The sequence below is a fragment of the Ectothiorhodospira magna genome (assembly GCF_900110965.1).
Taxonomy (GTDB): domain Bacteria; phylum Pseudomonadota; class Gammaproteobacteria; order Ectothiorhodospirales; family Ectothiorhodospiraceae; genus Ectothiorhodospira; species Ectothiorhodospira magna.
The window spans coordinates 1-57,671 of sequence record NZ_FOFO01000004.1; the positions used below are offsets into that span (position 1 = coordinate 1).

The following is a 57,671-nucleotide window of genomic DNA, read 5'->3' on the forward strand; positions in this document are numbered from 1 at the left end:
CTGCTGGACACCCTCAAGGAACTGTTCGAGGCCAACGAACCTTTGTTCCGGGGCCTGTACATCCACGACCGCTGGGACTGGAAAACCCGTCATCCCGTCATCCGGATCAGTTTTGCCGATGGGGTCATGAGCAGTCGTCGGGCGCTGGATCAGCACATTGAAGAGCTGTTGCGTGAACACTCTCAAAGGCTGGATATTACCCTGAGCAATGAAAGTATTCAGGGGCGGTTCCGGGAATTAATCACTGGGACTCACCAGCAGCACGGCCAGCGGGTGGTGGTCCTGATCGACGAATACGACAAGCCCATCCTGGATAACATCACCGATGCCGACGTGGCTCGTGAACTGCGGGAGGGGCTGAAAAACCTCTATTCCGTCCTCAAGGACGCCGATCCCCATCTGAAGTTCTGCCTGCTCACCGGTGTGTCCAAGTTCAGCAAGGTCAGTCTGTTCTCGGGGCTGAACAACCTCAACGACATCACCCTGGACAAGCCCTTTGCCCCCATCTGCGGCTACACCGATGAGGATATCGATACCGTCTTTGCGCCGGAACTACCGGGCCTGGATCGGGAACAGATCCGGCAGTGGTACAACGGCTATCGCTGGGGGGATGAGACAACGCCGGCGGTCTATAACCCGTTTGACGTACTGCTGCTGTTCCAGAAACGGGAATTCCGGCCTTACTGGTTCGAAAGTGCCACGCCTACATTCCTGGTGAAACTGCTTTCCGAGAGAGGTGTCTTCACCCCCCGTCTGGACCGTCTGCAGACCAAGGCCAGCCTGTTGGGCCGCTTCGACGTGGACGAGATTGCCACCGAGGCCCTGTTGTTCCAGACCGGCTACCTCACCGTGCACAAGGTGGAAGAACCCATCACCGGTTACTGGCTCTATACCCTGGGTTACCCCAACCGGGAAGTGGAGGCCAGTCTCAACCAGGCTCTGCTCCCGGCCCTGGGCATGCCCAGGGCGGCCCAGCAGCGCATCAGTCTGTTTCGTGCCCTGCAGGCCCATGACCTGCCGGCCCTGGAAACCCACTTCAAGGCCCTGTTTGCCGGCCTGCCCCACGACTGGTACCGCAACAACCCCATTGCCCAGTATGAAGGCCATTATGCCAGCGTGTTTTACAGCCACCTGGCCGCCCTGGGACTGGCCATCACCGTGGAAGATGCCGGCAACACCGGCCGGGTGGACATGACGGTAGATTTCAATGGCCACATCTATCTGTTCGAGTTCAAGGTGGTGGAGCAGGTGCCGGAGGGCAAGGCGTTACGGCAGCTCCAGGACAAGGGCTACGCCGACAAGTACCGGGGGCAGGGCAAGCCCATTCACCTCATCGGCGTGGAGTTCTCCAGAGAACAGAGGCAGATCATCGCTTTTGACGTGCTGGGCTTGTGAATCTTTGGAGCGGGTCTGCCCGCGAAAATGCCGGGATAAACCCAGCACAAGCTTTTTTCGTCGCTCCCGCGCAGGCGGGAGTCCAGAACTGTCACCCTTGTCTGGATTCCCGCTGGATATGGAGGCCCTGCAAGGTGCGGTGAAGCGTCTGGCGCCTCTCAATCAACAGCGCACCGAATCTGGAAGGTTTTCGGACTCAATCCCCACCTTTGAAAAAAATTTGAAGCGCTTCATCTGGTACAAGGACGCTGACACCATACTCCATTTTGTAGCCCGGCTGCTGAGGCTTTTGTCGCGTAGGAGCCGGACAAATATTATAGATATTTACTTTTGAATCGGGACACTAGTTAGCAGTTATACCGCTACCTTCAAAAATATGCTCTCGATACCAAGCAAATGTTTTTTCGATACCATTATATAAAGATATCCGTGAGGTATATCCAGTTAAGCCAGTGGTCTTGCTCATATCTGGCACTCGTCGCTCCGGCGAACCCGGTGGAGGATATTCTTCTTGAATTAATATCTTACGACCAACCACCTCGTGACATATTTGCGCTACCTCACGAATCTTAACCTCTGGATCTTGAGTTCCAAGATTAAGGGTTTGTCCCTCACACTTAGACTCAAGCATCATTCGAATGAGCATTTCTAAAGCATCATCAATATAACAGAAGCAGCGAGTCTGATTTACTGAAGGTACCAGAACATTATCCCCATCACGGGCATACCAAGCCTTGCTTAATTGGCCAGGTACTACATGAGCTAATCCCATCCGAGGTCCATACACGTTATGCGGTCGAAAAATCGTATAAGGAATAGCCGATGCATGACACAATACCTCCCCAGCAATTTTTGATAACATATACGACGTGCGCGGCCGAGATAGCTCAGTAACTGCCAGCGGCGTTTCCTCAGGGGTAGGAATAGGCAAATTAAAATATTCTAACGTACCCGCGTAAACCTCACTTGTAGACGGAAAAAGAAAACGCTTGAGATTTTTTTGCCTACGGGCCAATTCAATTAAATTTCCCAACATTTGCATATTATCGAGCAGGACATGATAAGGTCTCTCCATTACATGCACTACGCCAATAATAGCAGCTAGATGAAAGATATAATCAAAATTTATGGGAAGGGTAGCCACAGCCTCACGATCCAGGCAATCTAGGCTACTAAAACTCACTTCTGGATGGGAAAGTAGTCGCTCCAAATCTGCATCTCTCACTGCCCTTGAAAAGTTATCCACCAAGTGAATACTAAATCCTTCTTCCAATAATTTGTTTGCCAAATGCAATCCAATAAAACCGGCACCACCGGTCAATAAAACCTTTTCATTCATTGCCCATCCCCTACTCCAATGCTCTCTATTTTGATACCGTGCTCGCGAAAGACACGTCGCTGAAATGCATTAAATACCATATGGGCATCCAGCACCAATATGCGATCTATGTCCACCAGCCATTCCACTAAATCCAATTTCTGATACTGACTATGAGGGACTGCGAACATTATAGCATCAAAACTTTTTGTACTAGGAAGTTCACTTGGGATCGCCATATCTAGTTCTTCCCAATGACGCACGAAAGGATCATGACATACTACTTCTGCTCCGCGCTTTATCAATTCCCTATACACCGTCTCTGAAGGCGAATAACGGGTATCTGCTACGTCTTGTCGATAGCTCACACCACACAATAAGATTCGGCGATCTTTTACCGATCCACCTAGCAATTTCTCTAACCTATTCACCCCATGATGGGGCATCTCTGTCGCGGTCTTTACAGCTAAACGGGAAAAGGGAAAATCAAGATCATAACCGAATAGCTGTTTGGACGCAGCAGGGGCAAAAGTGGGATCTTTAGTTAAACAATAACCTCCAATCCCCAATCCTGGATAACGAATGTTATGATGTGTAGGTCGCATCTGTATCGCCTTCACTACCTCGAATAGATCAATGCCTATCTTTTCTGCATAGCGTGTCCATTCACTAATAAAAGAAATATTAACCGCTCGATAAGTATTTTCCATCACCTTGGCTGTTTCCGAAGCCGTGGTGGAAGAAAGTCGGGTCAAGGGGTAATCCTGTATATTGATAATTGTAGACAAAAAAGCCTCACAGGCATCTGCTGCCTCTGGTGTATGCCCAGAATACACCCGCCAGAAATTGATTACCGAATCCAGGTAGTCCTTTCCTGGCATGACTCGCTCATAAGAATGAGCTAACCGTAACTCAGAAGCTTCTAAACCTCGATGCTGAAGTTCCTCGGTCAAACAGGGAACCACTACCTTTTCGCACGTACCTGGTGGTACCGTAGTCTCAATGATCACCAGAGCATCCGGTCGCATATGCATACCAATAGTACGAATAGCCTTCTCGAATCCATCGAACTGAAGCTGCGGCTCTTCGTCCAAAAACGGTATATCCAGATGTACGTCCACTACGATGATATCTGCTTCCGCGTATACCGAATCATCGGTTGTGGCTCGCAGGTTACCGTTGGCATGGGCTCTGGCCACCGCTAGATTGAGCTTAGGGTCGCTGGTCTCGAATGGAAAATACCCCTCATTAAGGGCTGCCACTCGTCTGAGTCCATTCTTTGTAGGTAAATCTACTCCCAGTACGTCATAATGCGGGCAACCCTGCTCATCAAGAGCCAAGGCAACGGCGGTTGCCATAGCCGATCCGACGAAACCTAGGCCTTGTATACAGACTTTCTGCATAAAGATATACTCCTTTTTGAATGAAGATTAAACAGAATATAATCCGAGATAATGACAATACATGGAAAATAAAAATGATAGCTTATAAAATTAGAAAAAACCAATAATAATCATTTTCAATACTGGGTAAATTTATTTAAAATAATTTGATTTTAAATATTTTAATTAAGCATAAAAAAGGAAACAATTTATGAGATTTTTATTAGTTGCCTATGATAATGGATCTTATATACATGAGTTTCCAATAGGGCTTGGATATATTGCATCAGTAATCAGGAAAATGGGTGTTGATGTTGAGGTTTATAGCCAAAATATGCATCATTTTCCGGATGAACATTTGACTGATTACTTAGATAAGAATAAATTTGATTTTGTTGGCGTTGGTATTATTGGTGGTTATTATCAATACAAAAAAATACTTTCTATATCAAAAGCTATAAATAAATCAAGAAATCGGCCATTTTATATCCTTGGAGGTCATGGTCCATCGCCAGAACCAGAATTTTTTTTAAGGAAAACAAAAGCTGACTGCGTTGTAATTGGCGAGGGTGAGATTATAATCAAAAACCTTATTAATGCAATTCAGAATTCATTATCTTTGGAATCGATCAGAGGGATTGCTTATTGGGAGAATGAAAATTCAATAAAAATAAATAATAGAGAGGAATTGATAGGTAACATAGACGGAATAGAGTGGCCTGCATATGATTTATTTCCAATTGATTATCATAGATTGATCAGAGGCGTTGGAATAGAGAAAACAGATTTTACAATGGTCATGCTCTCTGGAAGAGGGTGCAAATTTACATGTAATTTCTGCTATAGAATGGATGAGGGTTTTCGTCCCAGATCGACCGAATCAATCATTGAAGAGATTAAATTTCTTAAATCAGAATACAGAATAAATTACATCATATTTTTTGATGAACTATTAATGTCTTCAGTTTCAAGAGTGGAGGAGCTCTGTAATTCTTTTATAAGGGAGAGATTGAATATTAAGTGGTCCTGCAATGGAAGGCTGAATTATGCTAAAAAAGAATTACTTCTTTTAATGAAAAAGGCTGGGTGTGTTTTTATAAATTATGGAATTGAAGCAATGGATGATGTAATCCTGAAGACAATGAAGAAGGCCCTAACTACAAAAGTCATCATAAAAGGGATAGAGTCGACCCTGGAGGCAGGTATCAGCCCTGGCTATAACATAATTTTTGGAAATATAGGAGAGAATAGGGAAACTCTGGAAAAGGGTGTTCAATTTTTATTGAAGTATGATGATGGCGGTCAGTTCAGAACCATCAGGCCCGTCACACCCTATCCGGGAAGCCCTCTTTACTATTATGCGATCAATAAAGGGTTACTTGGTGGATGCGAAGATTTTTATGAAAACAAGCATCTCAACTCAGATCTTCTCTCGGTAAACTTTACAGACATGACTGACGATGAGTTTCATGAGGCTCTTTTGGAAGCTAACAAAAGGCTAATAAAGAACTACTTTGATAAAAAGACAATGGAAACAATTGATCAAGCAAGGAAGCTTTATCTTGAAAGTGACAGCAACTTCAGAGGATTTAGACAAACGTAGCATTTTTATAAAATTTTTATAATTTTAAAAACAGTCATGAAACTTTTTTTTGAGTAGATCAGGAAAAGAAGAATGCTGCTCAATAATCTGGACAATGGCGTTGCTTGCTCCTCCATATCCATAAGGATTTTCAATAAACTTTAGATTCGATTGAAATTCATCTGAGAATAGTTTATTTATCGCATTTTTTATACTAAATTTATCAGGTTCACAATCAATAACACTAGAAGCTTTTAATCGGCCTTTTTGTCGATCCCCGATATTTATTGTGCCTGTGTTTAAACTGGGCGCTTCTATTAGTCCACTAGATGAGTTTCCTATTACTCCATTTACATGATAAATACAAGAAAGGTAACGTAGTTGACCAAGAGATGTATAAGCCACAGCCCGTGGGTGATTTGAACAGAACAAACGAATTTTTTCTAAAATCACACGGCCATCCGTGTCTGAGTTAGGCATGGTAAATATTAGTCCTGTATCCTCTAGTTCTTTTAGCGCTGCAAGCAGTTCATCTACCTGATTTGAGCTAGTATTTTCCTCTAAAGTCACAGGATGAAAAGTGATTAGTAAATTTTTGGGTGCGAATTTGAATGCCAGTGAATCCTCAAGCTGTTCTCTGGAAAGTAGTTTAAGTCGCAGAATGTTATCGATACCAAGACCACCTACATTAAAGACATACCTTGGGTCTTCACCAAGCTGTATTACTCGCTTTTTATATTCCTCTGCGGCAACAAAATGAAGATGAGACATCTTTGTTAAACTATGTCTTATGGCTTCGTCAAAAGCGCCTTGTGTTGTCTCTCCTCCATGCAAGTGTGCAATGGGAATCCGTGCAATCATGGCCGAAGCCGCAGCGGCAAAAATTTCATAACGATCTCCCAGCAGCAACATCAAATCAGGTTTCAGATCATCCAGGGCGTCGGCAAAGCCGATCATGCCCAAACCCATGGACTTTGTGACACCCACTTTTGTGTCAGAACTTAGCAACATTTCCACTTTGCGATCTATTGTAAATCCATCCTCTTCAATGGCTTTGATCGTCATTCCGAATTCTGGTGATAAATGCATGCCAGTGGCGATGAGTTGCAATTCCAAAACTGGTGAGTGACGGATGCCTTCCATCACCCAACGCAACAGGCCATATTCGGCGCGGGTTCCAGTTACCACACAGATTTTTTTCATCATTTTGCGCGAGAAACCCCGTCCTTCAGGGCGGGGAGGGATAGCGCATCGTGCGCAGCACGATCACGCGGCCTTGGTCGCGTCCTCCTGTATCGGTTTGGGTTGCAAGGCATAGCCATAGCCATCAGCTCTTTGCAGCAGGCGGCAATGACGGTGTGAAATCCCCTGAACCACACCCTCCCGGGTTTGGATATTGAAACTGCCGCTGGCGCGAATGGCCACCCGGCCCTGATAGGTGCCGGCCTTTTTGCCGGTCGGTACGTTGGCCTGCACCAGATCTCCGGTCTGAAAGCCTTTTACCTGTTTTTGCCGCATCAGGTAGCCACGGGGAAAGCCAAAGCGGTTGAGCCGGGTGCGCTGATAACTGCCCCGGCCCGTGGCCCGTGCCGTCAAGGTGGGCACGTTCCAGTGGGTGATGGCAGTGACTGGCCCGACACAGGCCGCATCCAGGGCGTGGGTCTTGGGGATACCCAATCGCTGTCGATTGTATTTGGTGCGGCCACCGCTGCTGGTGATCACCGGCAGGCCCGTGGCCTGAAGCTGTCGGAATAGCGCCCAGCGGGTGCTGTTGACGGCAGCCGCATCCTTGAGGGGGGCCTTGGCCTGGGCCTTGATCCGTTGCAGGCGCCTGGGATCATCGGCCAGAAACACTGCCACGGGCTGATTCCCCTTGGTCTGATTGCAGTCGCGACAGGCCAGGGTCAGATTGCTGACCCGATCCGAGCCGCCCCGGCTTTTGGGGTGAATATGGTCGATCTCCAGGGGCACGTTCCTGGCGCCGCAATAGGCGCAGCACCGTTGCCATTTCTCCAGCAGGTATTCCCTGACCTCATAACCGTGCAATGTCCCCTGTTGGTATTCAATGCCGCTGATTTCTGGATTGTCCATCGCCTGCATATCAAACCGGACCCGCTCCATGGTGATCTCCGTCACCGGGGCCAGTCGGCACAATCGGTTTACCCAGGCCATCGTGGTGTCCACGCGATGTTGCAGGCTCGGGGCCAGCCGGCCTTGTGGCCGGGTCCGGTTGTGGAACCGGGGCGCCCGGTAACGTAACTGCCCCCGCCGCCGCCGGCGAAAGGCCCGGCGCTGGGTCAATGTATCCTTGATCTGTTGGCCCCGGTGTTCGATCTCCATCAGCATCAACACCTGTTGTTGCTCTGGATCCGCATCATCCTCCCGGATCACCGTGACTCCGGTGGTCTTGCTGCCGGGGTCAATCTTGATCTGGATCGGCTGCAGCACAGATTCCTCTACCGTGCGATCCTTGAGCCGGATGGTGAACGGACGCATCCGGTGGACCACGGCCCGGCCCCGCTCCAGCAGCAACCGTGCCCGCTTCTCCGAGCAGGGCATCAGGGGCTTTTTCCTCTTGTCCAGTACCAAAACCGCCATTTCAAACCTCCTAAAATAGAACCCTTACGAGTCCAGTGACGTGGGGCTTGCGCCCCATCTCCCCTCGGGAATGTCTGCAACCGGCTCCCGCTTTCGCGGCGGCTGGAACCTTCGGCGCTTTACCTTTCGCCAGCATGATCCCAGCCTTCCAGAGCGGCGGACTGAGGAAGCATCCGCCGGTGGGTCTTGACGACCTGTTGCAAACGTAGCGGACTTTCACCGCTTTCCCTGGTCAACCCGGCTTGCTCTCACAAGCCCCCGACTTCAGTCGGGGGTAGTTGACCACGTAATCAACTCGTCGACCATGTAATCCCGCACAGCAATTTTCCCCATCACCTCATCCCAGCGCATCGGCGAGATACCGGTTCCTGGCCGCTTGGCAGTCACATTCTCCGGGGTAAATGGCTCACCGGCACGAATGGGACGTGATGCGACCAGTGACTTGCGGGCGATGGCCCGGTTTTTGGTCTCACTGCTGCTCGGGCGTTTGATACCATCACCCAATGCCTGCTCAATATTGCGAATAGCCTTTACCATGGCGGTAAACTCGTCTGGTTCCAGGCTGGCCCTGTGGTCTGGACCGGGGAGACTGCGGTCCAGCGTCAGATGTTTCTCGATCACCGTGGCACCCAGTGCCACGGCGGCAATGGGTACCTCAATACCCTGTGTGTGGTCGGAATAGCCCACCGCTACCCCAAGGGCATCCCGAATACTGCACATGGCCCTTAGATTCACATCAATCATGGGAGTAGGGTACTCAGTATTGCAATGCAAAACGGTGATTTGTGTTCGCGGAGTACCAGCCGCCTCCAGGACTACCAGTGCAGACTCAATCTCCCCCAAGGTCGCCATGCCGGTGGATAAGATGACTGACTTTCTGAATGCACCTACATGCCTGAGATAGGGCAGGTTGGTGATCTCCCCTGAAGGGATTTTGAAGCGCTCAGCCCCCAAGGAGGCCAGGTAATCGAGACTGGCTACATCAAAGCCGGTGGAAAAAAAACCGATACCTCGTTGCCGGCAGTGTTCAATGAGGGCATCGTGCATTGAATGTGTCAGTTCCAACTGCCGCAGCATGGCAAACTGCGACTCGTGGTGATCGGTGGTTCGAGTCTGGTAATCGGCTTTTGGTGCTGTGCGGGTCACAAGACGTTCGGCGATGAAGGTCTGAAACTTGACCAAGTCAGCACCGGCTTTCGCAGCCACATCAACCAGCTGCCTGGCCAATTCTAAATCACCATTATGGTTGACACCGGCTTCAGCGATGATGAGGGTGGTTTCAGTCATAACGATGTCTCACAATTTGACCGGAAGGAACATCCCGCATAACGATTTGACCCGCTCCAATGATGGCGCCGCTGCCAATCTCGACACCTTCCCTGATAACAGCGCCGCTGCCAATAAAGCAGCCTTCACTGATACTGACCCCACCGTTGATGCGTGCACCGGTTGAAACATGGCAATGGGCAGCAACTCTGGCATCGTGTTCAATGAGCGCATGGCTGTTGATGATGCAATTTTCACCAATACATGCATTGGCATTGATCAGGCTACCATGCATCAGGATGGTGCCTTCCCCTAATGTGGCGTGGCGGGAGCAGTAGGCATCAGGGGATTTCACCACCGGAAGCTGGCCGCCGTTTTTCTTGATGATGGAGAAAAGACGCTTTCGTGTCTCGGGACTTTTGATCTGTCCCACGGTAATCAGGGCAAGAGGAATCTGGGTCAGCAGGGACGGTAAATCCTCATCCGAACCCAGTATTTGGTAACCCAATATCGACTCCATTCCATCTGCAGGCGGTTGTATGATTCCGGCAATCCGGTACATGGCCTCGGCTTCGATCACATCAATACAGGCGTGACAATGGCCGCCGCCCCCAAGAAGAAGCAGAGATTTCACACCAACCCCGCGCTACTGGGCAAATTGATGATCCGTCGAACCAGGGAATCCGCCACCGGTAATGGCGCATGAGGACAATGCCGATAGGGCGCCAGTTGGTGCATGGGGGTCCAAGCCGGACGTGTCATCAGTCCAGCTTCGTTGGTGGCATTCAGAATAGCATCACGTTGATCCGCGACGGTTTCATCCAGAATCAGTGCCTGAAGCCAATAATTACTCTCACAGCCTACTGGCTCCTGCACCAGATGCACGGCTGGCGTATTTGCAAATGCCCCTTGATAAGCCACGGCCAGATGCCGCTTGGACACCAAAAAACCGGGTAATTTTTCCAGCTGGGCGCAACCGAGGGCGGCATTGAGGTTGGGCATGCGAAAGTTGTAGCCAATTTCGTCGTGTACGTATTCCCATCGGTGGGGTTGCTTGGCTGTGGTTGTCAGATGCTTGGCGTGATCGGCCAGCTTTTCATCCTGGGTCAGGATGGCACCTCCACCGCCAGTGGTGATGATCTTGTTACCGTTGAAGCTCAAGGCGCCTAGTTTCCCAAAAGTACCGGTGTGGCGACCCTGGTAACGACTGCCAAGGGACTCGGCGGCATCCTCCACCAGGGCCAGGCCGTAATCATGGGCAACGGCCATCAGGCCCTCCATATCACAAGGATGACCAAAGGTGTGCATGGGGACCAGTGCGCGGATAGGGCGGCCGGTGTATCGATTTCGGGTGCCGCCGGCCACCTGTTCGCTACAATGTGTCAGCCATTCTCGCAAGGCAACGGGATCGAGTCCCAATGTTCCCATTTCACTGTCTGCAAAATGGGGGGTAGCCCCCAGGTAATGCACCGCATTGGCGGTGGCGACAAAAGTCAGTGTCGGCACAATGACCTCATCACCTGACCGGACCCCAGCCAGTTGCATTGCCACCTGCAACGCTGCCGTGCCGTTGACGACAGCCACAGCACGACGGGAACCCGTATAGTCTGCCAGTTCCCGTTCGAACCGGTCGACATAGGCGCCTACGGAGGAAACGAAGGTGGAATCGATACAATCCCTCACATAACGGTGCTCATTGCCCTGGAAACGGGGTTCGTGCAAGGTCTTTGGGGCAGTGCCCAGAATTTTTTTTAGGGTATCCACAATAACGATTGATAAGCATGGCGGCATTTTTTTAATTTCTTTTGTTATTTATAAAATATTCGGCTAATTGCCAATCCAGGGGAGTATCAAGATCAATGGATCTTTCCTGAGGCATCAGATATCCCAATGTTTCTTTACCCAAAAAACTTCTGTTTCTGATCAACCAATCTGTGCGCGCCAGGTAAAGCGCACCATTTAACGCATAGGCATCCGGTAATTCCTGCCTACGGGTAATCTCAGGACGATCAGGTATCAGTGGGTACAGTGTGCCCGAAGCATCCTTACTATACATCCAGTAGGGATGCTTATCTACATGACAAATTGAAACAGCGGAGGTTGATTCAGGTGAAGATAAACATAGTTTAACGATGCCTTCAATATCTTCTGCTGTTCGCAGCGGCGATGTGGGTTGTAGTAGCAATACCCAGTCATAATCGGGGAGATGTTCCAAGGCATGAAGGACCGGAAAAATTCCTGGCGTATCATCTTCGGCCAATGCTGCAGGCCGCATGAAGGGGACATCTACACCCATCTGGCGGGCCACCGAGGCAATTTCTTCATCTTCCGTGCTGACAATGAGCCGGTCAATGGAATTGGCTTGCATGGCCTGATCTATGGTCCAGCCGATAAGGGGTTTACCGGCCAGGGGTTTGATGTTCTTTCGGGAAATTCCCTTGGAGCCACCCCGCGCGGGTATGATGGCGAGTAATTTCATTGCCATTCCCCATGTGCACGTTCAAGAGTTTCTGGTAAACCAATATCCAGCCAATATTCATGAATTGGGAATGCGCTGATCCTGTGTTGGCTCTGAATGGCATTCTCCAGCAGCATGGGCATATCGAAGAATTGATCTTGTGGTACCAGATCAAGCAAACCGGGATCGAGCATATAAATGCCTGCGTTGACATAGTGGGTCAATACGGGCTTTTCTTCAAGTCCAATAACATCCAATTGATCCATGTTGACAACGCCATAAGGAATCTGCGTCGTATGTTCACGGACACACAGGGTTGCAGCGGATTTTTGCTCTTCATGAAAGCGTAAAAGATGCTTATAATCCACGCGAGTCAGTACATCTCCATTGAGCACCATCAATGGTTCGGTGGGGCGTTCTGGTAATAAACTCAAAGCCCCTGCGGTACCTAACGGTTTATTTTCCTGCAAGTATTTTATATTTACTCCCCATGATTGACCATCCTGGAAATGATCTATAATATGATTTTTAAGATAGTTCACCGAAAAGTAAAAATTGAAAAAACCGGCTTCGATACATTGCTCAAGAATAATTTCCAATAGTGGCTTACCACTGATCCTCAACATGGGTTTGGGGCAGGATTCCGTGAATGGTCGCAATCGCATGCCTTTTCCACCTGCCATAATGACCACAGAATTTGGTAATGAACGTACTTTAAGCAATTCTTCCATCAGGAAGATTTTTACAATACATCCTTTTTCATCAAGCACAGGAATCTGATAAAGTAATTTCCTGCGCATGAGTTCCAGCGCTTCTTTTTCAGTTGCTGATATTGGCAACCATATAAAATCATGCTGCATGATCTGATCTACATAAGATTCCAGACTTGTTCCACTTAGAATTCCACGCCGAATATCACCATCGGTTACAGTACCTAAAAGCCGTTTCTTTTCATCTACAACAAATGCGATTTTCATTGCCTCCCGATCAATCACGGCAATGGTTTCACGTATCGATGTAGTGGGTGATATTTTACAATCAGAAATATTTTTCACGGTGGCGCCTGATTTTGTCGCTTTAAATCTACGGCAAAATAGCAACAATGTACATGGATTGATGATTGGCTTGAGATAAAATTGCCGTCCCTGTTTTCTGGAGCATCTGGGTTCTGAGCAAGCGTACCATCTCGGAAGCGTAATCTGTATCGGTGATCCTGCTTTTCATTGCTCCCATGCCATCAATATCAGTGGAAAGAAAATTAATGGCAGATTCCATTCTGTTTTGCAATGCGCCCAATTCAGTGCGGACCTTCGTTACCTGATCGATGATATAATCAAGAAGTACCAGACTTTCTGCGGCTTCAAAACTACTGTTTACCCTGACAGTATTTAGATTTCTTTCTTCCAGATGCAGGTCATGGTTCTGAATTTGAATACCCAGACTGCCATCATTGTGAAAAAGATCTGTGCTGGTCATGGAAAAATCAATACTGTCACCGATATTGGCCTTGAGCATGATGTTACCATGAATCACTTCTGCCCTTACACCCGTAGCACTGTATTGATGGTTAATACCAGATGCAATTTCCTCAATAGAGGTGGTCCCTGAAATTTGAAAATCTTCACCATTGAGGGATGCCTGAAAATTAACGGTATTACCCTGGCTATAATGGGTGGAAAGGTTTCTGATATCTGCAGCATCAAGTATGTTATTGGCAGTATAGGTGTTTTTTTCAATACCATTATTGGAAATATTAAACTGTGAAATAGTCACCGACTGATTGGAAGAATTCACGAACTGAAGATTATTTCCCTGAATCTGGGCCTGCAATGTAGTGATGCCCATATCACTCATTGCCGCATTGATGGCAGTGTCAAGATTTTCTCCTTCTGCCACGGTGAAATTAATTGCCGTTGTATCCACCATGAATGAACCACTACCACCACCCGTAGTATTTAAATCAAGATCTGAAATATGTACGCCTGATAATGATTCAACAGTGGGACTTGATAGCTGTGCTGGATTGACAGTTAATGGATTACCCGATAAAACTACGCTATGACCCCAGCCTGAATGATTAGAAATTGAGTGAAAAAGAATATCTCTTGATTCAAGTCTTTCATTGACAAACGAGAAAGATAGCTTTCCAGAAAAAGAACTGAAATTAACCGATAAATCAAGGTTTCTATCTATAAAGATATTGTTGATAGTCTGTCGTAGATGATCCTGGGTATTTCCTCCTTGATAACCTTGAATAAAAACGGGTTGCCCATCAATATTAAACAGAAAATCTGTCACTGCCCCTGAATGAAGAGCCCATCCTAAATGAGCACTACCTGGGTCCGCATGATATGTCAGGTTACCAATACCCGGCGTAAAAGTTCCAGGAGCCATTTCAATGGTCGAACCTGTCTGGCTGACAAAGGTGTTGGCAGTGTCCTCAAGGTTGAAAGCGACGGTTATACTGGTATCTGAAAAGTTTTTAAATACCATATCCTCATCTTCAATGGATACCTGAATAAATTCAGGTAAGGCGGCTGCTACAGCATCCATCAAGTGAACAAGACTGCCTGCATTGTTCACTGCAATAGCAGTGCTGCCAACGATGACATTTCCAGAAACTCCTGCCCCTGTTGAAAAATCCAGTCCATCGAATCCTCCAATACGCTTTGAACTGGGCTGAGTGCCCAAGTCGATGACTAATAAGTCTTCGGTTCTTCCCATCATGAAACCCAGTTGGGTATTTCTGACATCTATACCTGTGGAAGTTAGTGTTTGCGCTTCTTGCGAACCCATTTGAATTAAAAAATCACCAATGCTGCCATTGAGTATCGCTTTATTGTTAAAACGGGTATCTGTAGCGATTCTGCCAATATCATGAATAATCTGATGAATTTCTTCGCCAATTTTTTGGCGATCCTGATGGGTATGGGTGCCATTGGCTGCCTGAACGATCAATTCCCTGGTTCTATGCAAACGCTGTACCATGGACTCCAGGCCAGCTTCCGCCGTTTGCACATAGCTGATGGCGTCATTGAGATTGCGAACGGCTTGAATTGATCCCCGGATTCGACTGTTGAGACGTTCGCTGATGGCCATACCAGAGGCATCGTCTGCAGCCTGGTTGATGCGTAGTCCGGTACCGAGTCTTTTAATTGTATGATGTAATTGATTTTGTGAGTTTTTTAAGTGGCTTTGCAGTGTCAGAATCGTGACGCTGGTGTTGATCGTTTGAGACATGTCCCGTGCTCCCCGGTATTCCCCGTGGCCATTAATATTTTTTTGGCGCGCCTTGGCATGGATATCGGCAAAAAAGAGGCAAGCTTTAGCCGTTGGCGGCAAAAAATTGCCGCTGATAGCGGAAAAATATTGCCTTTATTTTTTGGTTCGATTTTTGCAAGTAATCTTTTTGTCTTTTTTAAACTCAAGGAAATTGACTAATGAATGATCAAAATTTAATTATTTCCACCAGTGAGGAAGCAGAAAAGTATCTGGAACGGGCCAAGCCGGCCCTGGAAAATTTGATAAGGTCTATTCGGGAATTCAAAAATGAAAATGACATGCAAGTGCTTGGGCAAGCTGTGGAAGGTTTTGACTGGTTGAATCAGTATGCGCAATCCATGCAATCCTTGATAGCCGAATCTTATCCTGTTGTGGCAGGTGAGTTTGCCCAGTTTGAAAAAGATATTTCTTTCATCATGTCTCAAATGGTGGAAGGCAGCAGCAGTCAGGATCATATTTTAATTGCTGATCTCATGGAGTATGAAGTGATCCCTTTGTTTGATGGTATGAAAGATACCATCACTCGCATCATCAATGAAATTAAAAATCATTCATGATTTATAAATCAGGAGAAATCATGGTGAGTATGGAAAGTATTTTTGAAAAAAATATCGCTGCTATTAATAAAAGAAATCCTAATTTCTTAAAAAAAATTGATCTTGATGAAATTTCAGATGACCTTTTTTCTGTTGAAGGCAAAAGGGGAGCATTAACCTTAAAAGCCAGGGATTCCAGTGGTGAGTATTATCTGCATAGCCCTTATGATCCCGTGAGGGAAATGAATCAACTGATTGATCGGGAATTTTCTTCTGAAGAAAAAATCTTTAAGGAGGCCCGATTTTTTATCGTGATGGGAATCGGGCTGGGGTACTGTCTTGATGCTTTGCTGCCAAGACTTAAAAAAGGTCAGAAAGTCATCTTGGTGGAACCTAGAGATTCTGACTTTATTTTTGCCCTGAAAACCAGGGATTTTTCAGAATTTATTGAAAATGATGCCATTTCAATCGTTGTTCAAAAAGACCCTGGGGTAGCAGCAGCCCATGTATCCCATTTGATTTGCTCGACCATTCAGCGCTCCTGGAAGTTGTTGTTACATCCTGTGATGATGCGAAGAAATTTCGATTTTTCAAAGCAGTTTGTACTCAAGCTAAGGGGCAATCTGTTTGGCATCATGACCGGAATGAATACAGAAATTGGTCTTTCCCATCTTTTTGCCAGTAATGTGATCGAAAATATTCCAGATATCGTGAGATCACCGGGTGTAAATTCATTCATTAATGCCTGGAGGGATAAGCCAGTTATTGTGATTGCCGCCGGTCCTTCTCTGGATAAGCAAATTCCTCTGTTGAAAAAATATAATGACAAAATATTGATGATATCAGTAGGTGCCGCATGGAGAAATCTTTCATCAGAGGGGGTTCAGCCGCATATATTGGCTGCTGTTGATCCTCAGGATATTAGTCAGACGGCATTCAATGGTCTGGAATGCAAGGGTAATTGGCTGTTGGCTGATACAGCCACCAATCGAGGCGTGGTGGGAGGGTTTAAAGGTAAAAAAATATTTTCTAATTCCTATGAAAAACTTGAAGGTTTTTTAACTCATGTCTGTGAAAAAAAGGGGGTTCTTGGGTCAGGGGGTTCAGTGGCTCATATTACTTTTAATTTTGCCTTAAAAATGGGAGCTAATCCTATTATTATGGTGGGTCAGGATCTGGCATATACAGATAATCTGACTCACACCAAAGGGCATGTGCATAGAAAAGTGGTTACTGTGGATGATGAGGCTTTTGAAGTTCCGGGATATTATGGTGGTAAATTAAAAACCAGCATTCAGATGGATACCTTTAGAATTTATTTTGAAGATCTCATCAAAATTCATCCCGAATCAAGAGTGATCAACGCCACGGAAGGTGGGGCAAAAATAGAGGGAACAGAACAGATGCCGCTGGCGGAAGTGATGGAAAAATTCGCAGGCGATGATGTGATTGATATAGAAAATTTATGGCCGAGTAATCATCATTTTTCTCAGAACACAGAACAGGCTATTGATTACATTAATGAGATTATTGAAAAAATAAAATCGGCCAAGGTGCTAGCCAACGACATTCTGGATTCATCAGAGCGACTAAAGGTGGCGCTGGATGAAACAGATTCCGAAAAAAGTTCTGCTGCCATCGACATGGAAAAGTTTTTATTGAAAGATTTATATGCCCAGTTCAGGGAAGTGGATGAAAGTGCAATCTGGCTGATTGAATCTTTTACTGCTTCTGCCAGGTACGGGGTGTTGCGCTCCATGGATGAGCGGGATGATAAGTTGGATGTTGAGGAAGGTGATGAGGAAAAAGAGATGGATGATGCTAAATCGGAAGGTATTAAAAATATTGATTTAAATTCCGAGTTTTATAGGAATATTGCTACTGCTTGTGATGCTGTGGTGCCTGCGCTGGAGAAAACCATTGAAAAGATAAATAATTTTTAGGGGGATGTGCTGGTGTCTGAGGCGTAACTGATAACTGGATTCCCGCTCTCGCGGGAATGACGGCATCCTTGGCATTTCTTATAAACCGGCATTGAAATGCCGGTTTTTTTGTGCCTGATATCGGCAAATTTATGCCGCTAATCGGATTTAATTTATCAAATTATTGATTTTAAATAAAAAATAACCGGCAAACTTTTTCCGCTGGCGGCTAAAGTTTGCCGCTTGATGGCCGATAACCCAATCAGGCTCCTTGCGCCTCAAAATCCGAAAACCCATTGGGGGGAGCGCCGTCATGGCACTGGTCATCAATTCGAATATCGCGTCCCTGACTGCCCAGCGGCAGTTGAGCATGAATCAAATGAAAATGATGCAGACCTTCGAGCGCTTGTCCTCGGGTCTGCGGATTAACCGGGCCAAGGATGATGCGGCCGGTCTGGCGGTGAGCGAGCGGATGACAGCCCAGATTCGGGGGTTGAACCAGGCAGCTCGCAATGCCAATGACGGGATTGCCATGATCCAGACCACGGAAGGGGCACTCAAGGAAATCAGCGCCAATCTGCAGCGGATGCGGGAACTGGCGGTGCAGTCGGCCAACGGAACTTATGAGGCATCCGACCGAGCCGCCATGCAGGCTGAATTTTCAGCACTGCGCATGGAAATTGGTCGGGTGGGGACTCAAACCCAGTTTAATGGGCAGAATGTCCTGCAGGGCTTGGGGGCAGCTACCCGATTTCAGGTGGGGGCGAACGCCAATCAGACCATTGATTTCCATTTTGATCAGGTATTTGCACCGGGGGCTGTTGCCGGCGTGGCCATTGGTACACAGTCAGTGCTGACCGTTGGGGGGGCTGCAACGGCCATCACGACGCTGGATACCGTCATGAGCGCCGTCAATACCTACCGGGCCAGGATGGGGGCAGTGCAGAACCGGCTGGAATCGGCAGTGATGACCATCACCAATACGGCAGAAAATCTGTCGGCGTCTCGTTCCCGCATCATGGATGCGGATTTTGCCCAGGAAACGGCCAATTTGACCCGGTATCAGATCCTGCAGCAGGTGGGGATCTCGGTGTTGGCCCAGGCCAATCAGAACCCCAATCTCGTCTTGTCTCTGCTGCAGTGATGGCTCTTGTGGGCCTGGCCGGTGGCCATTGACTGCCATGGGCGGCAAAAAAATTCCGCTCTGGGTCTAAAGCTTGCCGCCTGGAGGCCGATAACGGGTTTGAGAGCGGCAAGCTGTCGCCGATCAGGGGCAAGGCAGTACCGCCCGATACGCAACAGGTTTTTGTACTTTTCGACAAGCTGCGTGGCACTTGTCCAAAATCAGGAGAGTCATCATGGCACAGGTCATCAATACCAATGTTCCTTCCCTTAACGCGCAGCGTAACCTGAACATCACCCAGGGGAAGATGACGCAGACGTTTGAGCGTCTGTCCTCGGGTCTGCGGATCAACCGGGCCAAGGATGATGCGGCCGGTCTGGCGGTGAGCGAGCGGATGACAGCCCAGATTCGGGGTTTGAATCAGGCGGCTCGTAATGCCAATGACGGGATTTCCATGATCCAGACCACGGAAGGAGCGCTTAAGGAAGTGACCGCCAACTTGCAGCGGATGCGAGAGCTGGCGGTGCAGTCCGCTAACGGCACTTATCAGAATGACGGGGACCGTGAGGCGATGCAGGCGGAGTTTCTTGCGCTTCGTGCAGAAATTGGTCGGGTGGGTGCCCAGACTGAGTTCAATGGACAGGCTGTGCTTTCTGGGCTTGCTTCCGCGACAAAATTTCAGGTGGGCGCAAATAGTGGGCAAATCATCACTTTTAACTTTAGCGGTAAATTTACTTCTGCAACGATACGTGGAGTCGCTATTGGCGATAAATCAATATCTACTGCTGCTAACGCAGCCCTTGCCATCACTCGACTGGACTCGGCATTAGATACAGTCAACGCCTACCGCGCCGATCTGGGCGCAGTACAAAACCGTCTGGAATCGGCAGTCATGACCATTACCAACACGGCGGAGAACCTGTCGGCGTCCCGTTCTCGGATTGTGGATGCGGACTTTGCCCAGGAGACGGCGAACCTGACCCGCTACCAGATCCTGCAGCAGGCAGGGACTTCGGTGCTGGCCCAGGCCAACCAGAACCCTAATAACATCATGTCCTTGCTTCAGTAGTGATAAATATGCTTTATAAGCATTAACCCTTTTATTTTTGTGTCAATGTAAAACCAGCGGGGGTCTACGCACAGTGGACTCCCGCTTTTTTTGGCCTGTCTCCTTTCTCAAACTGTGTCATTGACTGTGCCGGCGGCCATCGGCAACCGTTAGCGGCAAAAAAATTCCGCTTTGAGTCTAAAGCTTGCCGCTTTGGGGCCGATAACAGTTTTGAGAGCGGCAAGTTGCTGCCAACCCAGGGCAAGGTGATACCGCCCGGCACACAACAGGTTTTTATACTTTTTGACAAGCTGCGTGGCACTTGTCCAAAATCAGGAGAGTCATCATGGCACAGGTCATCAATACCAATGTTCCTTCCCTTAACGCGCAGCGTAACCTGAACATCACCCAGGGGAAGATGACGCAGACGTTTGAGCGTCTGTCCTCGGGTCTGCGGATCAACCGGGCCAAGGACGATGCGGCCGGTCTGGCGGTGAGCGAGCGGATGACAGCCCAGATTCGGGGTTTGAATCAGGCGGCTCGTAATGCCAATGACGGGATTTCCATGATTCAGACCACGGAAGGAGCGCTTAAGGAAGTGACCGCCAACTTGCAGCGGATGCGAGAGCTGGCGGTGCAGTCCGCTAACGGCACCTATCAAGACCCCCAGGATCGTACCGCCATGCAGGCAGAGTTCTCTGCACTTCGTGCAGAAATTGGTCGGGTGGGTGACCAGACCGAGTTTAATGGGCAAAAAGTGTTAAGCACTCTTGGTAGCGTTGATTTTCAGGTGGGTGCTAATGCAAATCAGGTAATAGATTTTAATTTTAATAAGGCATTTACAAGCGCAGCTGTTGCTGGAATTAATATTGGTACTGGGGAGGCAAGCGTTGCAACGGTCGGTGACGCAGCCTCTGCCATCACTCGGCTGGACTCGGCATTGGATGCCATCAACGCCTACCGCGCCGATCTGGGCGCAGTACAGAACCGCCTGGAATCGGCAGTGATGACCATCACCAACACGGCGGAGAACCTGTCGGCGTCCCGTTCGCGGATTGTGGATGCGGACTTTGCCCAGGAGACGGCGAACCTGACCCGCTACCAGATCCTGCAACAGGCGGGGACTTCGGTGCTGGCCCAGGCCAACCAGAATCCCAATAACATCATGTCTTTGCTGCAGTAATACCTGTCCATATTGATGCACCTGGAGGCCGAAAGGGAAACCTTTCGGCCTTTTTTGGTTGGGGTGACCACAATGGCGGCAAAAAATTGCCGTTTTTTTGCAAAATGGCTCAAGCTTCTCCTTCAGGGGCCGATAAGAAGCCTGAGGAGCGGCAAACTTTTGCCGCCGAACGGCAAAAAGCCGCCGCTTCTGACATGTTGGTCAATTGTTTTCAACCCTTGGCAGGCCCCTCGCAGTTGGGTGGGGCTGCCCCAGTAGATAAGGAGCGCCGTCATGGCACAGGTCATCAACACGAATGTTCCATCGCTGAACGCGCAACGGAATTTGAATATCACCCAGGGGAAGATGACGCAGACGTTTGAGCGTCTGTCCTCGGGTCTGCGGATCAACCGGGCCAAGGATGATGCAGCAGGTCTGGCGGTGAGCGAGCGGATGACGGCCCAGATTCGGGGCCTGAATCAGGCGGCGCGCAACGCCAATGACGGGATTTCCATGATTCAGACCACGGAAGGGGCGCTCAAGGAGATTACCGCCAATCTGCAACGGATGCGAGAGTTGGCGGTGCAGTCGGCCAACGGCACCTATCAGGATACTGGGGACCGTACCGCCATGCAGGCGGAGTTTGCTGCCCTTAGATCAGAAATTGGTCGAATTGGCGTTGATACTGAGTTTAATGGAAAAGGCGTGTTAAGTGGTGGTTTAACTAATGTCGCATTCCAGATTGGTGCTAATGAAGATCAAGTAGTATCATTTAATTTTAATCAAGCATTTACGTCAGCTGCCGTTGCTGGTGCAACTATTGCCGGAGGTGTTGATACTGCCGGTAATGCCGCTACAGCAATCACTAACCTTGATAACGCATTGAGCGCAGTGAATGGCTTTCGCGCCAATTTGGGTGCCCTTCAGAACCGCCTGGAATCGGCAGTGATGACCATCACCAACACGGCGGAAAACCTGTCGGCGTCCCGTTCTCGGATTGTGGATGCGGACTTTGCCCAGGAGACGGCGAACCTGACCCGCTACCAGATCCTGCAGCAGGCGGGGACTTCGGTGCTGGCCCAGGCCAACCAGAATCCCAATAACATCATGTCCTTGCTGCAGTAATACCTGTCCGTATTGATGCACCTGGAGGCCGAAAGGGAAACCTTTCGGCCTTTTTTGATTGGGGTGACCACAATGGCGGCAAAAAATTGCCGTTTTTTTTGCAAAATGGCTCAAGCTTCTCCTTCAGGGGCCGATAAGAAGCCTGAGGAGCGGAAAGTTTTTGCCGCCGAACGGCAAAAAGCCGCCGCTTCTGACATGTTGGTCAATTGTTTTCAACCCTTGGCAGGCCCCTCGCAGTTGGGTGGGACTGCCCCAGTAGATAAGGAGCGCCGTCATGGCACAGGTCATCAACACGAATGTTCCATCGCTGAACGCGCAACGGAATTTGAATATCACCCAGGGGAAGATGACGCAGACGTTTGAGCGTCTGTCCTCGGGCCTGCGGATCAACCGGGCCAAGGACGATGCAGCAGGTCTGGCGGTGAGCGAGCGGATGACGGCCCAGATTCGGGGTCTGAATCAGGCAGCTCGCAACGCCAACGATGCGGTGTCCATGATTCAGACCACGGAAGGTGGACTCAAGGAGATTACTGCTAATCTGCAGCGGATGCGGGAGTTGGCAGTGCAGTCGGCTAACGGCACTTATCAGGATACTGGGGACCGTACCGCCATGCAGGCAGAGTTTGACGCTCTGGCGGCAGAAATTGGGCGTATTGGGACAGCTACTGAGTTTAATGGGACTGCGGTGCTTAACTCTGGTGGCGAAAAGATTTTTCAAATTGGCGCGAATGAAAATCAAACCATTACTTTTGATTTTGATAAAACATTTACAGCAGCATCAGTGGCTGGTGTTGCTATTGGTACCGGCGTAGGAGACGTCGCTGATGCAACCGATGCTATTGGTGAATTAGATGATGCTCTGGATGCAGTCAACGCCTTCCGCGCTGATCTGGGCGCATTGCAAAATCGCCTGGAATCGGCAGTGATGACCATCACCAACACGGCGGAAAACCTGTCGGCGTCCCGTTCGCGGATTATGGATGCGGACTTTGCCCAGGAGACGGCGAACCTGACCCGCTACCAGATCCTGCAGCAGGCAGGGACTTCGGTGCTGGCCCAGGCCAACCAGAACCCCAACAACATCATGTCCTTGCTGCAGTAATCCGGCAGTTGTTTTAGTGGTGTGAACCCGACGGGAGTCTCATGGTTGTGGGACTCCCGTTGTTGCAAAAGCGCAGGCCGCGCCGATGTGACGGGGGTTCGATGGGCTTCCGTGGCCCATGAGCGGCAAAAAAATGCCCCTTGAGGGCTAAAGCTTACCGCTTCGGGGCCGATAAGGAGTCTGAGCGGTGGCAAAAAGCTGCCGGCACCGGAAAAGATTGTCCTCATCATGGCAGGTACGGGTCATCAGCTGGCCGGCTTGCCACGACCAAAAGGAGCGCCATCATGGCACAGGTTATCAATACGAATGTTCCTTCCCTGAATGCTCAGCGTAATCTGAACATCACCCAGGGGAAAATGACCCAGACCTTTGAGCGCCTGTCCTCGGGTCTGCGGATCAACCGGGCCAAGGACGATGCGGCAGGTCTGGCGGTGAGCGAGCGGATGACGGCCCAGATTCGGGGTTTGAATCAGGCGGCGCGCAACGCCAATGACGGGATTTCCATGATTCAGACGGCAGAAGGGGCACTCAAGGAAATCACCGCCAATCTGCAACGGATGCGGGAGCTGGCGGTGCAGTCATCTAACGGCACCTATCAGGATGCGGGGGATAGAGCTGCCATGCAGGCGGAATTTTCGGCCCTGAGGGCTGAAATTACCAGGGTGGCAGAACAGACCTTGTTCAATGGTACTAGTGTGTTGAATGATGGTGGCAGTATTAATTTCCAGGTTGGCGCCAATAATGGACAAGTGATTGGTTTTAATTTTGATACAGAATTTAGTGCTGGTGGGCTTGGTATTGACGCTGCAACTGTTGCCACTTCTGGCGGTGCTCCTGCAGCGATTACTACAATCAGTGCTGCCCTGAATACTGTGAATGCATTCCGCGCCGATCTGGGCGCAGTACAGAACCGCCTGGAATCGGCAGTGATGACCATCACCAACACGGCGGAGAACCTGTCGGCGTCCCGTTCGCGGATTGTGGATGCGGACTTTGCCCAGGAGACGGCGAACCTGACCCGCTACCAGATCCTGCAGCAGGCAGGGACTTCGGTGCTGGCCCAGGCCAACCAGAACCCCAACAACATCATGTCGCTGCTGCAATGATGTAAACTAAAGGGGCGGTACGCCTGTCCACCACAACGGCTCAGGGGGGAAAGCCCCCCTGGGCCTGCCTGAGTCCAACGGTCAAATGTGGTAGGCTCGCCCTGTTCCGGCGGCTGTCATACCACAGTCGTCATCCCTCCCCGCCCTGATGGACGGGGTACCTTGCGGAGGACTGGTGACAGATGGATATTCACGCCAACCCCATGTCGCCGACGATAGACCGATCGGCATCCCGATCCGGCACCTCACCGCCGGGGGGCAAGCCTGTCCCGGCCCAGTCCCCCAATATGCCCCCCCCCGTATCCGATCCCCTGGCTTTCAAGGGACGTGATCCGGCAGATGCCGATCCCAACAAGACCCACGCTCTGGATGCTGCCGTGGAACAGATCAACGATTTTGTCCAGGTCATCCAGCGCGACCTGGAATTTTCCATTGACGACGCCACAGGACATACCATCGTCAAGGTCTTTGATCGCCATACCCAGGAATTGATCCGACAGGTGCCACCGGAGGAGTTTTTGGCCATTGTGGCACACCTGGAAGAAGTGAAAGAGGGACTCCTGGTCAAGGAACAGGCTTGATGGCATCTTTATTGCTTATTTTTTGCCCGGGAGTGTTCCAGTAAAACCATGCATAAAGGTGGTCGTTTGCCCTTGAGTCGAGGTTTTGCGATTACCGGGAGGTCGTGATGTCAACAATCAGCGCAATGGGTGTGGGTTCCGGGATTGATATCCGGGGCCTGGTGGATCAGTTGGTGGCCGCCGAGCGTAAGCCCAGGGAAATGCAGATCGAACGCAGTGAAACCCGGATCAAGGATCAGATGTCCGGGCTGGGCCGGCTTAGAAGCGCCCTGGCCACCTTCGGCGATGCTGCCAATAAATTGAATCAGGCGTCAACATTTCGCCAGATTGAAACCAGAGTGACCTCCGAAGGGGTGCTGTCGGCCACCGGCACCAGCACGGCCCCCTTGGGTAATTACGATGTGAATGTGGTCCACCTGGCCCAGGCCCAGCGGATGGTCACCCGAGCGGATATGTTCTCTGGTGTGACGGATTTTTCCGCTTCGGGCACCGCCCTGGGGTCCGGGGAGATGACCTTCAGTTTTGAGGGCGGTGGCTCTGAAACCATCACCATTGCCGATGGTGCCTCATCGTCCCTGAATAGCTGGGCGGCAGCCATCAATAGCCAGTCCAGCCGGCTGACGGCATCGGTGGTGGATGATGGCAGTGGTCCCCGGATGATTTTGACTTCTGCCGAGACCGGCCAGGCCAATGCGGTGACGGGGATTGCCGTGAATGCCGATGATCCCAGCAGTCTGATCGGAAACTTTGCCGCGACCATGTCCGGTCTGGCCCAGAACGATACCGATGGTGGTTTCACCCTGCTGCGGCAGGCCCGGGATGCCGAGGTTCAGATCGACGGCATGACGGTGACCCGCAGTACCAACGAGATCAGCAATGCCATCGATGGCGTGACCCTGACCCTGTCCAGCACGGGGGATAGCCGGGTGATTGTGGGGGAAAAGCAGGGCGCTGCCCGCACAGCGGTGGAGGATTTCGTCAAGGCTTACAATACCCTGATTGGGGAATTTTCCCGGCTGGGGGCCTTTGACAAGGATTCCAATACCGCCGGTCTGCTTAACGGGGATGCCACCCTGCGGTCGGTCCAGACCCAGCTGTACCGGATCATCAGCGATCCGGTGGGGCCGACGGACAGCCCGGTGAGAATCCTGGCGGATATGGGCATCAGTACCGAAAAGGACGGCACCCTTAAAATTGATGATGCCCGGCTGACCCAGCGGCTGTCGGAGGATCGGGAAGCCCTGGTCAGTTTCTTCACCGATGGGGATCATGGTCTGGCCAAGCGCCTGGGGGGGTTCGTGGATAACTTCACGGGCCGGGACAGCCCCATCAATTCCCGTAACGACAGTCTGCAACGGCAATTGCGGGGCATCGAGGATCAGCGGGAACGGCTGGATTACAGCATGGAGCGCCTGGAGATGCGGCTGATTTCCCAGTTTTCCGCCATGGACGCCATGGTGGCGCAGATGAACCAGACCAGTGATTTTCTCAGTAATCAGATGGCTTTGATGCAGGCCAATACCCGGGCCGCCCGTCGCTAGTGTGGCTTCAGATTTTGCCCCATTGGCCGACATAGGGTCAGAAGCGTTAAGATGTTTTGAGCCTTTTGACCGGGAGGATGGCCATGCATAAAGCGATCAATCAATATCAGCAGGTGGGCGCCGCTGGCGCCACCTTTGCTGATCCCCATCGTCTGATCGAGATGCTGTTTGACGGCGGTATCGATCGATTGGCCCAGGCGCGGGGTGCCGTGATGCATGGCAACCGGGCCGCGAAGATCAAGCTGATTGGCAAAGCCTTTGACATCATCGGGGGACTCAGGGGCGGACTGGATCTGGAACGGGGTGAGATTGCCCAGAATCTGGATGCCCTGTATGACTACATGCAGCGGCGGTTGGTGGTCGCCAATGCCAGGGATGATGTGGAGATCATTGACGAGGTGTCGCAGTTGCTGGCGGAGATTCGGGATGCGTGGAAGTCCATTCCCATGGAGGCCCGCAAGAATCCCCAGGCCCATTTGAATACGCCAGTGGCTGAGCCGGTGGCCGAGGTGTCCCAGGTCTCCGGCGAGGAAAGCCGCTCATCTTAAAAAAGGGGAACCCCCTTCATGACCCGAGCATTCGTACCCAGTTACCTGGAGGACTTTCGCTGCGATGGCCCCAACTGTCCCGACAACTGTTGTCAGGGCAGTTGGAGAATCAGTGTGGACGAGTTGCATTTTAAACGTCTGCGAGCGGTTCATGACCGGGAACTGACCCCCTTGATCAAGAAGTACGTCAAGCGCAATCGCAGGGGGGACAATGATCAAAATTATGGCAAGCTGGTGCTGGACAAAAAAAAGCGCCAGTGTGTGTTTTTGACCCCCGAGAAGTTCTGCGGCATCCAGCAAAAGCTGGGAGAGCGTCATCTTTGTAATGTCTGCATGATTTATCCCCGCTCCACCGCCTTCATCAAGGGATTTCCCCTGGAGCGGTTTTTGAGTTTTTCCTGTCCTCTGGCGGCAAAAACCGCCTTGCTCCGACCCCAGGGGATTGATTTTTTGGAAACCGATATTGATATCACTGAACGTCACCTGTTCAGTTGTGTTCTAGATTTTGACCAGGAGCGCAAGACCCGCCCCTATGTGGATTATTTTTTCGAGTTGCGGGCGTTTACGGTGCAGGTGCTCAAAACCCGTGATTTTCAGCTTTGGGAACGGTTGATCGTGCTGGGGATGTTTTATGCCCGGCTGCAGGAGGTGGTGAATCAAGGGGATTATCACGCCATTCCTGCTGAAATCGACACCTGCACCCATCGGATCGTCTCCAATCTGTATCAGGAATTTCTGGCGGATGTGCCTGCCAATCCCACGGTGCAGATGGAGATGGCCCGTCAGATCATCGAGGCCAAGTCCCAGATGGATGCCAAATCCGGGCAGGTGGAATCCCTGGCCGGGGTGATGGAGGATTTTGCCACGGGGATCGGTTTTGACCCGGAGCAGACCCTGGATGACAACACCCGGCGTTACCAGCAGGTCTATGAGCAATGGTATCTGCCATTTATGGGGTCACGGGAGTACATTCTCGAAAATTATCTGGTGAATTATGTCTTCATCCGGCTTTTCCCCCTGACCCAGAAAACCCTGTTTGACAGTTACGGGATGATGGTGCTGAGTTTTGCCCTGATCAAATTGCTGTTGATCGGGCGGGCCGGGGTGAGAAAAGCGGAGTTTGACGAGACTGACGTGGTGATGGTGATCCAGAAGTTTGTCAAGTCGGTGGAGCATAACCAGGGGTTTGTGACCTGGGTGTATCAGGAAATGGAAAAGCAGAATCTGTTGACCATGGCTCACATGGCCATTTTGATCAAAAATTGATGGCAGGAATCGGCGTTATGGCATCGGGTAGTGATGAAATCGAAGCGATCATGGCCGCCGCTGAGGCACTGGAGGCCTTGTCCCGGCGTAGTCTTGAGCTGGCGCGGCAGGAAGACTGGGATAATGTCGCCCTCAATGAGGCGGAGCGCACCGCGCTGGCTCAGCGTATTCAGGTGGGGGAGCTGGCCTTGTCAGCAGAGGACGGGGTCGGAGAGAAGCTGTTTGAGCGGTTACAGGCCATTCAGGCTTTGGACCAGGAATTGCTGCCGCTGCTGGAGCAGGCCAGGGACGAGGCAGGCCGGGCGCTGCGCCAGGCAAAGCACAGCGCAGCCGGGGCCAGAATGTATGCCAGGGTGGAACAGGGAGAGTGACGGGTTTTTGATTATTCTTCTTGAGTTTCCCGCCGCTTGTCCGCCTGATTGGCATCCACCACTGCCAGGGCGGTGATGTTCACCAGGCGGCGCACCGAGGCGGTTTCGTTGAGGATATGTACCGGGCGGGCAGAACCCAGCAGGATCGGGCCAACGCTGATGCCTTCACCACTGGCGGCCTTGAGCAGATTGAAGGAAATGTTGGCGGCGTCGATGTTGGGCATCACCAGCAGATTGGCCTCGCCCTTGAGCCGACAGCCCTGAATCAGTTGTTCCCGAATGTCTTCCTTGAGCGCCGCATCGGCGTGCATTTCTCCATCCACTTCCAGATCCGGGTCCAGGGTTTCCAGCAGACTCCTGGCCTGACTCATTTTGCGGGCGGCTTCGGAAGGGACGCTGCCAAAATTGGAATGGGACACCAGGGCCACCTTGGGCGTGAGGCCAAAATTACGCACTTCTTCGGCGGCCATCAGGGTGATTTCGGCAACGGTGGCGGCGTCTGGGTTCTCGTTGACGTAGGTGTCACATAAAAACAGGGTGCGATGGGGCAGCATCAGCAGGTTCATGGTGGCAAAGGTCTGGACACCAGGGGCCAGACCGATGACATCCTTGATGAACTGAAGATGATAACCATGCTGGCCCACCATGCCGCAGACCATGGCGTCGGCGTCGCCGTTGCGTAACAGCATGGCGCTGATGAGGGTGTTGTTGCTGCGGATGCGATATTTGGCAATGTCCGGGGTGATGCCCTTGCGTCCCATGATGTCATGGTATTCAGCCCACAGGGTCCGAAACCGGCCATCGGAGGCCGGGTTGACCAGTTCAAAATCCTCACCAGGGCGCAGGTTCAGGCCAATGCGTTCAATGCGGGATTCGATCACTTCCGGGCGACCCACCACAATGGGATGGGCCAGACCTTCTTCCAGTACGGTTTGCACCGCCCGCAATACCCGCTCGTCTTCCCCTTCGGCATAGATCACCCGCCGGGGGGCGGCCTTGGCGGCGGCAAATACCGGTTTCATCACAAAACCGGACTGATAGACAAAATTGTTCAGGTGGTCCCGGTAGGTCCACAGGGCGTCCATGGGGGCCGTGGCCACCCCGGAGTCCATGGCCGCCTTGGCCACCATGGGGGCAATCTTGACAATCAGACGGGGGTCGAAGGGTTTGGGAATCAGGTAATTGGCACCAAATCGCAGCCCTTCATCCCCGTAGGCTTTGGCCACCACGTCGGAGGGTTCTGCCCTGGCCAGTTCCGCCAGGGATTTGACCGCCGCAATCTGCATTTCCTTGGTGATGGTGGTGGCGCCTACATCCAGGGCGCCCCGGAAAATGAACGGGAAACACAGGACATTATTCACCTGATTGGGGTAATCGGAACGTCCGGTGGCGATCATGGCATCATCCCGCACCGCCATGACTTCTTCGGGCAGGATTTCCGGGTCCGGGTTGGCCAGGGCCATGATCAGGGGATTGGGGGCCATGCGGGCCACCATGTCGGGTTTGAGTACCCCGCCAGCGGATAGCCCCAAAAAGACATCGGCGCCGTCGATGATCTGGCCCAGGGTGCGGGCGTCGGTGGATTTGGCGTAGCGGGCCTTGTAGCTGTCCATGTCTTCGGGGCGGCCCTGATAGACCACGCCATGAATGTCACTGATCCAGATGTTGTCTTCGGGCAGGCCCATGGTCACCAGCAGGTCCAGGCAGGCCAGGGCGGCAGCGCCGGCGCCGGAGGTGACCAGTTTGATGCTGGTGAGGTCTTTGCGGGTGAGCTGCATGGCATTGAGGACGGCGGCGGCCACCACGATGGCAGTGCCATGCTGGTCGTCATGAAAGACCGGAATACGCATCCGTTCCCGCAGTTTTTGCTCGATATAAAAACATTCCGGGGCCTTGATGTCTTCCAGGTTGATGCCGCCGAAGGTGGGTTCCATGGCGGCGATGATGTCCACCAGTTTGGACGGGTCCTGTTCGTCCAGTTCGATATCGAATACGTCGATATTGGCGAATTTTTTGAACAGGACGCCTTTGCCTTCCATAACCGGCTTGGCCGCCAGCGGGCCGACGGCACCCAGGCCCAGAACGGCGGTGCCGTTGGTGATCACCCCCACCAGATTGGCCCTGGCGGTGAGGCGGCTGACCTGGCTGGGGTCCTGGGCAATCAGGCGGGAGGCTGCCGCCACACCGGGGGAGTAGGCCAGGGCCAGATCCCGCTGATTGGTGAGTCCCTTGGTGGGCACCACCGAAATCTTGCCGGGGGTGGGATAGTAGTGGTAATCCAGTGCGGCCTGGTCCAGGGAGGTTTTGTCCATTGGGGCGGTGAATCTCTGCGGCTATCGAAATGGAGATAATGGGCGTATTATCAGGGTTCGGGAGATTTTTCGCATCCAGGAGCAGGCAGGCATCTTTGGATTCCTGGTCACCTGCGATTTAACATAATAGACATTATGCGTACCTTTTGCCGTCAGGACCCTCAATCCCGGCAGGCCAGGTCAATGCCTTCGGCCAGCACCTGGGCCAAAAACTGAATCTGTGCCTCGGTGATCACATAGGGGGGCATCAAATAACTCACATGACCCAGGGGGCGTAGCAAGGCGCCCCGACGCAATCCGTGCTGGTAAAGGGTGAGGCCCCGCCGTTCCTGCCAGGGGTAAGGTTCACCGGTGGCCTTGTTCTTGACCATTTCCACTGCCGCGATCATGCCGTGCTGACGGACTTCTGCCACATGGGGATGGTCCTTCAAAGGAGCCAGGGATTCGGCCATGACCTGGGCCAGCCGGTGGTTGCGCTGAATGACATCCTCTCGCTCGAACAGGTCCAGGGTGGCCAGTGCCGCAGTGCAGGCCAGTGGATTGGCGGTATAGGAATGAGAATGCAAAAAAGCTGTCAGGCGTGTGTAGTCGTCATAAAAAGCATCGTAGATCAGGTCATGGGTCAAGACGACAGACAAGGGGAGGTAGCCCCCTGTCAATCCTTTGGACAGGCACAAAAAATCCGGTGTCATGATGGCCTGTTCACAGGCAAACAGGGTTCCGGTTCGACCAAATCCCACCGCGATTTCATCGGCGATGAGGTGAACACCGTAGTGGTCGCAGGCATCGCGTAACAGTTGCAGATACCGGGGATGGTACATGCGCATTCCCCCGGCACATTGCACCAGGGGTTCAACAATCACGGCGCAGGTTTCCTGGGCGTGTTTTTCCAGGGTGCTTTCCATGACCTTAAACATGCGCTCGGCCACCTGTTCACAGCTTTCTCCAGGTTTTCGTCCAAAACAGTCCGGGCCAGGTACGGTGATCACCTCCATCAACAGCGGCCCGTAGGTGGATTTGTACAAAGGCACGTCCCCCACCGCCAGGGCGCCGAGGGTTTCTCCGTGGTAGCTGTTGGACAGGCAGATAAACCGGTTTTTTTTCTTGTGACCCCGGTTGTGCCAGTAGTGAAAACTCATTTTCAGGGCAACTTCCACTGCGGCAGAACCGTTATCGGCATAAAAACAGCGGCTCAGCCCCGGCGGGGTGATGGCCACCAATCGCTCGGATAATCTCACCACCGGTTCATGGGTGAATCCCGCCAAAATCACATGCTCCAGATCCGCCATCTGGCGACGGATGGCTGCATTGATATAGGGGTGGGCATGGCCGAATAGATTGACCCACCAGGAACTGATGGCATCCAGGTAACGGTTACCGTCAAAATCTTCCAGCCACACCCCCTCTCCACGTTGAATCGGGATCATGGGTAGGTGTTCGTGGTCTTTCATTTGGGTGCAGGGATGCCAGACAACAGCCAGATCCCGGCGGGTCAGGTCGTGATTGTTCATAACAATACTCAAAAAGCGGCAAAAAAAAGGCTGGATCGGAACAGCTCCGAACCAGCCATGCATATGATGGGTACCGACTTTGCTGGTGCCGGGTCCATGTCATGATTCGCTCTTTAGATCAACCCGGCCCGGTTTTGCCGGCATTCCCCTTGAGGCGGGGCGCGTTGATGGCGGCATACTCGTCCTCGAAGAAGAACTTTTCCTCCCCAAAAGCGGGTTTGAGATGATTGAGCCAGGTGGCTGTTTCATCATAGCGTGCAAAAAATGGACGTTGCACCCAATCGGGGTTACGCCCCTGGATGAAGCGCAGCACAAAAACCTTTTCTCCATGAATGTCCGTCACGCCCTGGATTTCTACCTTGCCAGGACCGGCACTCATGGAAGGGCCTCTGGCGGTGCGGGCAAGACCGGACACTTGAGACATGGCATCACGATAAATTTCCCACGCCCGCGCCAAGGGAACTTCAAAGTAGCGACGGGCGCCGGTGTCCCGTTCCCCAAACATATAATAAGGTATGATCCCCAAGCGAACCTGGGTTTGCCACATACGCGCCCAGGTGTCAGCATCATCATTGATGTGGGCCAGCAAGGGGCCCTGACTGCGGATCTCGGCCCCGGTGGCACGTATCCGACGGATGGCTTCCCTGGCTACCGGCGTTTCCATCTCCCGCCAATGGTTATAGTGGGCCATCAAGGCCACATGCTTGCCCGCTTTCACCAGACGTTCCAGCAACATCAGCAGATCATCGGCGTCGGCATCATTCACAAACCGATGGGGCCAGAAAGTGAGCGCCTTGGTGCCGATGCGAATGGTTTGAACATGATCCAGTTCCGGGGCCATCAATGGTTCAAGATACTGGGCCAGATGCCGGGTCTTCATGACCATGGGATCTCCCCCCGTCATCAGCAGATCCGTCACCTCTGAATGAGCGCGCAGGTAATGGAGTAATTCGTCCCCCTGGTTGGAGGCAATGCGCAGTGCTTTGTCCCCTACAAACTGGGCCCAGCGAAAACAGAAGGTGCAATAAGCATGACAGGTTTGTCCCTGGGTGGGGAAAAACAACACGGTTTCTCTGTATTTATGCTGCAACCCTTCAAGAGGCTGGCCATTGAGCACCGGCCGGTTGAGCTCCAGCTGACCTGCCGGATGGGGATTAAGGCCTTGGCGCAACGTCTGGGCCAGGGCAGCTATCTCTGCCCGTTCGGCACCACGGCGGTGCAACTGGGCCATGCGCTCATAGGCGTCAGGGTCAAGCATGTCCCGCTGGGGAAAGGTCAATTGATAGATCGGGTCATCAGGTACCCGTTCCCAGTCGATCAGTTCATCAATAATGTATCCATTGACCCGAAACGGCAGCACACTGGCCACCACCTTCATTTCAAAGCGCTGGGCTTCGGACAGACGGGCTAATGGGGGAATCTGCTCCAAATTCCGTTCGGTGTAGACCTTGAAGGGACGAGATTTGATCTCTTGCAGTGCTTCGTGTCGGTAAAAATTAAGGACAGAACTCATGACGCCTCCGATACGCTGTGATCAGATCAGACGAAAAATCAATCTTGATCCAGTGGGAAGAACGGGCGCCGCAGGCGTGCCAGCCCTGATCTCCGGAAAGGACCGCATGCTGATGGCGGTCACAAGATATGCTGTGGCCAGGATGGCCTGAGAGCAAAGAGACGCAACCCTAACAAATCAGGCACGGTCATTGCAAATTGAAGCCGCCGTTGTGCCTGGTCAGGGGGAAGGGTGATCTGGCCATGATGACGGCCTTTGCCCAGGCTGCCGACAGGGGGTTTTGCCGGAATTTATCGGGATTTATGCCCCAGAACCAAACAGTTTTCGATAATTGTCTGTAGTCAGTGCAGCCAGATGATCCAGGCTGTCGCCTCTGAGGGTGGCCAGACATTCCGCCACATGCCGGACTAAAGCGGGATGGTTGAGCTTGCCCCGAAACGGTACCGGGGCCAGGTAAGGGGCGTCGGTTTCCACCAGGAGCCGATCCGCTGGCACCTGGCGTGCCACATCCCGTAATGGTGCGGCATTGCGGAACGTGACAATGCCGGAAAAAGACAGATAAAACCCCAGGTCCAGCGCCTCACGGGCCATGTCCCAGTCCTCGGTGAAACAGTGCAGTACGCCGCCCACATCGCCGGCGTTTTCTTCCCTGAGAATAGCCAGGGTATCGGCCCGGGCATCCCGACTATGGACGATCAGCGGCTTGCCCGTTGCTCGGGCGGCCTGTACATGCACCCGAAACCGTTCCCGCTGCCATTGAAGATCACCGGTATTGTAGTGGTAATCCAGCCCGGTCTCGCCAATGGCCACCACATTCGGGTCGGCCGCCAGCGCGACCAGCCTGTCTACGGTCGGTTCATCCCCTTGTCGGGTACTGGGATGAACCCCTACCGAGCAGGAGACTTGTGGATAACGGGCCGCCAGGTCTTGAATTGTCGAAACATGCTGCATATCAATACAGACACACAGCATGTGTTCAACGCCGGCGGCGGCAGCGGCATCCATGAGACAGTCCATGTCTCCATCAAATCCGCTCAAGTCGATACGATCCAGGTGGCAGTGGGAGTCAATGAGCATGAGTCTATTGGCCTACATGGTGCTGGTCAGACGATCAGAGTTCAGGGTGCCGGCCAGCAAACCTTCGATCTTGTTGCGGGCGGCGCCCTTATCCTGGGCATTGAATTGGACGCCGATGCCCGGTGTACGATTACCCTGGGCCCGGGGAGGGGTGATCCAGATAATGCGCCCAGCCACGGGAATCCGCTCCCGCTCTTCCATCAGGGTCAGCAGCATGAAAATCTCGTCGCCAAGTTTGTAAGCCTTGCTACTGGGAATGAACAGGCCGCCATTTTTTATAAAAGGCATATAGGCGGCATAAAGCGCTGCTTTTTCCTTGATTGCCAAGGAAACAATGCTGTGCCCCGTTACCATGAAAACTCCTTTAATGCCGCGCTGGATCACGCAAGGTGACCAGTATATCTTCCAGCAGCACCTGCGGGTTGATGGGACTTTCCGCCAGCCGCCGCCATTGTAGCAGGCAAGATTGCAGATACAGACAGGTATCCAGATCCAGGCATGCCGCTAGATGTTGCAAGGTGGCCAGGTCACTCAGGCCGGACAGCCTGGCGGTATCCGCCCCGACCATGTGCCATCGTACCCCATCACTGATCAGAATGTGCAGGCGATCAATGAGTTGATCCACCGGTGCCTTGTGCCATTGTTCCGATAATTCCACCACGCCTTTTTTGCCCTGAATCAGCGCCAGTATGTCAGCCAGTTGGACGCGCCAACGGGATAATTCCCCTTGATCTTCCAGTTGCAGGGCCCGCAAGGGGGAGCCATGGGCCAAAGCCAGCAACACGTCCAGATCCGCTTCGGTAACGGTGGGTAAACGGGTTGCCAACCAGCCACGTGCTTGAACACGACCTGGCAAGGTCAGCTTGAGTTGTTGGCAACGGCTATAAATGGTAGCGGGTAGACGGGAAGGATGGGCACTGACCAGAATCAATAACGCTTCTCCTGGTGGTTCCTCCAAGGTCTTGAGCAGACTGTTGGCGGCATTGTCGGTCATGGCGTCGGCAGGCCAGAGTATGATCATGCGATGGGAGCCATGACTGCGGCTTAACGACATGAAATCCTTCAAATCCCGGATTTGCTCCACCAGAATGCGACTTTTATCCTCAGGTATGGTCAGTTCCATCAGATCCGGGTGGGTGCCAGCCTGCCACATTCGGCAGCCATGACAATGACCGCAGGCCACGCCCTGATTGTCCGGCGCTTCACATTGAACAGCCTGCAAAAAGTATCTGGCAAGGGTTAATTTTCCAGTGCCGGTGGGGCCGGTAAATAGCCATCCATGCGCCAGACGGCCCGCCTGTCGCCGCCGTTGCAGACCTTGCCAGGCATCTTCTAGCCAGGGCAAAAGGGGAGCGCTTACGGGGGACATGAGCCGGTATATTCCTGCAATACAGGATGAGCATCCAAAGTGGTGAGCAGGTCATGACGCACCTGATCCAATGTTCCTGAGGCATCTACCACCAGATACCGGGCCGGATCCTGGGCAACCCGTTGCTGATAGGCGGCGCTCACCCGCTGGAAAAATTCGAGGGTTTCCTGTTCAAACCGGTCTGAATCGCCCCGCTTACCCGCCCGGGACAGGCCGGTGGATACCTGGGTATCCAGCACAATAGTCAAATCAGGCCGTAACGTGCCTTGCACCCAGTTTTCCAGTTGGGTGATACGGGTTTGGGCAATGCCTCTGCCCCCACCCTGATAGGCATAGGTAGCATCTGTAAAGCGATCACTGACCACCCAGGTGCCTGCAGCCAGATGGGGCAGGATGACCCGTTGCAGATGTTCGGCCCGGGCGGCAAACATTAAAAGCAGTTCGGTATCGCCATGCATGGGGGGGAAATCTTGAGAGAGCAGCAGGGTCCGAATGGCTTCTCCCAAGACCGTGCCGCCGGGTTCCCGGGTACTGACCGCAGTGATGCCCCGTGCCTGAAGGTGGGCAATCACGGTGTTCAGATGGGTGGATTTACCCACACCTTCGATGCCTTCAAGACAGATGAACCGTCCTCGCGTGACGGCGTTGTGGGATGTGATGGTCAATATGGACTCCGCCGGTCAGCGCCCGTAACGGCTGGCATCGCCGCCGAGCTGATATTTGATCACGGCCCGCCGGTGCTCCCGGTAGGTTTCAGAGAAATGATGGCTGCCATCCCCCCGGGCAACGAAGAACAAAGGCCCTGCTGGTGCCGGATTGACGGCGGCGTCCAGGGCCGCTGCCCCTGGCAAGGCGATGGGGGTGGGAGGCAGGCCATGACGGGTATAGGTGTTGTAGGGTGTATCGGTTCGCAGATCCCGGCGGCGGATACGGCCATCAAAATGCTCGATGCCATAGATCACCGTAGGATCTGTCTGTAACCGCATACCCTGGCGTAACCGTTCATTGAACACGGCAGAAACCATGGCCCGCTCATCAGCACGCCCGGTTTCCTTTTCGACAATGGAGGCCATGATCAATGCTTCGTAGGCATTATTGAGGGGTAAATCATCGCTGCGGTTTTCCCAGGCCCGGGTCAGTTCCCGATCCATCCGCTGATGGGCAATCCGCAGGATTTCCAGGTCTGTGGTGTGACGGGGGAATAAATAGGTATCTGGAAAGAACCAGCCCTCAGGATGTTCCCCCGGTCGCCCCAGGTGCGCCATGATGTCCATGTAGGTTTCCGGCGCCAGGGTTTGACGGATCTGTTCATGGTTGGCTATGGCCTGCATCATCTGCATGAAGGTCCATCCTTCCGGGATGGTCAAGCTGTACTGAATGGTGCGGCCACGGATGAACAAAGTCAGCAGATCTTCTGGCGTCTGTCCAGGTTGAATCAGGTAATCGCCCGCCCGGATGCCCTGTTGCTGGTCTAAGAGACGACCTTGAATTTCCCAGTACAAAGGTCTGTTGATCAGCCCGGCGGCAGCCAGCTCCTGCCCCACCCGACGCAGGGACGCCCCGGAGGACACCTGAAATTCCGTGGCTTCCACCAGCTTGACCGGCGTTTGCAAAAACCGGTGATAATCCCATATCAGTCCGCCGGCTATCAGCGGAGGCAGCAAGAGCAGCAGCAGCAGAAAACGTCGCATCACAATGGGAGTGGGGTGTCCTGGGTTGAGGGGATCGTCCTGGAGTGATTTTCACCGGTACTGGCCAAGATTATCCATCGTGGCAGCGGGTCACAAGTCTGGTGGGATTATCCCTGATCATCCACCAGCTGTTGATGGAGTTGATGGACCTCATCCGGGACTGGTCGTTGTCGTCCTTCAAGCAGACGCACCGGCCAGATACCGATCAGCGTATTACACAGGAACAGACCATCGGCCCGATAGAGATCATCCAGGGTGATTCTGGATTGAATACAGGCCATCCCCCTGCGTTGGGCCAGTGCCATGATCCGGCGTCGGGTGATGCCGGCTATGCCGCAACGATCCAGAAGGGGGGTGAATAATCGGCCACCCTGAAGCAAAAACAGGTTGGTCATGGTGCCTTCCACCACATGATTGTCCCCATCCAGCATCAGGCCTTCTTGATCATCTTCGGCCCATTCTGATCGTGCCAGCACCTGCTCCAGGCGATTGAGGTGCTTGATCCCTGCCAGAACCGGATTGGTGGATAGACGCATCTGGCAAATCCTGACCTGAACGCCTGTCCTGCTCCAGCATAACCTGCTGGCCGGGGTCTGACGACCTATCAGGATACGGGTGGGGGATGGTGTGTCAGGAGGACGGTATCCCCTGGGGCCGGAGCCTCGGGTCACCACCAGTTTCAGGACCCCGTCTGGATAGTGGGCGGCAACCTGGCTGGCTTCTGCCTCCAGCAGTGCCCTTTGAGGCATCACAATGCCCAGGCGCTGACAGCCTTCCTGTAACCGTTCAAGGTGCAAGGGCCAATGACAGACCCTGCCACCCTGGATGCGCAGGGTCTCGAACAGGCCGTCTCCATATTGCAGTCCCCGGTCATCCACGGGGAGTACATCAACAGACTGGCCATTGACAAGTATCATCAAGCCATATTCCTGCAACGGCCTGACTGCACGAAGCCGCCGGGCATGTGACTGCCCGGCGGCTTGAACACAGCAGGTTCAGACCTTGCTGAATACCAAAGTGCCGTTGGTGCCACCAAAGCCAAAGGAGTTGGACAATGCCACACTGCCCTGGAAATCACGGGCCGTATTGGGCACATAGTCCAGATCACATTCAGGTTCCGGGTTGTCCAGGTTGATGGTGGGCGGCAGTACCCCTTCAGCCAGGGCCAACACGGAAAATACGGCTTCGATACCGCCGGCGGCGCCCAGCAGGTGACCGGTCATGGACTTGGTGGAGCTGACGGCCACCTTGTAGGCATGATCCCCCAGGGCGCGCTTGACGGCCATGGTTTCGGCCTTGTCACCGGCTGGAGTGGAAGTGCCATGGGCATTGATGTAATCCACCTGATCGGCATTGAGGCCAGCATCCTTGAGCGCCTGCAACATGCAGGCCGCGGCGCCTTCGCCCCCGGTGGAAGGCTGGGTCATATGGAAGGCATCGGAGTTCCAGCCGAACCCGGACAATTCGCAATAGATGCGAGCGCCGCGAGCCTTGGCATGTTCGTATTCTTCCAGCACCAGAACGCCGGCGCCATCACCCAGCACAAAGCCATCACGGTCCTTGTCCCAGGGCCGGCTGGCACGTTCCGGGTCATCGTTGCGGGTGGACAGGGCGCGAGCCGCTGCAAACCCACCAATACCCAGGGGGGTGGTGGCCATTTCCGCCCCGCCGGCGACCATGACATCCACCTCACCGTACTTGATCATGCGTGCTGCATCACCGATGTTATGGGTGCCGGTGGCGCAGGCGGATACGATGGAAATATTGGGCCCTTTGAGGCCATACATGATGGAGAGATTACCCGCCACCATGTTGATGATGGCACTGGGCACAAAAAAGGGAGAAATCTTGCGGGCGCCCCCCTTGAGAAAGGCTTCGTAGCTCTTTTCAATATAGGGCAGACCGCCGATACCGGAACCGATGGCCACACCAATACGCTCGGCATTGTTCTCGGTGACTTCCAGGCCGGCGTCCCGAATGGCCTGAATGCCAGCGGCCATGCCGTAATGGACGAAGGTGTCCATCTTCCGTTGTTCCTTGGGGGAGATGTAATCGTCCGCATTAAAATCACGGACAGCACCGGAAATGCGCACGGGCATCTGAGAAGCGTCAAAGACATCAATGGGAGTGATGCCGCTGCGACCCGCAGTGACATTGTCCCATGCGGTTTGGATGGTGGACCCGACCGGCGAGACGATGCCAAGACCGGTGATGACTACGCGCCGTTTAGACAATGCTAACGCCCCTTTTTCACGTTCAGGCGTGAAACCGTAAGTTCGACTCTATGGCTGTTTGAAACACCCGGGACCGGGATCAGGGGACTGGTCTCGGCCACGGGTGTTGAGCATGATCCTCCAGACTCTGGGGATCAGGCGCTCGGCAGGTGCTCGTTGATGTAGTCGATGGCCTGCTGCACGGTGGTGATTTTTTCAGCCTCCTCGTCGGGAATTTCGGTTTCGAATTCCTCTTCCAGGGCCATCACCAGCTCGACGGTGTCCAGAGAATCCGCGCCCAGATCGTCGACGAAGGAAGCTGCATTGGTCACCTCCTCTTCCTTTACGCCGAGTTGTTCGACGACGATTTTCTTGACGCGTTCTTCGATGTTGCTCATGGTTAGCCTATCCCCTTGATTTGAAAAGCAGCCGAAGCTGGGCCGCTATTGTAGTGAAATCCCTTCGGTCGATCTACTGTTCCCATCCACCTTCTTCTTGCCAAGCATCCACCCCACCCTGACCGCTGGAGGGGTGACGGTATTTTTTAACCCATGAACATACCGCCGTTCACGTGCAGGGTTTCCCCGGTGACATAGGCTGCAGCAGGCGATGCAAGAAACGCAACCACCTGAGCAATTTCTTCTGGTGCGCCCAGGCGCCCCAGAGGAATCTGGGTCAGCAGGGCTTCACGCTGGGCCTGGGGGAGATCCCGGGTCATGTCGGTGTCAATGAAGCCAGGTGCCACTGTGTTGACGGTAATCCCCCTGGATCCCACTTCACGGGCCAGGGAACGGGTGAATCCCAGCAAGCCGGCCTTGGCTGCTGAGTAGTTGGTCTGACCGGCATTGCCGGAAGACCCAACCACAGAACCGACGTTGATGATACGCCCCTTACGGGCTTTCATCATGCCCCGCAACACCCCTTTGCTCACCCGGTAAACCGCCGTCAGGTTGGTCTGGATGATGGCATCCCACTCCTCATCCTTCATCCGCATGAGCAGATTATCGCGGGTGATGCCAGCATTGTTCACCAAAATGCTGATGCCACCGAATTCGTCACCGATGGTCTTGATCGCCGTTTCCACCTGATCGGGCTGGGTCACGTCCAGCGCCATACCTCGTCCTTTGGCACCGGCCTGAGCCAGATAGGTGGAAATGGTCTGGGCACCACTTTCGCTGGTGCCGGTACCTATGACCACAGCCCCCTGGTGAGCCAGAGCCAGGGCAATGGCCTTGCCGATGCCGCGAGTGGCGCCGGTAACCAGTGCAATTTCACCTTCTAAATTCATAGACCCTCCGCAAGAAAACCTGAAATCTGTTAGGAACCACCCAATGCCAAGGCATGGGCCAGAGTGTCTGGATCATGTACGCAGGCTGTGGCCAGAGACTTTTCGATCCGCTTGTTCATACCCGTGAGTGCCTTGCCCGGTCCCATTTCCACCACGGTGGTCACACCGTCTTCGGCCATGGCGCGGATGGTTTCCACCCAGCGGACTGGTCGATGGATCTGGGCGGCCAGGGCGGCACGGATCACATCCGGTTCGACATGGGATGCCACATCCACATTGTGGATCACGCGGATCGCGGGTGTACCAACCCGCACAGATTCCAGACGTGCGTGCATGTTGGTGGCCGCTGCCTTGAGCAGGGAGCAATGGGAGGGCACGCTGACCGAAAGTTTTACACTACGCTTGGCACCGGCCTCTTTGGCCAGGGCAATGGCCTGTTCCACAGCTGCGGATTCACCAGCAATCACCACCTGTCCGGGGGCATTGAAGTTGACGGCTTCCACCACGCCCACATCAGCCGCTTTACCGCAGACGGCTCTGACTTGGTCATCATCCAGGCCAAGAATGGCCGCCATGGCACCTTCGCCCGCCGGGACTGCGCTTTGCATCAACCGTCCGCGTTCGGCCACCAGACGCACTGCAGTGTCAAAATCCAGACTTCCAGCGCAGACCAAGGCGGTATATTCACCCAGGCTATGACCGGCCATGACCATCGGCTCGACACCCCCCTGAGCGGTCCAGACCCGCCAAACCGCCACACCTGCTGCCAGCATGGCTGGCTGGGTGTTTTCGGTGCGGTTCAAGTCATCTTCCGGGCCATTTTGGGTCATCTCCCACAGGTCAAGGTCGAGCACCTCGGAGGCTTCGTCGAAGGTCTCACGGACCAGGGGAAAGGCTTCCGCCAGCGCACCGAGCATACCCAGAGACTGGGAGCCCTGGCCTGGAAACACACATGCCAGTTTCATCGATGAAAATTCCTTGAAAGCATCAGGGTCAGGGGGGCTAGTTTAGGCAAAGCCGATACCCTGGGGCAATTATCTGCGCATTTTCGGCGGCGAAAGGGGCTTATGGTGCTTGTTTTATGCGCCGGGTTGTTGATAATTACGCCTTCGCTGCTCAAACCTGATACAGGCGTATGCCGAAAGAAGATCATATCGAGATGGAAGGCACGGTGCTGGACAACCTGCCCAACACCATGTTTCGCGTCGAACTGGACAATGGCCATGTGGTCACGGCTCACATTTCCGGGCGCATGCGTAAGCATTATATCCGCATTCTGCGGGGCGACCGGGTTACCGTACAGATGACCCCCTACGACCTGACCAAGGGAAGAATCGTCTACCGTAACAAGTAGCACGATCCTTCCCAGGGGGGTCACCACTTCTCTCCCCAGTGGGGCGCAAGCCTCACTGGGGGCTGTCAGTGTACGGCTTCCTCGGCAAAATCCAGGTGCAGTTCATTGTCCCTGACACAGACATGGACTTCTCCTCCTCCGGTTAAACGACCAAAGAGGATTTCTTCTGCCAGCGGCTTTTTGATGCGATCCTGAATCAATCGCCCCATGGGGCGGGCGCCCATCTTGGGATCGTACCCGTGTTCAGCCAGCCAGGAACGGGCCTCATCGTCCATCACCAGGGTCACTTTTTTCTCGTCAAGCTGGGCCTGAAGCTGGGTCAGGAACTTGTCCACTACGTTGGCAATGGTCACCGGGTCCAGGGCACCAAACTGGATGATGGCATCAAGCCGGTTACGGAACTCCGGGGTGAACGTACGTTTAAGCACTTCCATGGCATCAGTGGAATGATCCTGCTGGGTAAAGCCCATGGAGGGTCGACTGGATACTTCCGCGCCCACGTTGCTGGTCATGACCAGGATCACATTGCGAAAATCCACCTTGCGACCATTGGTGTCAGTCAGGGTGCCGTGGTCCATGACCTGCAGCAGCAGATTGAACACGTCCGGGTGAGCCTTTTCCACCTCATCCAGCAGCAGGACACCATGGGGATGCTTGAGGATGGCCCCGGTCAGCAAACCGCCTTCATCGTAGCCCACATAGCCAGGGGGTGCCCCGATCAGACGGGATACCGTGTGTCGCTCCATGTACTCGGACATGTCAAAGCGGATCAATTCGATTCCCAGAATACGGGCCAGTTGACGGGTGACTTCTGTCTTTCCCACCCCGGTGGGTCCGGCAAACAAAAAAGAGCCGATGGGTTTGTCCCGGTCTCCCAACCCTGAGCGGGCCATCTTGATGGCAGAGGCCAGGGTGGCAATGGGCTTTTCCTGACCAAATACCACCATTTTCAGATTGCGTTCCAGATTCTTGAGGGTCTCCATGTCGGAGGCTGACACACTCTTGGGGGGGATACGTGCAATTTTGGCGACGATGTTCTCCACATCCTGCACCGAAATGGTTTTCCGCCGCTGGCTCGCCGGTAGCAGACGCCGGTTGGCCCCTGCCTCGTCAATGACATCGATGGCCTTGTCCGGCAAGTGCCGGTCAGTGATATAGCGGCTGGACAGCTCTGCTGCGGCACGTAGAGCCTTGGTGGTGTAACGTACCTCATGGTGAGACTCAAAACGGGACTTGAGTCCTTTGAGAATTTCGTAGGTTTCATCCACCGTAGGTTCGTTGACATCAATTTTCTGGAATCGGCGAGCCAAAGCCCGATCCTTTTCAAAAATACCCCGGTATTCCTGATAGGTGGTGGATCCGACGCATTTGAGTTCTCCAGAGGCCAGCATGGGCTTGATCAGATTCGAGGCATCCATGACGCCGCCGGAGGCGGCGCCGGCACCGATGATGGTGTGGATCTCATCAATGAACAGCACCGTACCCGGTTGCCGCCGGAGTTGGGACAGCACCCCCTTGAGACGTTTTTCAAAATCGCCACGGTATTTGGTGCCGGCCACCAACGCCCCCAGGTCAAGGGAGTAGATCACCGCATCCTGCAGCACTTCGGGTACTTCACCGTCGACAATCTTTTTGGCCAGACCCTCGGCAATGGCGGTCTTGCCCACCCCGGCTTCCCCGACATACAACGGGTTATTTTTGCGGCGGCGACAGAGAATCTGCACCGTGCGTTCCAGTTCGTGAGCCCGTCCTATCAAAGGGTCGATCTTGCCTTTGCGGGCCTGCTCATTGAGATTGGTGGCAAAGCTTTCCAGCGGCGTTTTACGGGCAGCGTCTTCGGTTTCCTGGGACTCGCTGCTGGTGCCGGCAGCCCCTCCCTCGTCTTCCTGTTGCTCGTCTGGAACCTTGGAAATACCGTGGGAGATGTAATTCACCACATCCAGCCGGGCCAGATCATGCTGGTTGAGCAGGTAAACCGCATGGGATTCCTGTTCACCAAAGATGGCCACCAGCACATTGGCCCCAGTGACTTCCTTGCGCCCCGAAGACTGCACATGGAACACCGCCCGTTGCAGCACCCGCTGGAAACCCAGGGTGGGCTGAGTGTCTCTGGGATCCTTCATGGGCAACCTGGGGGTATTGGCATCGACAAACTCTTCCAATGCCTTACGCAAGGCGTCGATGTTGACCCCACATGCCCTGAACACCGTGACTGCCGTTGGATTGTCCGTGAGGGCGAGCAGTAAATGCTCCACCGTCATGAACTCGTGACGTTTCTCGCGTGCGGCCTTGAAGGCCATGTTCAGTGAAAACTCGAGTTCTTTGTTCAGCATGGTCGCATACCCGCTAGGCCTCTTCCATTGCACAGAGCAATGGATGCTGGTGTTCCCGTGAATAATCGTTGACTTGAGCCACCTTGGTTTCGGCAATATCCCGAGTGTAAATGCCGCACACCCCCTTGCCACGGGTGTGCACATGAAGCATGACCCGGGTGGCCTTCTCCCGGTCCATCGCAAAGAAGACCTCCAGAACCTGAACCACGAACTCCATTGGAGTGTAGTCGTCATTGAGCAGCATGACTTTATATTGCGGCGGCTGCTGGAGCTGGGGCCTTGCTGGCTCGACCACCAGCCCAGGGTTGGATTGATGCTTGTGTTTATCTCCCATGGCGTCAGATCAATTCGTGGTGATTGGGTTCCTGATCAGGTGGTTACATGTGTGCCACGATGTTTTCGCCAAATTCCGAACAGGACAGTTCGGTGGCGCTATCGATGGCGCGGGCAAAATCGTAGGTGACACGGCCAGAGCTGATGGCACCAGAAAGACCCTTGACGATAAGATCAGCCGCTTCAACCCAGCCTAGATGACGCAGCATCATTTCTGCAGACAGGATCAGGGAACCGGGGTTCACCTTGTCCAGACCGGCATATTTGGGCGCAGTTCCATGGGTGGCCTCGAACATGGCTACGGTATCAGACAGATTGGCCCCAGGGGCAATACCGATACCACCCACCTGGGCGGCCAGGGCATCGGAGATGTAGTCGCCATTGAGATTCATGGTGGCAATGACGCTGTAATCTTCCGGCCGCAACAGGATTTGCTGCAAAAAGTTGTCGGCAATCACATCCTTGATGATGATTTCCTTACCATTTTTAGGATTTTGCAGACGACACCAGGGACCACCGTCGATTTCAGTGGCACCAAACTCCTGCATGGCCAGTTCATAGCCCCAGTTCTTGAAGGCCCCTTCCGTGAATTTCATGATGTTGCCCTTGTGTACCAGGGTCACGGAACTGCGATCGTTCTCGATGGCGTACTGGATGGCCTTGCGGACCAGACGCTTGGTGCCTTCCTCGGATACGGGCTTGACACCAATACCGCTGGTTGCCGGGAAGCGGATTTTGGAAACCCCCATGGTGTTGATCAGAAAGTCCACCATTTTTTTGGCTTCAGGACTCCCTGCAGCCCATTCAATCCCGGCGTAGATATCCTCGGAGTTCTCCCGGAAAATCACCATGTCGGTCTTTTCCGGTTGCTTGAGCGGGCTGGGAGTGCCGGTGTAGTAGCGTACCGGACGCTGACAGACGTACAGGTCCAGTTCCTGGCGCAGAGCCACGTTCAAGGAACGGATGCCACCACCTACAGGGGTGGTGAGGGGGCCTTTGATGGAGACCACAAAGTCCCTGACCGCTTCCATGGTTTCCCTGGGTAACCAATGGTCACCACCATAGACATGGGTCGCCTTCTCACCGGCAAAAACCTCCATCCAGGCAATCTTGCGCTCACCGCCGTAGGTTTTTTCCACGGCAGCATCCACCACCCGCTGCATGACCGGGGTGATGTCCACGCCAATGCCGTCGCCTTCAATGAAGGGAATGATCGGGTTGTTGGGGATATTCAGGGAGAAGTCTTCATTGGCGGTGATCTTGACGCCTTCCGCGGGGACTTTGATATGTTGGTATGCCATGGGCACTCCCTTGTAATATTGAAGTTGTTGTAAAGGGTTTTGGTGGGATTATACACGGCCTCGGGTTGGACCACAGGGCACGAATCGGGCCAGGATGGCCAACCACTGCCTCATTTGCCCGACATCATCATGTACACTGTGCCGTTGAATCATCCCTGAGGAATCCCTTGAACATGGTCTGGACCCCTCGTGTCACCGTGGCCGCCGTTGTCGAACAGGATGGCCGGTTCCTGCTGGTGGAAGAACTGGAGCAGGGACGCAGTGTCTATAATCAGCCTGCGGGCCACCTGGAAGATGACGAAGGCCTGATTGCTGCCACTGTTCGGGAAACCCTGGAGGAAACCGGTCGCCACTTTGTCCCGGAGGCCCTGGTGGGTATTTATCGCCTGAGGCACGAGGGCACAGGGTTGACTTTTATCCGTGTGGCCATCACCGGTCAGGTATCGGACCCGGTACCTGGTCATCACCGGGACCCGGACATCCTCGATACCCACTGGCTGCACCGGGATGCATTGATTGCCCGCCCGGAAACATTGCGCTCACCGCTGGTGCTGCGCTGTATTGATGATTACCTGTCCGGGCAGCGTTATCCCTTGGATTTATTGACAGATCTGCCGTCAATTCCCGCTGTTTAAAGATGTGGTCCTTGAGGAAACCGGGTTTCTTGCGGAGAAACTGATGACACCTTCTCGTGCCAAAAGGGTCATCGTCGGCATGTCCGGCGGCGTGGACTCTTCCGTATCTGCCTTGCTGCTGATGGAGCAGGGATATCGAGTGGAAGGGTTGTTCATGAAAAACTGGGAGGATGACGACGAACCCGGCTACTGCTCTGCGGCTGCCGATCTGGCAGATGCCAAGGCCGTATGTGCTGAACTGGAAATTCCCCTGCATAAGGTTAATTTTGCCAAGGCATACTGGGATCGGGTGTTTGCCCATTTTCTTCGAGAATACCGTCTGGGCCGCACCCCCAATCCAGACATTTTGTGTAATCGGGAAATCAAGTTTCGCGCCTTTCTCGATTATGCCCTGGACAAGGGGGCCGATCTCATTGCCACAGGGCATTACGCCCAAGTGGATGAACGAAACGGTCGTTTTCGATTGCTGCAGGGCCTGGATCCCAATAAGGATCAATCGTATTTTCTCCATGCCTTGGGTCAAAATGCCCTGTCCCGTACCCTGTTCCCCCTCGGAGCACTGGAAAAATCCAGGGTGAGAGCAATGGCAGCCCAGGCTGGATTTGAAAATCACGATAAAAAGGACAGCACGGGGATCTGCTTTATTGGCGAGCGCCGGTTTCGGGACTTTCTCATGCGCTATTTGCCCGCTCAGCCGGGGCTGATCACCAGTGTTGATGGCCAGGTTCTGGGAGAGCATCAGGGTTTGATGTACTACACCCCTGGCCAGCGTCAGGGGCTGGGCATTGGCGGTGTTCATGGCGCTGCGGAAAATCCCTGGTATGTGGTGGATAAGGATATGGCTGGCAATCGCCTGATCGTAGCTCAGGGACATGATCACCCGGCATTGCATGCCACAGCCCTGGTGGCTACGGATGTGAGCTGGATTTCGGGTGAAACGCCCACGATGCCCTTACACTGTCAAGCCAAGATTCGCTATCGGCAACCCCATCAGGACTGCATGGTGACGCCGGTGAAGGACGGATCGGAGGCACTCCAGGTCCGCTTTTATCATCCACAACGGGCTGTTGCTCCCGGACAGTCGGTGGTTTTTTATCAGGGGTCTGAATGTCTTGGGGGTGGCGTAATTGCCCGCAGGGATACAGCACCCCAATAACCAGATGATATGGGGTATCCAAACCCCGCAACATAGATGGAAAAAGAACCGTGGAAGCTTCACACCGTAATCGAGCCCTGGCTTTGGCCGCAATGTTTCAGTCTGCCGCACTGGTCAAGGATGTCGCCTGGCGTGGTCAATGCGATGCTGAACAACTGGACACCATGGTCCGCAGCCTGTTTGCCTTTGAGGCAGGCACCCTGGAAGATGTTTACGGCGGCATCATCCATCTGCGCCGGGGGTTAAAAATTCTGCTGGAGCAGATTCAGTCACCAAACGGACAGGTGGACGGGGAAATTTCCCGCTATGTCATCAGTATGCTTTATCTGGAACGCAAGTTGATGAAACAACCAGGAATGGTCCAGACTTTGCGGGACGGCATTGAGGTGGCTGCTCACCAAAGCGAATCCTTTGGCATCCTCCATGATCAGGTGGTATCCCGTTTGGGGCAGACCTACCAGAACACTATTAGCGAACTGGGGCCACGGATTATCGTCCAGGGTGAACAGAACCATCTGGGCAATCCCCATAATGCAGCCCGCATCCGTGCCCTGCTGCTGGCGGGGATTCGGGCAGCGGTCCTTTGGCGTCAGGCTGGGGGGTCAAGATGGAAGCTGGTTTTTGGCCGTAATGCCATGTTGGCTGAGGCGCGTTTCATGCTGGAGGAGACCTCAGAAGCATCCTGATGCTTGACCGCGAAAAATCCAGAGGCCGTTGACCTGACCTGATCCTGCTGGTGCCGGGGGCCGGATTATCAGGTGGTTGCTCCATCAGGATTGGGTCAGGCCTTCCAGGATGCGCCGACGACTGTTTTCTGGAAACGGGTATTCCATGTATCGGGCTGCAGCCCTGGCCACATCCTGACCGTGATAACGAAGAACCAGCTGCAGCGCCATGTCTATACCGGCGGAGATGCCCGCCGAGGTGATGACAGAACCGGCATCCACCACAAATTCATCTTCCACCACCATCACAGCTGGAAAAGAATCCCGCATCCAGTTCAGGGATCGCCAATGGGTGGTTGCCCGTAGACCATCGAGCAAACCTGCCTTGCCCAGCAACATAGCCCCCGTGCAGACTCCCGCCAGCAGGGAAAACCCGTCAGAACGATCTCTGATCCAGTTCATCAAAACCGGATTATTGATCTCTCGACGCGCTCCCTTGCCTCCTGGTACCACCAAAATGTCCAGTTCCGGACAGTCGGTGAAATCATGATGAGGCACAACCATCATCCCCCCCGTTGTGGTGATTGGACGTCGATGTTCGGCAATTAACCGAATATCGAAAGGTGATTCTGTTTCAGCACGCCTGGATTCATCCAGACGGGTTGTGGCAAAGACCTCAAACGGTCCCGCAAAATCAAGCACTTCCACTTGATCGAAAATCAGTATTCCCACCAGGGTACGTCGGATTGCAATGTGATTGCTCATGGGTTTTGCGCGAAGCCTGGTCGCGTCCTCCTGCATGTTGGGGTTAAGGGGCATGGCCACTTTGGATGAATCTTCAATGTGGTCAAAAAATAATCCGGTTTTTTCGATTATGCATCCTATTTTTACGGTTTTTTCTGGCAGCCAGGGGATTCTTTCTGGAAAACCGATGTTGCATTGCACAAAAAATTCCGTTATGCTGCATTGCAACAAGATTGGGAATCCCCCCATTCTTGGCAAACCCAACAGGAGATTTGCCATGTACAACGAATTTTTTAACGGCAGTCAGGAACAGTTCGAAAAATTTGTCGCGCCTGCGCGCAAGTTCAACAACGCCACCCTGGATCACGTAGCCAAGTTGGTGGAGTACCAGATCAGTCTGTTCCGCAGCTATTCGGAAATCAGCATCGAGCAGATGCGTGCCATGCAGACGGTCACCGATCCCAAGAGCTTCCAGGCTTACATGACCGCCCAGGCAGAAGCCACCAAGTCGCTGAGTGAAAAAGTGGCCAAGGATGCCAATGAGCTGGTGGAACTTCAGCGTGGCTACGCCGAAGAGGTGCAGAAGCTGAGCGAAGAAGGTCTGGCTACCGTGACCAGCATTGACCCTGCCAAGACCCGCAAAACTGCTTGATCCTTGTCATCCTCACCCCGGCCTTGATGCAGGGGTGAGGAATCGACATCAATGCCCACCATCTGGTGGGCATTTTTTTGTTCAGCGCATGGAAAAAGGAGAGCCGGTTTTGCGATGAGCCTCAAAAAACAGGCCATTCCAGGCGATGAGGAGTTCATTTTCCCCTTTAGGCAACAAGGTCATTGAATCTTCCATGGGATGGTCAAAGCAGGTGATTTCGATCTGTTTGGCAGTTTCTTCTGTCAGACCCAAGGATTCAAAATGGATACCGTGTTGATTCTTGAATTCATCCTCACTCAAGGTCTTGACGACGTAACTTGGCTTAAGGCATTGAATTTCTTTGAAATGAGCAATGTGTTTTGAATAGACACTGGTTTGTCCCAGAATTTTTTGGGCCTGCTCCTCCGCGACGCCCGCAGCTGGAGTACTGGTAAAGCCTTCGATTTTCCAGACCCCATAAAAACTCTGCTCTTCTGTTGTTGGGCTACACCCTGCAACCAGCCATGCGGCCATCAGTAATGCTGCTGTTTTTTTCATTGTTTTTGCCTCATCTTTTTGAATTTTATAGGTTATCAGATTATTTTTTTCTTTTCCGAAATTTAAAAGGACACCCACTTTATTGCATTTTCATGGAAAAACACCTATCCTCAAGGCATGACACAGCCCCGTGCATCACAAATCAGCCTTGAAGACACGCCCTGGTATCACGTGGTCACACGTTGCGTAAGGCGCGCATTTTTATGCGGCAATGATCCCGCCACCGGCACCAGCTACGCCCATCGCCGGGGCTGGATCGAGGATCGTATTTTGTCTCTGGCATCCATCTTTGCCATCGATATTGCTGCCTACGCAGTGATGTCGAACCATTACCACGTGGTGCTCAGGGTCGATGCCTCACGCCCCCAGACCTGGACCCTGGAGCAAACCCTCAAACGCTGGACACAATTATTTGCAGGCCCCATTACGGTCCAGCGGTATCTCTCTGATGAAAGGCCAAAAATGAGCGCGGCGGAACTTGCTGAGGTGGAAGAATTGGCGGAAACATACCGGGCACGTCTGCATGACGTGTCCTGGTTTATGCGGGTACTCAATGAATCCATTGCCCGCCAGGCCAATCGGGAAGACGGGGTCAAGGGCAGATTCTGGGAGGGGCGGTTCAAAAGCCAGGCACTACTGGACGATCAGGCCTTGCTGGCAGCCATGTCCTACGTGGATCTCAATCCTGTTCGAGCGGGTATCGCCGACACCCCTGCCCAGAGCAATCACACCTCGATTGCCCGGCGTATCAGAAATATTGCTCACACCAATACAGAAAAAGATCGGGAAACAGCCCCGCCAGATCCGGTCCATATCCAGGCATTACCCCCGGCACCAGCAATCCCTGTCCCAATGGGAATCGGTTCCAGGGAAGACCACGCTGGATACAACCAGCCCCTTCACCCGGAATCATCGCTGCGGACCATTCCCCAAGCCCCACTTTTGCCTTTTATAACTGAAAATTCAATGGAATACGGTATTCCATTTTCATTTGAGGACTACCTTGAACTCACCCAGACCCTGGGCCAATGCGTGCATCCCTTCAAGCCGGGATATATCCCCACACCACCAAAACTCTTGGTCAGGCTCTGCATGGACCCGGATCAATTCATGCAGCATGCAGGGCATCTGCTCAACACTTTTGGCCCTGTGATTGGTACACCGGAAACACTGGCCGCCTTGGCACGTCGACGCCGATGCCAACGCATGCGGGGCATTGCCATCTCAAGGCAGGTTTTCACCAAACAAGCGGCTTGACACGGGAAAACCTGCCAAAACCTTCCAGCAAGCAATCAGGTCCCCAGGCCCGCCACACAGCGAGCGGTATGCCAGGCAATCATCCGCTCCTCATCAGTCGGGATCACCCAGACACCCACGGGACTGTCGTCGGTACTGATGCGCACTTCGCCCCTTGCGTTGCGCACCTCATCGATGTGAACACCGAGCCATTCACACCCCTGGCACACCATGGACCTTACCGGCGCAGCATGTTCACCGATCCCTGCAGTGAACACCAGATGATCCAGACCCCCCAAGGCTGCTGCAAGACTGGCGATTTCCCGGAAGGTACGATAGCAAAACAGGGCTACCGCTTCCGCCGCTGCAGGGTCTGTGCTATCGAGCAAGTCGCGCATGTCCGCACTGATGCCCGAAACCCCCAGCAATCCCGATTGTTTATAGAGTAAATCACTGATCTGATCGCTGGTCATACCGTCCTGGGTCATCAGGTGCAACACCACCCCCGGATCAATGGTGCCACAACGGGTTCCCATAGGCAGACCATCCAGGGCGGTAAAACCCATGGTAGAAGCCACACTGACGCCATCCTGCATGGCACACAGACTGGCTCCATTACCCAGGTGGGCAGCAACCACCCGACCGGTAGCTTTGGTGCCCAGATGATCCGGCAGACATCGACTGATGTAATCGTAGGACAGCCCATGAAAACCGTAGCGAATCAATCCCGCTTCGGTCAGTTGACGGGGCAAGGCAAAGGTCTGGGCCACGGCTTTATGGGTTGCATGATAAGCCGTGTCAAAACAGGCAACCTGTGGAACATCAGGACGCAATTGAGCCAGAGTGCGCACCGGCGCCAATCCATGGGGTTGGTGTAATGGCGCCAGAGGAATCAAGGCCTCCAGCGCCTCCAGAATGGCTGGCTGCAAAAGAACCGGCGCGCGGTAATCCCGCCCGCCGTGTACAACACGATGACCGATGGCCCCAATACCGCCGGACTCAGGACGTGCCTCCATCCACTCCAGCAGTTCTTCAAGAGCCTCAGGATGTCCCCAGTGTTTGCCGTCACCTGCAAGCAATTCATCCCTCAGGGTTTGGCCCGCACCGTCACGGACCACCAGATGGGCCTGATGGCCTCCCAAACCAGAAAAATGCCCCTGGTAACGGACCTTGAAGTCCCCCAGGGACACAGCCGCCCCCCGTCCAAAAAGTGCAAACTTGAGACTGGAAGAACCGCTATTGATGACCAAAATATCGTCCATGACCTACCTTCCGGTTTTTTTCTGATAATCCGCCAGCAACAGGGCCAGGGCGCAGGATGCCATTCGGGTAATGGCATCATCGGCACGACTGGTGAGCACAATGGGCACTCTAGCCCCCACCACCAGACCGGCCCCGGTAGCATCGGCCAGATAGGTCAGCTGCTTCATGAGCATGTTGGCCGCTTCCAGATCCGGTGCCACCAGAATATCCGCCCGACCAGCCACCGGAGAAATGATGTTCTTGGTGGCTGCCGCTGCCTCGGAAACCGCATTATCAAAGGCCAGCGGCCCATCCAGTACACCGCCTGTAATCTGTCCGCGTTCCGCCATCTTGCACAGGGCTGCCGCTTCCAGCGTGGATTGAATCTTGGGATTGACCGTCTCCACCGCCGAGAGAATAGCCACCTTGGGCTGCTCATTACCCACAGCATGGGCCAGATCGATGGCATTTTGGACAATGTCCATCTTGTCCGCCAGATCCGGGTAGATATTGATGGCCGCGTCAGTAATGAACAAGGGCCGGGGATATGTCGGCACATCAAAGGCCATGACATGACTGATCCGTCGCTCGGTACGTAGACCGGCGTCCTTGCGCACCACTTCCCGCAACAGCTCATCCGTATGCAGAGACCCCTTCATGATGGCGCCCACACTGCCAGCACGGGTCATGGAAACCGCTTCCTCTGCTGCAGCATGGCTATGGGGCGCATGAATGATACGGAAATCACTGATATCAATTTCTGCCTCATCTGCTGCGGCGCGGATACGATCCTCAGGGCCAATGAGAATGGGATGAATCAGGCCAGCCCGGGCAGATTCATAAGCCCCCAGAATGGAAGGGGCATCCACTGGATGCACCACAGCCATGTCCACCGGTTCTGGATGGGTAGCGGCATGAAGCAACTCGTGCAAACGAGCCCGTTCAGACATGCGTACCCTGGGCATCACGGTACGGGGCCGACGGATTTTTTCGGAAGGCGCCAGCACTTCTGCCACACCTTCGATCACATCCCGACCTTCCTGATTGGTACACCGACAGTCGAACTTGATTAAATTGCGGTCGGCATTCTTCTCCAGCACCTTGACCTTCACCTGCAGGATGTCACCCAGGCCCACGGGGGCACGGAACCGCAGGGTCTGCCCCAGATAAATGGTGCCCGGACCCGGCAACTCCGTACCCAGTACCGTGGAGATCAATGCACCACCCCACATGCCGTGGGCAATAATCTCCTGAAAGCGGGAACTCTTGGCGAAGTCCTCGTCCACATGAGCCGGGTTCACATCCCCGGACATGATGGCAAACAACTTGATGTCATCCATGGTAAGACGACGCTCGATGACCGCCTCGTCACCTACCCGGATTTCGCTGAATGTACGGTTTTCGATATAACCCAAATCGGTTTTTTTGTTCATGATTCAAGCCTTTATGTTATGTCCGGCGTCAACGTACAGGGTGCTCCCCGTCAACGACTGGCCTGCTCCGGAAGCCAGGAAGACGGCACATTGACCCACATCTTCGGTAGCAACCAGGCGGCGCAAGGGGGAGCGGGTTTCCGCGTCACGGGCCAGATCCTCAAAATCCTGGATACCCGAAGCGGCCCGGGTACGAATGGGGCCGGGGGAGAGGGCATGCACCCGGATACCCTTAGGCCCCAGTTCTGCGGCCATGTAGCGAACGCTGGATTCCAGCGCTGCTTTGACCGGCCCCATGAGGTTGTAGTTGTCTACCACCTTCTCTGCGCCGTAGTAGGACATGGTGATCAGGGTGCCACCTGCCTGCATCAGAGGTTCAGCCTGACGGGCCAGACGGATGAATGAATGACAGGATATGTCCATGGCCAGGGCAAAACCTTCCCAGGAACAATCCACAACACGACCGTGCAGGTCATCTCTGGGGGCAAAGGCCATGGAATGGATTAAAAAATCCAGCTTGCCCCAGCGTTCGGCAGCACGACGGAACAGGGCATCGACCTGAGCCGCCTCACGAACATCACAGAGCATCAGCTCAGGATGACCCATCTCGCCAGCCAGGGGCTGAACGTGGGATTCGGCCTTGGGATGACCGTAGGTGACAATCATTTCCGCGCCCGCCTGGTGCATGGCCTTGGCGCAGCCCAAAGCGATGCTGTCCCCATTGGCCAGGCCGGTGATGATACCGGTCATGCCCTGCATCGAAAACGGTTGATTCGTCATAAGAAAATCTCCATTTAAGGGTTTGACCTATCTGCTGTGACAGGCAATCAGAAATTATGTTGCATTGCAGCGAAGATTAGCAGATACACATGATGCCTGCATGTCAATTTAAGATTTTTCCCCCTCAATGATCCGGTGCAGCGGCCACCAGACCCCATCCACGGGTCAGGTCTGTTAACCTTGATTCTGAAGCGGTTCAGCCCCTTCATTCCGGACGCTTTGCGGGTCAACTTCCTCCATCTGAAGGACGGGCTTTTCGCGCAATATGATGAATACGACATCGAGCAACAACAAGCAGATCCTGATCATCGACGATGATCCCACCATACGCCTGATGATCCGGGTCGGATTATCACGTCAGGGGTACACCATCATCGAGGCGGAGGATGGCCAACCTGGGGTTGAGGCGTTTGCCAGTCACCGGCCAGACCTGATCCTGCTGGATGTCACCATGCCCAAGATGAACGGTTTTGAAGTGGTACGGACCATTCGTGCCCAGAGCGAAGGTGCCTGGATTCCCATTTTGATGCTCACCAGTGCCGAGGACGTTCAATCCATCGACACGGCGTTTCAGGCGGGTGCCACCGATTTTATGACCAAGCCCATCAACCTGCCCCTGCTCTCCCGGCGCATCCGCTATGTGCTCAGCGGCGCTGAACGGGAAGCGGTCCTGAGACAGGCTCAGACTGAACAGGAAAGCGCCTGCAGATTGGCCAGACTGGGGTTCTGGCAACTGCAGCGGCAGTCGGGCCGCCTGCTCTGGTCGGAAGATGCCCATGTGGTATTGGGCTGGCGAGATCCGATGCCCGCTCACATCAGCGATTTTCTGCAACTGGTCCACACAGAACAACGCCGGGACACAGAAAAACGGATCGAACTGGCCATGTGCCATCAGGAGGGTCTGGACCTGGAAATTCGCCTGGGTCAGGGTGCCAACCAGCGCATTCTCCGCCTACAGGGCAGTCCAAGTCCCAACGAAAATACCGGCATGGCCATGATCGGTGCCTTTCAGGATGTCACCGGGCTGCGAACCCTGGAAAATCAGGTGCTCTATCTGGTGGAACACGACGAACTGACCCAACTGCCCAAGGAACGGTTGTTTCTGCGGCTCCTGCAGGAGCAATTGGATATCAGCTGCCAGCAGAAGGACCGATGGCAGATCATGGTGGTGGATATTGATCGCCTGCATCGGATCAATGATGCTTTCGGGCATGAGTCCGGTGACAACGTACTGCGGGTATTCGCCCAACGGCTGCGGCAGCAGGCAGATTCCAGTACCCTGCTTTGCCGTCTGGAAGACGACTCTTTCGGTCTTGCACTTCGGAGCGACCAGGAGAGCAGCAACATCCAGATCGACCTGTGTCATCTGGATCGCCCCCACTTTATCAATGGCAAATCGGTTTTTGTGGACTTCTCTGTGGGCGCCAGCCTGTGGCCCGACAATGGACACCAGGCAGAAGCATTGCTGCGACTGGCCCGAAAAGCCCAGCGCACCGCCCGCAGCCAAGGTGCCGGCAAGAAATTCACCTCATACCAGCAACACTGTCACGAAGACAGAGCCCTGGGCATCCTGCTGGAAACAGA

54 protein-coding genes (1 of these 54 running past the window's edge) are annotated in these 57,671 nt (G+C 53.4%); 23 read left to right on the plus strand and 31 right to left on the minus strand.

The annotated features are described in order from the left end of the window. The coding region (locus BMX62_RS02350) for an ATP-binding protein (protein ID WP_090203532.1) at window positions 1-1,395 on the plus strand (1,395 nt) is incomplete at its 5' end. Window positions 1,396-1,738: 343 nt separating this feature from the next. Here the strand turns inward: BMX62_RS02350 and BMX62_RS02360 are convergent. Both BMX62_RS02360 and BMX62_RS02365 read right to left on the minus strand, forming a co-directional pair. Then, complete coding sequence (locus BMX62_RS02360) at window positions 1,739-2,734, minus strand: NAD-dependent epimerase/dehydratase family protein (RefSeq protein ID WP_090203539.1); 996 nt, start codon at window positions 2,732-2,734, stop codon at window positions 1,739-1,741. Further along, window positions 2,731-4,116 carry a nucleotide sugar dehydrogenase gene (locus BMX62_RS02365; protein ID WP_090203547.1) on the minus strand — a complete coding sequence of 462 codons (1,386 nt, stop codon included), beginning with the start codon at window positions 4,114-4,116 and terminating at the stop codon, window positions 2,731-2,733. The genes BMX62_RS02360 and BMX62_RS02365 overlap by 4 nt, the downstream gene beginning before the upstream one ends. A gap of 190 nt (window positions 4,117-4,306) precedes the next feature. Here BMX62_RS02365 and BMX62_RS02370 point away from each other — a divergent pair, with 190 nt between their 5' ends. Further along, the gene (locus BMX62_RS02370) at window positions 4,307-5,698 is read left to right on the plus strand and encodes a B12-binding domain-containing radical SAM protein (RefSeq protein WP_090203552.1); all 1,392 of its coding nucleotides are present in this window, start codon (window positions 4,307-4,309) and stop codon (window positions 5,696-5,698) included. Window positions 5,699-5,722: 24 nt separating this feature from the next. Here the strand turns inward: BMX62_RS02370 and neuC are convergent, their stop codons facing one another. The 8 genes from neuC to BMX62_RS02410 form a co-directional block, all read right to left on the minus strand. After that, the gene (gene neuC / locus BMX62_RS02375) at window positions 5,723-6,883 is read right to left on the minus strand and encodes a UDP-N-acetylglucosamine 2-epimerase (RefSeq protein WP_090203555.1); all 1,161 of its coding nucleotides are present in this window, start codon (window positions 6,881-6,883) and stop codon (window positions 5,723-5,725) included. Window positions 6,884-6,943: 60 nt separating this feature from the next. Then, complete coding sequence (gene iscB, locus BMX62_RS02380; protein ID WP_090203559.1) at window positions 6,944-8,275, minus strand: RNA-guided endonuclease IscB; 1,332 nt, start codon at window positions 8,273-8,275, stop codon at window positions 6,944-6,946. A 264-nt stretch (window positions 8,276-8,539) separates the two neighbouring features. Beyond that, window positions 8,540-9,562, minus strand: a complete 1,023-nt coding sequence (neuB, locus tag BMX62_RS02385; protein WP_090203562.1) for an N-acetylneuraminate synthase — start codon at window positions 9,560-9,562, stop codon at window positions 8,540-8,542. Then, on the minus strand, window positions 9,555-10,175 hold the full coding sequence (locus tag BMX62_RS02390) for an acetyltransferase (RefSeq protein WP_090203565.1): 621 nt from the start codon (window positions 10,173-10,175) through the stop codon (window positions 9,555-9,557). Before BMX62_RS02390 ends, neuB begins: the two co-directional genes overlap by 8 nt. After that, window positions 10,172-11,305: a LegC family aminotransferase gene (locus tag BMX62_RS02395; protein WP_238375813.1), complete on the minus strand. Its 1,134-nt coding sequence runs from the start codon at window positions 11,303-11,305 to the stop codon at window positions 10,172-10,174. The genes BMX62_RS02390 and BMX62_RS02395 overlap by 4 nt, the downstream gene beginning before the upstream one ends. 31 nt (window positions 11,306-11,336) lie before the next feature. Continuing rightward, window positions 11,337-12,020: an acylneuraminate cytidylyltransferase family protein gene (locus BMX62_RS02400; RefSeq protein WP_238375814.1), complete on the minus strand. Its 684-nt coding sequence runs from the start codon at window positions 12,018-12,020 to the stop codon at window positions 11,337-11,339. After that, window positions 12,017-13,054: a nucleotidyltransferase family protein gene (locus BMX62_RS02405; protein ID WP_238375815.1), complete on the minus strand. Its 1,038-nt coding sequence runs from the start codon at window positions 13,052-13,054 to the stop codon at window positions 12,017-12,019. Before BMX62_RS02405 ends, BMX62_RS02400 begins: the two co-directional genes overlap by 4 nt. Window positions 13,055-13,082: 28 nt before the next feature. Further along, window positions 13,083-15,239: a flagellin N-terminal helical domain-containing protein gene (locus BMX62_RS02410; RefSeq protein WP_090203577.1), complete on the minus strand. Its 2,157-nt coding sequence runs from the start codon at window positions 15,237-15,239 to the stop codon at window positions 13,083-13,085. A 24-nt stretch (window positions 15,240-15,263) separates the two neighbouring features. On the opposite strand from BMX62_RS02410, the gene BMX62_RS12800 reads away from it, so the two are divergent. The 14 genes from BMX62_RS12800 (at window position 15,264) to BMX62_RS02475 (ending at window position 28,712) form a co-directional block, all read left to right on the plus strand. Continuing rightward, on the plus strand, window positions 15,264-15,440 hold the full coding sequence (locus BMX62_RS12800) for a hypothetical protein (RefSeq protein WP_156055366.1): 177 nt from the start codon (window positions 15,264-15,266) through the stop codon (window positions 15,438-15,440). After that, complete coding sequence (locus BMX62_RS02415; protein ID WP_090203581.1) at window positions 15,440-15,838, plus strand: DUF8042 domain-containing protein; 399 nt, start codon at window positions 15,440-15,442, stop codon at window positions 15,836-15,838. The genes BMX62_RS12800 and BMX62_RS02415 overlap by 1 nt, the downstream gene beginning before the upstream one ends. A 20-nt stretch (window positions 15,839-15,858) precedes the next feature. Beyond that, entirely contained in the window at window positions 15,859-17,760 is a 1,902-nt protein-coding gene (locus BMX62_RS02420; protein ID WP_162273486.1) for a motility associated factor glycosyltransferase family protein, read from the plus strand. Between the two features lie 292 nt (window positions 17,761-18,052). Further along, a complete protein-coding gene (locus BMX62_RS02425; RefSeq protein ID WP_090203588.1) occupies window positions 18,053-18,883 on the plus strand; it encodes a flagellin N-terminal helical domain-containing protein in 831 nt (276 codons plus the stop codon). A gap of 214 nt (window positions 18,884-19,097) precedes the next feature. Beyond that, complete coding sequence (locus BMX62_RS02430) at window positions 19,098-19,931, plus strand: flagellin N-terminal helical domain-containing protein (protein WP_090203591.1); 834 nt, start codon at window positions 19,098-19,100, stop codon at window positions 19,929-19,931. Window positions 19,932-20,256: 325 nt separating this feature from the next. Further along, window positions 20,257-21,093: a flagellin N-terminal helical domain-containing protein gene (locus BMX62_RS02435; protein ID WP_090203594.1), complete on the plus strand. Its 837-nt coding sequence runs from the start codon at window positions 20,257-20,259 to the stop codon at window positions 21,091-21,093. Between the two features lie 273 nt (window positions 21,094-21,366). Next, a complete protein-coding gene (locus tag BMX62_RS02440; protein WP_090203599.1) occupies window positions 21,367-22,197 on the plus strand; it encodes a flagellin N-terminal helical domain-containing protein in 831 nt (276 codons plus the stop codon). A gap of 274 nt (window positions 22,198-22,471) precedes the next feature. Continuing rightward, entirely contained in the window at window positions 22,472-23,299 is an 828-nt protein-coding gene (locus BMX62_RS02445) for a flagellin N-terminal helical domain-containing protein (protein ID WP_090203602.1), read from the plus strand. A 284-nt stretch (window positions 23,300-23,583) separates the two neighbouring features. Then, window positions 23,584-24,405, plus strand: a complete 822-nt coding sequence (locus BMX62_RS02450) for a flagellin N-terminal helical domain-containing protein (RefSeq protein ID WP_090203605.1) — start codon at window positions 23,584-23,586, stop codon at window positions 24,403-24,405. A gap of 182 nt (window positions 24,406-24,587) precedes the next feature. Then, a complete protein-coding gene (locus BMX62_RS02455) occupies window positions 24,588-24,986 on the plus strand; it encodes a flagellar protein FlaG (RefSeq protein ID WP_090203608.1) in 399 nt (132 codons plus the stop codon). A 107-nt stretch (window positions 24,987-25,093) separates the two neighbouring features. Continuing rightward, complete coding sequence (fliD, locus tag BMX62_RS02460; protein ID WP_090203611.1) at window positions 25,094-26,527, plus strand: flagellar filament capping protein FliD; 1,434 nt, start codon at window positions 25,094-25,096, stop codon at window positions 26,525-26,527. 83 nt (window positions 26,528-26,610) lie between these two features. Beyond that, the gene (gene fliS / locus BMX62_RS02465) at window positions 26,611-27,075 is read left to right on the plus strand and encodes a flagellar export chaperone FliS (RefSeq protein ID WP_090203614.1); all 465 of its coding nucleotides are present in this window, start codon (window positions 26,611-26,613) and stop codon (window positions 27,073-27,075) included. Window positions 27,076-27,093: 18 nt separating this feature from the next. Continuing rightward, window positions 27,094-28,341, plus strand: coding sequence for a flagellin lysine-N-methylase (fliB, locus tag BMX62_RS02470; RefSeq protein WP_090203617.1), 1,248 nt, complete (start codon window positions 27,094-27,096; stop codon window positions 28,339-28,341). A 17-nt stretch (window positions 28,342-28,358) separates the two neighbouring features. After that, window positions 28,359-28,712, plus strand: a complete 354-nt coding sequence (locus tag BMX62_RS02475) for a flagellar protein FliT (protein WP_162273487.1) — start codon at window positions 28,359-28,361, stop codon at window positions 28,710-28,712. Between the two features lie 11 nt (window positions 28,713-28,723). Here the strand turns inward: BMX62_RS02475 and BMX62_RS02480 are convergent, their stop codons facing one another. The 13 genes from BMX62_RS02480 to fabD all read right to left on the minus strand — a co-directional run bounded on the left by BMX62_RS02480 (window position 28,724) and on the right by fabD (window position 42,651). After that, a complete protein-coding gene (locus tag BMX62_RS02480) occupies window positions 28,724-31,024 on the minus strand; it encodes an NADP-dependent malic enzyme (protein WP_090203622.1) in 2,301 nt (766 codons plus the stop codon). A 161-nt stretch (window positions 31,025-31,185) separates the two neighbouring features. Further along, a complete protein-coding gene (locus BMX62_RS02485) occupies window positions 31,186-32,535 on the minus strand; it encodes an adenosylmethionine--8-amino-7-oxononanoate transaminase (protein WP_090203625.1) in 1,350 nt (449 codons plus the stop codon). Between the two features lie 118 nt (window positions 32,536-32,653). Beyond that, entirely contained in the window at window positions 32,654-34,048 is a 1,395-nt protein-coding gene (locus BMX62_RS02490) for a KamA family radical SAM protein (RefSeq protein ID WP_090203627.1), read from the minus strand. Window positions 34,049-34,348: 300 nt separating this feature from the next. Beyond that, window positions 34,349-35,125 (minus strand): TatD family hydrolase, encoded by a 777-nt coding sequence (locus BMX62_RS02495; protein ID WP_090203630.1) that lies wholly within the window; start codon window positions 35,123-35,125, stop codon window positions 34,349-34,351. Between the two features lie 12 nt (window positions 35,126-35,137). Continuing rightward, window positions 35,138-35,479 (minus strand): PilZ domain-containing protein, encoded by a 342-nt coding sequence (locus BMX62_RS02500; RefSeq protein WP_090203633.1) that lies wholly within the window; start codon window positions 35,477-35,479, stop codon window positions 35,138-35,140. Window positions 35,480-35,489: 10 nt separating this feature from the next. Beyond that, window positions 35,490-36,494 (minus strand): DNA polymerase III subunit delta', encoded by a 1,005-nt coding sequence (locus BMX62_RS02505; protein ID WP_090203635.1) that lies wholly within the window; start codon window positions 36,492-36,494, stop codon window positions 35,490-35,492. After that, window positions 36,482-37,153: a dTMP kinase gene (gene tmk, locus BMX62_RS02510; RefSeq protein ID WP_090203853.1), complete on the minus strand. Its 672-nt coding sequence runs from the start codon at window positions 37,151-37,153 to the stop codon at window positions 36,482-36,484. Before tmk ends, BMX62_RS02505 begins: the two co-directional genes overlap by 13 nt. A 21-nt stretch (window positions 37,154-37,174) precedes the next feature. Then, entirely contained in the window at window positions 37,175-38,185 is a 1,011-nt protein-coding gene (gene mltG, locus BMX62_RS02515; protein ID WP_090203639.1) for an endolytic transglycosylase MltG, read from the minus strand. A 107-nt stretch (window positions 38,186-38,292) separates the two neighbouring features. Beyond that, on the minus strand, window positions 38,293-39,102 hold the full coding sequence (gene pabC / locus BMX62_RS02520; protein ID WP_090203643.1) for an aminodeoxychorismate lyase: 810 nt from the start codon (window positions 39,100-39,102) through the stop codon (window positions 38,293-38,295). Window positions 39,103-39,180: 78 nt separating this feature from the next. Then, window positions 39,181-40,419 (minus strand): beta-ketoacyl-ACP synthase II, encoded by a 1,239-nt coding sequence (gene fabF / locus BMX62_RS02525; protein ID WP_090203647.1) that lies wholly within the window; start codon window positions 40,417-40,419, stop codon window positions 39,181-39,183. A 134-nt stretch (window positions 40,420-40,553) separates the two neighbouring features. Beyond that, window positions 40,554-40,796 carry an acyl carrier protein gene (gene acpP / locus BMX62_RS02530; protein ID WP_090203651.1) on the minus strand — a complete coding sequence of 81 codons (243 nt, stop codon included), beginning with the start codon at window positions 40,794-40,796 and terminating at the stop codon, window positions 40,554-40,556. Window positions 40,797-40,942: 146 nt separating this feature from the next. After that, window positions 40,943-41,686 carry a 3-oxoacyl-ACP reductase FabG gene (gene fabG, locus BMX62_RS02535; protein WP_090203656.1) on the minus strand — a complete coding sequence of 248 codons (744 nt, stop codon included), beginning with the start codon at window positions 41,684-41,686 and terminating at the stop codon, window positions 40,943-40,945. 29 nt (window positions 41,687-41,715) lie between these two features. Next, complete coding sequence (gene fabD / locus BMX62_RS02540) at window positions 41,716-42,651, minus strand: ACP S-malonyltransferase (protein WP_090203659.1); 936 nt, start codon at window positions 42,649-42,651, stop codon at window positions 41,716-41,718. Window positions 42,652-42,821: 170 nt separating this feature from the next. On the opposite strand from fabD, the gene infA reads away from it, so the two are divergent. After that, window positions 42,822-43,040: a translation initiation factor IF-1 gene (infA, locus tag BMX62_RS02545; protein WP_008931238.1), complete on the plus strand. Its 219-nt coding sequence runs from the start codon at window positions 42,822-42,824 to the stop codon at window positions 43,038-43,040. 65 nt (window positions 43,041-43,105) lie between these two features. On the opposite strand, the gene clpA is transcribed toward infA, so the two are convergent. From clpA to icd, 3 genes are read right to left on the minus strand one after another with little or no spacing between them, the layout of a single operon-like run. Next, the gene (clpA, locus tag BMX62_RS02550) at window positions 43,106-45,373 is read right to left on the minus strand and encodes an ATP-dependent Clp protease ATP-binding subunit ClpA (protein ID WP_090203662.1); all 2,268 of its coding nucleotides are present in this window, start codon (window positions 45,371-45,373) and stop codon (window positions 43,106-43,108) included. Between the two features lie 13 nt (window positions 45,374-45,386). Then, the gene (gene clpS, locus BMX62_RS02555; RefSeq protein WP_090203665.1) at window positions 45,387-45,707 is read right to left on the minus strand and encodes an ATP-dependent Clp protease adapter ClpS; all 321 of its coding nucleotides are present in this window, start codon (window positions 45,705-45,707) and stop codon (window positions 45,387-45,389) included. Window positions 45,708-45,750: 43 nt separating this feature from the next. After that, the gene (gene icd / locus BMX62_RS02560; protein WP_090203668.1) at window positions 45,751-47,007 is read right to left on the minus strand and encodes an NADP-dependent isocitrate dehydrogenase; all 1,257 of its coding nucleotides are present in this window, start codon (window positions 47,005-47,007) and stop codon (window positions 45,751-45,753) included. Window positions 47,008-47,180: 173 nt separating this feature from the next. Between icd and BMX62_RS02565 the strand changes: the two genes are divergently transcribed. From BMX62_RS02565 to hflD, 3 genes are read left to right on the plus strand one after another with little or no spacing between them, the layout of a single operon-like run. Next, window positions 47,181-47,642 carry an NUDIX hydrolase gene (locus BMX62_RS02565; RefSeq protein WP_090203858.1) on the plus strand — a complete coding sequence of 154 codons (462 nt, stop codon included), beginning with the start codon at window positions 47,181-47,183 and terminating at the stop codon, window positions 47,640-47,642. 4 nt (window positions 47,643-47,646) lie between these two features. After that, window positions 47,647-48,798, plus strand: a complete 1,152-nt coding sequence (gene mnmA / locus BMX62_RS02570) for a tRNA 2-thiouridine(34) synthase MnmA (protein ID WP_274377148.1) — start codon at window positions 47,647-47,649, stop codon at window positions 48,796-48,798. 50 nt (window positions 48,799-48,848) lie between these two features. Next, complete coding sequence (gene hflD / locus BMX62_RS02575) at window positions 48,849-49,484, plus strand: high frequency lysogenization protein HflD (protein WP_090203674.1); 636 nt, start codon at window positions 48,849-48,851, stop codon at window positions 49,482-49,484. 84 nt (window positions 49,485-49,568) lie between these two features. Here the strand turns inward: hflD and BMX62_RS02580 are convergent, their stop codons facing one another. Then, window positions 49,569-50,408, minus strand: coding sequence for a DJ-1/PfpI family protein (locus BMX62_RS02580; protein WP_238375816.1), 840 nt, complete (start codon window positions 50,406-50,408; stop codon window positions 49,569-49,571). A gap of 76 nt (window positions 50,409-50,484) precedes the next feature. Here BMX62_RS02580 and BMX62_RS12875 point away from each other — a divergent pair, with 76 nt between their 5' ends. Continuing rightward, complete coding sequence (locus BMX62_RS12875) at window positions 50,485-50,859, plus strand: phasin family protein (RefSeq protein ID WP_162273488.1); 375 nt, start codon at window positions 50,485-50,487, stop codon at window positions 50,857-50,859. A gap of 81 nt (window positions 50,860-50,940) precedes the next feature. Here BMX62_RS12875 and BMX62_RS12570 read toward each other — a convergent pair whose 3' ends face one another. Then, window positions 50,941-51,474 (minus strand): hypothetical protein, encoded by a 534-nt coding sequence (locus tag BMX62_RS12570; protein ID WP_143339642.1) that lies wholly within the window; start codon window positions 51,472-51,474, stop codon window positions 50,941-50,943. 39 nt (window positions 51,475-51,513) lie between these two features. Here BMX62_RS12570 and BMX62_RS02595 point away from each other — a divergent pair, with 39 nt between their 5' ends. Further along, on the plus strand, window positions 51,514-52,653 hold the full coding sequence (locus BMX62_RS02595; RefSeq protein WP_090203691.1) for a transposase: 1,140 nt from the start codon (window positions 51,514-51,516) through the stop codon (window positions 52,651-52,653). Window positions 52,654-52,688: 35 nt separating this feature from the next. Here BMX62_RS02595 and BMX62_RS02600 read toward each other — a convergent pair whose 3' ends face one another. The 3 genes from BMX62_RS02600 to fabI are packed head-to-tail and all read right to left on the minus strand — an operon-like array spanning window position 52,689 to window position 56,087. Then, window positions 52,689-53,894 carry an acetate/propionate family kinase gene (locus BMX62_RS02600; protein ID WP_090203694.1) on the minus strand — a complete coding sequence of 402 codons (1,206 nt, stop codon included), beginning with the start codon at window positions 53,892-53,894 and terminating at the stop codon, window positions 52,689-52,691. Window positions 53,895-53,897: 3 nt separating this feature from the next. Continuing rightward, on the minus strand, window positions 53,898-55,307 hold the full coding sequence (locus tag BMX62_RS02605) for a bifunctional enoyl-CoA hydratase/phosphate acetyltransferase (protein ID WP_090203699.1): 1,410 nt from the start codon (window positions 55,305-55,307) through the stop codon (window positions 53,898-53,900). Window positions 55,308-55,310: 3 nt separating this feature from the next. Beyond that, window positions 55,311-56,087, minus strand: a complete 777-nt coding sequence (gene fabI, locus BMX62_RS02610) for an enoyl-ACP reductase FabI (protein ID WP_238375817.1) — start codon at window positions 56,085-56,087, stop codon at window positions 55,311-55,313. Window positions 56,088-56,352: 265 nt separating this feature from the next. Here fabI and BMX62_RS02615 point away from each other — a divergent pair, with 265 nt between their 5' ends. Further along, a protein-coding gene (locus tag BMX62_RS02615) for a putative bifunctional diguanylate cyclase/phosphodiesterase (protein ID WP_238375818.1) crosses the window boundary here: on the plus strand, window positions 56,353-57,671 show its 5' portion. Its footprint extends 763 nt past the window's final position; 1,319 of the gene's 2,082 nt are visible here — the first part of the coding sequence; it begins with the start codon at window positions 56,353-56,355; its stop codon lies beyond the right edge, outside the window.

Bases quoted from the DNA above. Each gene is read 5' to 3' on its own strand.
- BMX62_RS02360 (WP_090203539.1), bottom strand. From the start codon at position 2,734: ATGAATGAAAAGGTTTTATTGACCGGTGGTGCCGGTTTTATTGGATTG.
- BMX62_RS02365 (WP_090203547.1), bottom strand. From the start codon at position 4,116: ATGCAGAAAGTCTGTATACAAGGCCTAGGTTTCGTCGGATCGGCTATG.
- BMX62_RS02370 (WP_090203552.1), top strand. From the start codon at position 4,307: ATGAGATTTTTATTAGTTGCCTATGATAATGGATCTTATATACATGAG.
- neuC (WP_090203555.1), bottom strand. From the start codon at position 6,883: ATGATGAAAAAAATCTGTGTGGTAACTGGAACCCGCGCCGAATATGGC.
- iscB (WP_090203559.1), bottom strand. From the start codon at position 8,275: ATGGCGGTTTTGGTACTGGACAAGAGGAAAAAGCCCCTGATGCCCTGC.
- neuB (WP_090203562.1), bottom strand. From the start codon at position 9,562: ATGACTGAAACCACCCTCATCATCGCTGAAGCCGGTGTCAACCATAAT.
- BMX62_RS02400 (WP_238375814.1), bottom strand. From the start codon at position 12,020: ATGAAATTACTCGCCATCATACCCGCGCGGGGTGGCTCCAAGGGAATT.
- BMX62_RS02410 (WP_090203577.1), bottom strand. From the start codon at position 15,239: ATGTCTCAAACGATCAACACCAGCGTCACGATTCTGACACTGCAAAGC.
- BMX62_RS02415 (WP_090203581.1), top strand. From the start codon at position 15,440: ATGAATGATCAAAATTTAATTATTTCCACCAGTGAGGAAGCAGAAAAG.
- BMX62_RS02420 (WP_162273486.1), top strand. From the start codon at position 15,859: ATGGTGAGTATGGAAAGTATTTTTGAAAAAAATATCGCTGCTATTAAT.
- BMX62_RS02425 (WP_090203588.1), top strand. From the start codon at position 18,053: ATGGCACTGGTCATCAATTCGAATATCGCGTCCCTGACTGCCCAGCGG.
- BMX62_RS02430 (WP_090203591.1), top strand. From the start codon at position 19,098: ATGGCACAGGTCATCAATACCAATGTTCCTTCCCTTAACGCGCAGCGT.
- BMX62_RS02435 (WP_090203594.1), top strand. From the start codon at position 20,257: ATGGCACAGGTCATCAATACCAATGTTCCTTCCCTTAACGCGCAGCGT.
- BMX62_RS02440 (WP_090203599.1), top strand. From the start codon at position 21,367: ATGGCACAGGTCATCAACACGAATGTTCCATCGCTGAACGCGCAACGG.
- BMX62_RS02445 (WP_090203602.1), top strand. From the start codon at position 22,472: ATGGCACAGGTCATCAACACGAATGTTCCATCGCTGAACGCGCAACGG.
- BMX62_RS02450 (WP_090203605.1), top strand. From the start codon at position 23,584: ATGGCACAGGTTATCAATACGAATGTTCCTTCCCTGAATGCTCAGCGT.
- BMX62_RS02455 (WP_090203608.1), top strand. From the start codon at position 24,588: ATGGATATTCACGCCAACCCCATGTCGCCGACGATAGACCGATCGGCA.
- fliD (WP_090203611.1), top strand. From the start codon at position 25,094: ATGTCAACAATCAGCGCAATGGGTGTGGGTTCCGGGATTGATATCCGG.
- fliS (WP_090203614.1), top strand. From the start codon at position 26,611: ATGCATAAAGCGATCAATCAATATCAGCAGGTGGGCGCCGCTGGCGCC.
- fliB (WP_090203617.1), top strand. From the start codon at position 27,094: ATGACCCGAGCATTCGTACCCAGTTACCTGGAGGACTTTCGCTGCGAT.
- BMX62_RS02475 (WP_162273487.1), top strand. From the start codon at position 28,359: ATGGCATCGGGTAGTGATGAAATCGAAGCGATCATGGCCGCCGCTGAG.
- BMX62_RS02480 (WP_090203622.1), bottom strand. From the start codon at position 31,024: ATGGACAAAACCTCCCTGGACCAGGCCGCACTGGATTACCACTACTAT.
- BMX62_RS02485 (WP_090203625.1), bottom strand. From the start codon at position 32,535: ATGAACAATCACGACCTGACCCGCCGGGATCTGGCTGTTGTCTGGCAT.
- BMX62_RS02490 (WP_090203627.1), bottom strand. From the start codon at position 34,048: ATGAGTTCTGTCCTTAATTTTTACCGACACGAAGCACTGCAAGAGATC.
- BMX62_RS02495 (WP_090203630.1), bottom strand. From the start codon at position 35,125: ATGCTCATTGACTCCCACTGCCACCTGGATCGTATCGACTTGAGCGGA.
- BMX62_RS02500 (WP_090203633.1), bottom strand. From the start codon at position 35,479: ATGGTAACGGGGCACAGCATTGTTTCCTTGGCAATCAAGGAAAAAGCA.
- BMX62_RS02505 (WP_090203635.1), bottom strand. From the start codon at position 36,494: ATGTCCCCCGTAAGCGCTCCCCTTTTGCCCTGGCTAGAAGATGCCTGG.
- mltG (WP_090203639.1), bottom strand. From the start codon at position 38,185: ATGCGACGTTTTCTGCTGCTGCTGCTCTTGCTGCCTCCGCTGATAGCC.
- pabC (WP_090203643.1), bottom strand. From the start codon at position 39,102: ATGATACTTGTCAATGGCCAGTCTGTTGATGTACTCCCCGTGGATGAC.
- acpP (WP_090203651.1), bottom strand. From the start codon at position 40,796: ATGAGCAACATCGAAGAACGCGTCAAGAAAATCGTCGTCGAACAACTC.
- fabG (WP_090203656.1), bottom strand. From the start codon at position 41,686: ATGAATTTAGAAGGTGAAATTGCACTGGTTACCGGCGCCACTCGCGGC.
- fabD (WP_090203659.1), bottom strand. From the start codon at position 42,651: ATGAAACTGGCATGTGTGTTTCCAGGCCAGGGCTCCCAGTCTCTGGGT.
- infA (WP_008931238.1), top strand. From the start codon at position 42,822: ATGCCGAAAGAAGATCATATCGAGATGGAAGGCACGGTGCTGGACAAC.
- clpA (WP_090203662.1), bottom strand. From the start codon at position 45,373: ATGCTGAACAAAGAACTCGAGTTTTCACTGAACATGGCCTTCAAGGCC.
- clpS (WP_090203665.1), bottom strand. From the start codon at position 45,707: ATGGGAGATAAACACAAGCATCAATCCAACCCTGGGCTGGTGGTCGAG.
- icd (WP_090203668.1), bottom strand. From the start codon at position 47,007: ATGGCATACCAACATATCAAAGTCCCCGCGGAAGGCGTCAAGATCACC.
- BMX62_RS02565 (WP_090203858.1), top strand. From the start codon at position 47,181: ATGGTCTGGACCCCTCGTGTCACCGTGGCCGCCGTTGTCGAACAGGAT.
- BMX62_RS12875 (WP_162273488.1), top strand. From the start codon at position 50,485: ATGTACAACGAATTTTTTAACGGCAGTCAGGAACAGTTCGAAAAATTT.
- BMX62_RS02595 (WP_090203691.1), top strand. From the start codon at position 51,514: ATGACACAGCCCCGTGCATCACAAATCAGCCTTGAAGACACGCCCTGG.
- BMX62_RS02600 (WP_090203694.1), bottom strand. From the start codon at position 53,894: ATGGACGATATTTTGGTCATCAATAGCGGTTCTTCCAGTCTCAAGTTT.
- BMX62_RS02605 (WP_090203699.1), bottom strand. From the start codon at position 55,307: ATGAACAAAAAAACCGATTTGGGTTATATCGAAAACCGTACATTCAGC.
- fabI (WP_238375817.1), bottom strand. From the start codon at position 56,087: ATGACGAATCAACCGTTTTCGATGCAGGGCATGACCGGTATCATCACC.